Consider the following 56158-nt stretch of genomic DNA (forward strand, 5'->3'; position numbering starts at 1 on the left):
CGTCTGCTTCGGCGCGATCGTCACGTCGAAGTCGCCGTTCTTCGCGGTGGCGGTGTGGGCCAATATATCCTTGTTGACCCATTCGACGGTGTCGCCGACCTTGGCGGATGCCTCGGCCGGCGAGACCACCAGATTCTCCATCACGATCTGGATGGTGGCGGCATGTGCCGGGACGGCTATCGCGCCGAGCGCGAACAGAGCGAGCGTCGTGAGATAGCGTCTCGGTAACATCACCCGTCTCCTTACTTCAGGCTGGCCGCGACATGTTCGGCATGCTGCTGATGGCCCTGGAAGATCTTCAGGCCGGTCTGCAGCAGGCCCTTCAGCTCGGGATTGCTGGCCGACGGAATCAGCTGCGTCTCCAGCGCGGTATTGACCGTCTTGTGGTAGGCGACCTCGTTGTCGACATAGGCCTTGTCGTAGGCCGCGCCCTTCAGCTTGCCGAGCTCGGCGAGCTTGTCGGCGGCCTGCTTCGACAGCGCCTTGCTGGTGTCGTTGTCCTCCGGCGTCACCTTCAGCTTCTTGACGAGGTCGAGCGCCTGCTTGTTGACCGCCTCGTGGTCGCGCACCATGTCCTTGGCGAACGCCTTGACCTCCTTGTTGGAAGCCTTCTTTTCGGCTTGCTTGGCGGCGTTGATGTCGATCACGCCGGCCGTATAGGCGATGTGCGCGATCTGCGGATCGGTCAGCTTGGCGCCCTGCGCCAGCGCAGCCCCTGAGAGAAGGCTGAGCGCGGCGACCGCGATGCTCAATCGAACGAACATGGTTTGACACTCCTGTTGAGCCGGCATAGCGCGCGGCACGTCGTTGGTTAGACAGGAGTTGGATGGTGCAGACGGCCAAAGGTTCCCGAAAACCTATGCTGCAGTGCCGAGCCGTTTCAGAACCGCCTCGGTCAATCGCTCGCAGCGTCTGCCCGCGAAGGGAAAGGCCTCCATCACGATAGGGCCGATCTTCCGCTCGACATTGTCGCGCAGCATGGTCCGGGCGCGGTGCAGGCGGGTCTTCACGGTTTCCGGCTTGAGGCCGAGGATGTCGGCGGTTTCCTCGACATTCATGCCCTCGATCACGCGGGTGATGAAGACGAGGCGGAACGCCTCGGGCAGCTCATCGATGGCGTGCTCGACGACCTGCTGGATCTCACGCTGGGCCATGGATTTTTCCGGATCGTCCGTTGACGACAGGGGGAACTGGATGATCTGCGCTTCAAGGGCGCCTTTCGGCAGCTCGGACCACTCCACGTTGCTGCGCCTGCTCCGCACGCGGCTGAGCGCCTCGTTGATCGCGATCCGCGACAGCCAGGTCGAGAGGCTGGAGTCGCCGCGGAACTGGTCCAGATGGGTGAAGGCGCGCACATAGGCGTCCTGCACCGCGTCCTCGGCCTCGTTGTCGTTGCGCAGAATGCCGCGCGCCAGCCGAAACAGCCGGCGGTTATTCGCCTGCATGATGGCGCGGATCGCGGCCTCGTCGCGGGCGATCGCGCGTTGCACGAGCTCGGCATCGCCCGAGCTGACCGGCGGCAGGGACGTGACATGGGCCTGGCGCATGGCGGGATCGCCCTTCACTGTTGGCTGAATAATATCATTAGATGCCAAGCCGGCGCACAGGTTCCCGAGAAAATGGCGGCCGATTGGGAAATGCGCCGATCGGCGGCTACGGCCTGATATAGGCCTCCGGATCGCCGCGCGCGTGCGCTTCCATTGCATCGAGGAAGCAGCGCACCTTGGCCGGGACAAATTGCCGCGCCGGCAGCAGTGCGTGCACATTGAGCGGCTCGCAGACATGGTCCGGCAACAGCCGCCGCAACTGGCCGGCCGCGACCGCGGCGCGGGTGTAGCTCGCGGTGACCCGCAGCACGCCATGGCCGGCGAGGGCCGCCTGCAGCCGGACATGGGCATTCGATGAGGTGAGACGCGCGCGATCGACCGCGAGATGCTCGACCGCGCCGCCGGGCGCCGTGATCGCCCATGGCGGATCGCTGGGGCCGGTCAGCAGCGGCAGCTGTCTCAGTTCATCCAGCGTGCGCGGTTCGCCGAACTTCTCCAGCAGCGCCGGTGCCGCGAACAGGCCGCGCTCGAGGGTGAAGACGCGGCGGATCACGATGCCGGCCGACGGCAGCGGCGCCTCCAACATCGCGAACACGATGTCGTAGTTCTCGGCGATCGGGTTGACGATGTCGTGCTCGACGTCGATCCGGATCGCGAGCTCCGGATAACGGCCCATCACCGCGCAAGCGACCGGCCCCGCGTGATGCGCGCCGAATTCGTACGGCGCCTTGATGCGGAGCGTGCCGGCGACCGCGCTCGACATCGCCAGCGCCTCGCTGTGGGTGTCGTGCAGCGCGGCGAACAGCGGGCGCACCTTGCGATAGATGGTCTCGCCGGAATCGGTCAGCCGCAGATGCCGCGTGGTGCGTTCGATCAGCCGCAGCCCGAGATTGGCCTCGAGACGCTGCACCGCAGCACTGAGGCTCGATTTGGGATGTCCGAGCACGCGCGCAGCCGCGGTGAAGCCGCCATGCTCGACAACCTCGCAAAACAGCTCCCAGTCGCGCCACTCCATGGCCGATTGTCCATCCACCGGTACAGTGTGTCCAGCCAAATCGGATTATCCCGATGGCCGGGATCACCTAACCTGATTGCAAGCAAATTTGCATCGGGAGGGTGAAATGGCCGACGACGGAATTTTCCTGCGCAACGCCTGGTACGTGGCGGCGCTGAATCACGAGCTGATCGACGGCAAGAAGCTGGCGCGCACCATATTGGAGCGGCCGATCGTGATCTATCGCGGCGCCAGCGGAAAGGTCGTCGCGCTCGATGACCGTTGCTGCCATCGCGCCGCGCCGCTCTCGATGGGGCGCGTCGAGGGCGACGATATCCGCTGCATGTATCACGGCATGAAGTTCGCGGCCGACGGCAAGTGCATCCAGATCCCCGGCCAGGACGCGATCCCCGCCAAGCTCGGCGTGCGCAGCTATCCGGTGGTCGAACGCTACAACATGATCTTCATCTGGACCGGCGATCCCGAGAAGGCCGATCCGAAGCTGGTCCTCGACTATCCGCCGCTGGAAGATCCCAAATGGCGCGGTCTGCCGGGCTACATGCACTACAAGGCCAACTGGCTTTTGATCGTCGACAATCTCAGCGACTTCGCGCATCTCGCTTTCGTGCACACCAACACGCTCGGCGGCTCCGAGGAATACGCCTACAAGACCAAGCCGGTCGCGATCGAAAAGCTCGACGACGGCTTCCGCGTCGAGCGCTGGCACATGGGCGCCGATGCGCCGCCCTACCACAAGAAGGTGATCTCCAACCGCGACGACAAGGTCGATCGCCGCAATATCGGCCGCATGATCGTGCCGGGCATCTTCACGCTCGACACCACGTTTGCGCCGGCCGGGCAGGGCGTGGAGAAGGGCGTTCAGGTTCCGGGCACGCGGTCATACCGCAACGCGCAGTTCATGACGCCGGAGACCCGCTCCTCGACACACTTCTTCTGGAACTATTTGCACGATTTCGACACCGACAATCCGAACATTTCGCTGTCGCTGCGGCATTCCCTCGAGGAGGCCTTCAACGAGGACAAGGACTTCATCGAGGCGCAGCAGAGGGTGCTCGACGTCGACCCGGATTATCAGCTGCTCGCGATCGGCGCCGATGCGCCGCTGACCTATTTCCGCTGGCTGTTCGCGCGCAAGCTCGAGGCGGAGAAGGGAACGGCACGGGCCGCATAATCGTTGCAGCGATAGTTGTCCGCGCCCAGCCAAAGTCGCGCCGGGATCGCGAGATCGTGACCTCCCGGCATGGCCGTCGGTCCAGCGGGTTGACGTAAGGTGATCGACCTTAATTCGTCGGTTCTTGATCGGGGTCAAGGTTTCGACCTGCGCCGGCCTGACTATTGTCGCTGGCGATCAATCGGTGAATAAGCTTGCGCGAAAAGACAGACCCGCCTGAACGGAGTGGCAGCACCAATTGGGTGCAGCACGCTTGGCTATGGCCATTTGAAGCCATGCGATTGGCGCTGGAGATCTACTCACCATGGCAGCCGGATCGCCCGGCCGAGCCCCCGGATGCGCCGGACGACGTGGAGGGGGCGCTGCCCTGGACGACGGCCCATTCCGTCGCGCTGCAATTGCCGACGATGCGCCTGCTCGACTTCTCGAGAGCGGTCGAGGGCCGGCCGCTGCTGGTCTGCGCGCCCTACGCGCTGCACCGCGCGAAGATTGCGGATCTTGCAAAAGGCCACAGCCTGATGGAGGCGTTGCAAGAGGTCGGTGTTGCGCGTCTTTATCTCACCGATTGGCGCTCGGCGACGCCGGAGATGCGGTATTTCTCGATCGACACCTTTCTGTCCGATCTCAACGTGGCCGTCGACAGCATCGGGCCACCCGTCGACCTCGCAGGTCTCTGTCAGGGCGGTTGGCTGTCGCTGCTCTATGCTGCGCGTTTTCCCGGCAAGGTGCGGCGGCTCGTGCTTGCAGGCAGCCCGGTCGACGTCTCGGAACCGTCATATCTGTCCCGGATGGTCACCTCGCTTCCGCAGCAAGGCTTCGAGGCAATGGTGCGGCAGGGAGATGGGCTCGTCAGTGGTGAGCACATGTTGCAGGTGTGGAGCGCCCCGTTCAACATGCTTGACGTGGAGGCTGCGCTGCAGCGGCGGCTCGACGGCAAATCGGAGGAGGCGCGGTCTCTGCTCGATCGCTTCACGCGCTGGAACGACGAGACGCTTGATCTGCCGGGCACCTTTTACCTCGAAGTGACTGACTGGATCTTTCGCAAGAACCGGATCGCGGCAGGCGACTTCGTTGCGCTCGGTCGCAAGATCGATCTTGCTGCGGTGAACTTGCCCGTCTACCTGCTCGCTGCGGAGAAGGACATCGTTGTTCCGCCCGATCAGGCATTTGCGACAATGCGGCTCCTGGGCACGCCGCCCTCATGGTTGCAATGCGACACCGAGCCATGTGGTCACCTCGGCCTGTTCGTCGGCTGCATGGCCTTGACTGGCCCGTGGCGCCGGATTGCATGCTGGCTTCAGTCCGATCTCGAAGATGCCGCAAGCGAGCGATCTCGGATCAGCGCGTGAGGCGCCAAATGAAAATGCCCCGAACTGCAGTTTTGCAATCCGGGGCATCGAACGTCCATCGCGATGTCGCGCTTACTTCGCCGCGACGACCATGATCTCGACGTCGTACTGCGGAGCCGCGAGCTTGGCCTCGACGGTGGCGCGAGCCGGGGTGTTGCCCTCGGAGACCCAGCCATCCCACACCGCGTTCATCTCCGGGAACGTCTTCATGTCGGTGATGTAGATGGTCGCGCTGAGCAGCTTCGACTTGTCGGTGCCGGCCTTGGCGAGGTGACCGTCGATGATCGACAGGATGTCCTTGGTCTGGTCGGTGACGCTGCCGCCCGCGGCCTTGCCGGCGACGACGCCGGCGAGATAGACGGTGTTGCCGTGCACGACGGCCTGGCTCATGCGCGGGCCGGTTTCGAAACGCTGAATGCTCATTTGGGTCTCCACTTGAATGGCGGGCATGTCTATAGCGTTTTCAAGCGAAGTGGCTACCGGTTCGCGTGAAGAAAACGCGTCAAAACAAGAGATCGAGAGGTTTGGTTCTGATTTTGATCAGAACCAGACCTCTAGCCTGTCGGGGCGACCACCGCCACTGCGCATTTTGCAGCGCACCTCTCACGGAAATCGCGCAAAGAACGCCCAAATCGTGTCGGCACCGTCGATGTCGCCGTTTTGCGGGCCGAGCAGCGTGGTCGCCAGTTTCGCAAAATGCGCATCCGGGAAGTTGCCGGGCATGCGATGACCGCCGCCATTCACACGATAGAGCACGACGTCATGTCCCTGCGGGCAGGTTGAATCGACCCGCGTGACGGTCGATTGATCGGACGGATTGCGGTCGGGCAGGTCGGTGGTTGCGGCGTCTCTGGTCTCGCAGCCATTGGTGTGTCGCCAGAATTGCAGCGTGCGTTCGGTCGACCAGAAGCCGCCGACCGCGAACGTGCTGGTGCCGCGCCCGCCCTGATAGGGGATCAGCGGATCGAGGGTGCCGTTCATCAGCAGCATCGGCACCGGACGTTGTGGCCGGCAGGCGCGGGCGGATTCATCGGTCAGGTTCATGATCACGCTGGCCACTGCTGCGAACAGGTCGGCACGTTCGCAGGCCAGCGTCATCGCCATCGCGCCGCCGTTGGAGATGCCGGTGACGTAGATGCGCTTCGGGTCGGCGATCCCGTCGCCCACGAGCTTTGCGATCAACTGCGAGATGAAGGCGACGTCGTCGGTGCCCTCAGGCGGCGGATTGCCGGCGCGCCGCCTGGAAGGCCGGGAGTCGGCCCAGGCGTGGTTCAATCCATCGGGATAGGCCACGGCAAAGCCATCGCGCTTGGCGATCAGCGGCCACGACGTCCGCGTGAGCATGTCGGCGCTGCTCTGGGTCTTGCCGTGCAGCACGATGACAAGCGGCGCGGGCCTGGTTGCCGGAGCCTGCAGCACGAATGTTCGCGTCGTGCCGTTGACGAGGAGCGAATCCGCCGCCGCCGGCGCAACGCCAAGTGCGAGGACGCCGGCCAGAGTCAGTATGCCGATTGGATGCCGTCGCATCGCCGAACAAGCCCGCCCCTGCCGCGGCGATTGCAGCATGCCTGTGCGACGTGTTCAACCGGTCCGGCCGGGGCGTGGCTTCACGATCAAGCTGGCGCTTTCACCGCGCCCGCCCAGCGCGCGAACAGCGCCACCTGTTCGGCCGGCCAGGCGCCGTCGCACGGCATGGTGCCGGCCTCCAGGCGGGCGAGGATCTGCCGGCTGTGCCGGGCGACGTCCTCCTCCTTCCAGAGATCGAAGGCGAACAGCATCGAGCTGCGATCCATCGGCCGGAACAGCGGCCGGATATGCTGCTCGAACTGCACCGCCTCATCCGGACCGGGCCACGCGACGCCGGTTTCGCTCACGGCCTGCGCATCGTCCGCGATTGCGGATGGGCGTGCCGCGGGTGTCGCGTTGCAGACCCACCACCAGCGCGGCACCGGCATGTTCGGCGGCGGCTTCGCGTCGGCGCCGGAGTTCTCCACCGCGATCCGCGAGCCCCATTCGATATAGGCGACGAAGGCGGCGCGGAATTCCGGATCGGACGGCAGTCCGGCATCGTCGGCGCTCTGCACCATGTAGGTGGCCCACAGCGCGCGCTGCTCCGGCCGGATCTCCTTGCCGATGTGCTGCGACACCATCCGCCGATAGCCACCATAGCGCTCTGTATAGAGCCGCGGACCGCCGAACACCTCGCTGAGCCAGGCCGCCACCCGTTCCGGATGATCCGGCGACATCTCGGCGAACAGCGGAGAGAGCAGCGGGTCCTCCGGCACGTAGCGGCTGTAGAAGATCCGCGTCATGTCGAGCAGCGCCGGATAGCCGCCGGCCCATTCGAACAATGTCGGCTCGCGCAAGGGATCGGGGACCGGGTCGTGAAACCCGACGTTCCAGTGCATCCCGCTGCAGAACGGCTTGTTCAGCGACGAGCCGCAGCGGCACAGGCTGGCATGTTCCTGAGACGCACCCGCGTTCTGTGCGACCGGCGTGCCGCCTTCGTCGACCAGTTCTACGCGGCCGGTGACGCGATACGGGCCGTCCTTCGATATTTCGATCTGTGGCGGCCGGCTGGTATCGGACAGATCGGCGTCGCGCTCCGGGCCGATGCCGATGCCGAGTGCGCCCGACGGGCATCTGCGCACCGCATTGATGAGATCGTCGAGGCGCGCGCCGCTCGGCGCAACGAACGGCTCCTCGCCAAGATGGAACACCGAGTTGAGGCGGTCGGTGCAGAAGGCTGAATGCGCGCAGGTGCCGCGGTTATCGAACACGAACGCCTGCTGCCCGGCATAGACCTCGAGCTTGTCGGGCACGCGCCGCGGATCCCTGGCGTCGGTGAAGCCGCGCGCGACGTGACTGTCGTCGCAGAACGGCTTGGTCTGCGATTGTCCGCAGCGGCACAGCCGCACCGGCGCCTCGGCTGCAACCGGCACACCGAGATGATCGACGATCGCAATGCCGGGCTCGAGTTCGTAGGGCCCGCTGCGTCTGACGACGATGCGCTTGCGCTTGTGTCGCTCGACGTTTGGACTTTGGTTTGGACCTTGGGCGGAATTGTCGTCTGTCATACCTTGCAATGATCCCTAAGCTCGCCCAACCCGTGCGAAGCGTGCTTAGATGGATCGATGGCGGCGCTCAACGAACCAGATGGAAAGTGCCGCGGGAGAGTTGCGATGATCCGCAAGACCAAGCGCAAATATGGTTGCCCGGTCGAGTTCTCGATCGATCAGCTCAGCGGCAAATGGAAGACCGTGATCCTGAGCCGGCTGAAGGTCCGGCCGATGCGCTATGGCGAACTCCGCCATGACATCCCGCAGCTCAGCGACAAGGTGTTGACCGAGCGGCTGCGCGACCTCTGCAATTCAGGCTTCGTCAAGCAGGAGCGCGGCGGCGGCTCCTCGCGCTACTGCCTGACCAAGCGCGGCGAGATGCTGAAGCCGATGCTGCAGGCACTTTACGACTGGGGCGAAGCCAACGCCGACACGTTCGGCGTGCGGTTCGCGAGCGCGGAGGCGGAGTAGGACATGGACTGGTGAATCTTCGTCGATGCCCGGTTCAAGATGACGCCGACCTCCTTTGCGCAACCGCAGCGCATGTCGCGATGGGCCAAGTGCGGAACTATCCAGTTGGGTAACGCGAGTTTGCTTCGCTGACAATAGCTGACGTCAGCAGATCATCTGCGCCGGTACCGCAGCGTGTCGACCAACAAGGCGAAAGCCGGCGAAGGCTGGCGGCGGCTTGGATAGTAGAGGTGGTAGCCGGAGAACGGCGGACACCAATCCGAGAGTACCCTCACCAGCTCGCCTCTGGAAACGTAGGGCTGCACATGGCCTTCGGTCAGGTAGGCCAGGCCGAAACCTTTGAGCGCACCCTCCAGGAGGAGGCTCGCGCTATTGAACACAAGCTGTCCCTCGACGCGAACGTTGAGTTCTCTCCCATCCTTTTCGAACTCCCATGCGTAGAGGCTGCCACCGTGCGTCGGTAGGCGAAGGTTGAGGCAATTGTGGTTCGTGAGATCCTGCGGCGTCTTCGGCCGCTTGCGCTCGGCGAAATAGGAGGGCGAGCCGACGACGGCCATCCGGAGGTCCGGTCCGACCCTCACGGCGATCATGTCCTTGGCGACCAATTCGCCTGGACGGATACCGGCATCGTACTGGGCGGCCACGATATTCGTCAGACCGTAGTCGATCAGGGTTTCGACGTTGATGTCCGGGTACTTCGGAAGGATCCTCGAGAGCGCAGGCATGAGAATGGCCTGGACGGCATATTCCGTCGCAGTGATCCGGATCGTGCCCGCCGGCTTCTCTCTCAATTCACCGAGTGCCGCGAGTTCGACGTCTATGTCGGCGAATTTCGGGCCGATCTTCTGGAACAATCGCTCTCCGGCTTGCGTCGGCGTCACGCTGCGGGTCGTACGGTTCAGCAATCTGACGCCGAGGCGCTCTTCCAGATTTCTTATGATCTGGCTGAGCGCGGATTGCGTCATGCCGAACTTCGCGGCGGCGCGCGTGAAACTGCGCTCCCTCGCCACGGCGAGGAAAGCGAGGAGGTCGCTCGCGTCTTCCCGTTGCATTGATAAGTCTGCCTAATGACTACATTCGAAATCTATCACCTAATCCCGGGAGATCGAAGGGCTTAGGTTCGGACCAGCCATCGGGGCATTGCTGCTCCGACAGGAGGGCGAGCACCGATGATCGAGGAAATCAGGACGAATGGTCTCGGCTCGCTCGTTTCGCGCGGCGGTCGCGCGCCAAATGAGCCAGTCCGTGGCAGTGGACATCAGCGAGATCCGTTACCAGCCAACGAGGCAGGAACTGTGAAGTCATGTCGATAACCGCCATGCAAGAGCCAGTCGCCGCCCCTCGCATCGCAGCCGCATTGCTGCCGATCATGGGCGTGGTCTTCGTTGCCTTTCTCGTCATCGGCGTGGCGATGCCCGTTCTGCCCCTTCACGTGCACGATGGGTTGGGTCTCGGAACGTTCGTGGTGGGCCTTGTCGCCGGCAGTCAGTTCGCCGCATCGTTGATATCGCGACCGTGGGCAGGTCACTATTCGGATGGTCACGGAGCGAAGCGCGGCGTGATCGCAGGCCTCCTGGCAGCCACAGCCGCGGGACTACTCTATCTGCTATCGCTCGGCTTCAGCGGGTCTCCGCGGACGTCGGTGGCGATCCTCCTGTTGGGGCGCGCGTTGCTCGGCGGAGCCGAGAGCTTCATTATCACTGCGGCAGTGAGTTGGGGATTGGCGCTCGCAGATTCTCGGAGCCCGGGAAGGGTCATCGCCTGGGTGGGCTCGGCGATGTTCGCGGCCTTCGCGATCGGCGCGCCTGCTGGATCCGCACTTTATGCAGCCTACGGCTTTGCGGCGATCGCATTGGCCACAGCGGCGGCTCCGCTGGCGACCCTGCTGCTTGTCGCATCGCTTCCTGCGGTCGCTCCCGTGCAGCATGGGCGCTCCTCGTTCGCCGCGGTTGTCGGCGTCGTCTGGGTGCCGGGCTTCGGATCGGCCCTCGGCAGCGTCGGCTTCGGCGCGGTGACCACGTTCGTCGCCTTGCTGTTTGCGATCCGAGGGTGGCCCAACGGATGGCTCGCCTACACGGCCTACGCCGTCGCCTTCATTCTGGCGCGGGTATTCTTCAGCCACTTGGCCGACGCGATCGGCGGCGCGAAGGTCGCTCTGGTCTGCGCACTGATCGAAGCCGCCGGCCAGGCGCTGATCTGGTTGGCCGTCCGACCCGAGATGGCGCTCGTCGGCGCCGCGCTCACCGGGTTCGGCTTCTCGCTGGTCTATCCCGGCTTCGCCGTCGAAGCGGTTCGCCGCGTTCCGGCACAGAGCCGCGGCCTGGCCATGGGCGCCTACACCGCTTTTCTCGATCTGGCTCAGGGGGTCGCCAGCCCCGCGCTCGGATTGATCGCGACCGGAGCGAGGCTGAACGTTCTATTTCTGGCCAGCGCCGCCACCGTTCTCTGCGCCGCGCTCGTCGCCTGGTGGCTGATCGTGAACCCGGTCGCCGTTGAGGGAAGCCCGCAATGAGGATGCTCGCAGCAGCCTTGTTCTCGCTCTGCCTGATCGCAGGTGCTGCCGTCGCGGAGCAGACCACCATCGAAGGAGCAAATCCCATGTCCCAATCGAAAGACGTTCACCTCGTCGCGCCGGCGCTGGCGAAGTACGCGCATGATGTCGTTCTGGGCGATCTCTGGAAGCGGCCCGGTCTCTCGCGTCGCGACCGCAGCATCGTTACTATCTCTGCGCTCATCGCTCGCGACCAGACCGTCGAACTGCGATACTATCTCGGTCTTGCGCTCGACAGCGGCGTGACGCCGGCCGAGATCTCCGAGATCATCACGCATTTGGCGTTCTACACCGGTTGGGCCAACGCAATGGATGCGATCCCGGCGGCAAAGGACGTCTTCACGGGCCGCAACATCGGCGTGGACCAGCTCCCGGCGGTCTCGGGACCGCAGCTTCCGCTCGACGAGGTCGCGGAGAAGCAACGCGCGACGCGTGTCGGAGAGCAGTTCGGCCAGATTGCGCCGAGCCTCGTCCAATACACGACCGACGTGCTCTTTCGGGATCTCTGGCTGAGACCGGATCTTGCGCCTCGGGACCGGAGCCTGGTCACAGTCAGTGCTCTCGTCGCGACGGGACAGGTTGCCCAGATCACCTACCACTTGAACCGGGCGATGGATAACGGATTGACCCGGGACGAGGCCGGCGAGGTGCTCGGTCAACTCGCGTTCTACGCCGGCTGGCCCAACGCGTTCTCCGCGGCGCCGATCATCAAGGATGTCATCGAAAAGCGCCAGCGCTGAAGGAGACGCCATGCCGCATGTCGTCGTCAAGCTCTACTCGGGAAAGTCCGAGCGACACAAGCAAGCGCTTGCGCAAGCGATCATGGATGCGGTGACAAGCACGCTCAATTGCGGCGAAGAATCCGTTTCCGTTGGCATCGAAGACGTGCAGCCGAAAAACTGGACCGAGCAGGTCTACGGGCCCGACATCATCGGCAAGCCCGACACGATTTACAAGAAACCTGGATACGGCCCGCTCTAGGCAGAGCGCACGATGATCACACGCAGAAGAGTGCTGATGTGCGGCGGCGTCGCCGCTTCGATCGGAGTGCGTAACCCGCTGGCGCTCGCGTCCGAACCAGCAAAGGAGCTTCGCATGGATATCGACATCAAGAGAAACGGGTCTCGGCCTTCGCAGAAAGGCTCTCAGGACTGGTTCACCGGCACAGTACGCGTGGATCCGCTGTTCCAGGCGCCCGACCCGGCCCGCACCGGCGCCGGTCAGGTCACGTTCGAACCCGGGGCCCGCACCGCGTGGCACACCCATCCGCTCGGGCAGACATTGATCATCACGTCGGGACTCGGTTGGGTGCAGCGTGAGGGCGGCCCCGTCGAGGAGGTCCGTCCCGGCGACGTGGTGTGGTTTCCGCCCGGACTGAAGCACTGGCACGGCGCGTCGCCCACGACGGCAATGACACACATCGCTGTCCAGGAATCCGTCGGAGGCAAGAACGTCGACTGGATGGAGAAGGTCAGCGACGAGCAGTATCGGAAGTGATCGGAGAGACCGGCATGACCGCTTGGACACAAGACGAGTTGGGCAAGATCGCCGCTTCGGACGACCTTCGCATCGCGCCTCTCCGCGAGGACGGGCAAACCTGCGGTACGCCGACCTGGATCTGGTCCGTGGTGGTGGACGGCGCGCTCTATGTACGCGCCTACAACGGCAAGGCCTCCCGTTGGTATCAAGCGGCTAACCGTCAAAGGGCGGGACGGATCAGTGCCGCCGGCATCACGAAGGACGTGACGTTCGAGCCGATCGAAGGAGCCATCAACGATCGGATCGACGAGGCCTATCGGGTCAAATATCGCGACAGTCGCTATCTCGACCCGATGATCGGCGCACGTGCGCGCTCCGCTACGGTCAGAATAGAACCCCGCGGCGGTTCGGAACGAACACGGGCAGGTGGATGACATGGACGCCAGGCAATTTCTGATTCTTGGAGTCTCGATGCTGGCGGCGTCCATGATCGGTCCCGTCACCGCTCAAGAAGCGCATCAACCGATGCTGCAGGCACTCTACGATTGGGGCGAGGCCAACGCCGACACGTTTGGCGTGCGGTTCCTCGGTGCGGAGTTGGAGTAGTTCCACTGCGTCATAAGGGTAGCGATCTGCAGCGGGACCACTTCGTCATTGCGAGCGAAGCGAAGCAATCCATCGCGCCGTAAGCATGGATTGCTTCGTCGCTCGCGCTCCTCGCAATGACGGAGCTGCATATCGTCAAGTCTTCTCAGGATGAGCGACGAAATTTATGACGCAATAAGATCAGAGCAAGGTGAGATCAAGCTGCGAGGGACACTTGCGTCATTTCTGAATATTAGAAGTATGCTCCTGATTTGCCCGACGTGTCAAGTTCCTCGGTCGAGCGCCGGCCGCCGCCGGCTGCTTTGCATGGGGTTGTTTTCGATATTTTGGCGTCGTCCCTGCGACGGCGCTGGTGTCGGGAGCGGAGTTCCGCCGGAACAATAAGCAAGGAAAGCTCGTTGTCGCGGGATGTTGGGGGTCATCAACACAAGGAATACTCATGCGCATCCGCATCTCTACGGCGTCGATCATCGTTGCCGCGCTCTCGCTTGGAACTCCTGCTTGGGCGCAAACGCAGGGAACGCAACCGAACACGCCGCAGGCCGAGTCTGAGCAACCCGCCACGATCAAGACCATACAGGTCGTGGACGTCAAGGAACTGAAACCCGAAGTCCGCTCAAGGGTCGAGGCCGTCATCGCAAAGGCAAGCGAAGAAGACCTGAAGAGCCTGCGCGGTTCCATCGACGCGTCCACGGAAGCGACATCCGCGCTCAAGGCGAAGGGACTGAGCTCGGCACAGGTTGTCGCGGTCAATCTCAGCAACGGCATTCTCACGCTGTTCACCAAGGTGGCGTGAGCGCTGGGATAGCTGAAGAAATTCGGACTCAATGATGACAGCCCGCCGGTTCAACCCGGCGGGCTCTTTCATTTTCGTTTCGCCGTCTCGCCCGTGACGAGGGGGGCCTCAACTCACCGCCTTCGCCGCCGCGCGCCCGGCGTTGCGGCCCGAGAACAGGCAGCCGCCGAGGAATGTTCCCTCCAGCGAGCGATAGCCGTGCACGCCGCCGCCGCCGAAGCCGGCGGCTTCGCCGGCCGCGTAGAGCCCGCGGATGATCTGGTGATCCCTGCCGAACACGCGTGAATCGAGATCGGTCTCGAAGCCGCCGAGCGTCTTGCGGGTCAGGATGTTGAGCTTCACCGCGATCAGCGGACCGTGCGCGGGATCGAGGATCCGGTGCGGCTTCGCGGTTCGGATCAGCCTGTCGCCGATGTAGCGCCGCGCATTGTGCAGGTTCATCACCTGCGCATCCTTGACGTAAGGGTTGGTGATCTCGCGGTCGCGCGCCTCGATCTGCGTCCTGATGGCGTCGTGTTGCAACAGGTCATTGCCTGTGAGCTTGTTCATGGCGACGACGAGGTCGGCGAGATTGTCGCGCACGATGAAGTCGGCGCCGTGCTGCTTGAAGGCCTCCACCGGCGCCGGCGCGCCCTTGTTGGTGGCGCGCTTGACCGTCATGCGCCAGCTTTTTCCGGTGAGGTCGGGGTTTTGCTCCGAGCCCGACAGCGCGAACTCCTTCTTGATGATGCTCTGGGTCAGGATGAACCACGAATAATCGTAGCCGGTGCCCATGATGTAATGCAGTTGCCCGAGCGTGTCGGAGCCCGGGAACAGCGGCGCCGGCAGTCGCTGGCCTGACGCGTCGAACCACATCGACGATGGCCCCGGAAGAATCCGGATGCCGTGACGCGGCCAGATCGGGTTCCAGTTTTGGATGCCCTCGACATAGTGCCACATGCGGTCGCGGTTGATCAGCCGGCCGCCCGCCTGCTCGGTGATTCCGATCATGCGGCCGTCGACATGCTCGGGCACGCCGGAGATCATGAACTTCGGCGGTTCGCCGAGCCGCTTCGGCCAGTTCTGCCGCACCAGATCATGATTGCCGCCGATGCCGCCGGAGGCGACGATCACCGCCGGTGCGCGCAACGTAAAATCACCGACGACGTTGCGCGAGGAACTCTTGCCGCGCTCGACCGAGGTCGTTTCCAGGATCGCGCCGCTGACGCCGTCGACCGCGCCATTGCTGACGCTGAGCGCATCGACGCGATGGCGGAACTTGAATATCAGCCGTCCGCTCTTGGCGGCCTCGCGCGCGCGGCGCTCGAACGGTTCGACGATGCCGGGGCCGGTGCCCCAGGTGACGTGGAAGCGCGGCACCGAATTGCCGTGACCCATCGCGTCGTAGCCACCGCGCTCGGCCCAGCCGACCACCGGGAAGATGCGGTGGCCCATCGCGCGCAACCAGTCACGTTTCTCGCCCGCCGCGAACGCGACATAGGCTTCGGCCCATTTGCGCGGCCAATGATCCTCGTCACGATCGAAACCCGCAGTGCCCATCCAGTCCTGCAGCGCGAGTTCGACCGAATCCTTGATGCCGAGCCGGCGTTGTTCCGGCGAATCGACCAGGAACAATCCGCCAAACGACCAGAAGGCCTGGCCGCCGATGCTCTGTTCCCCCTCCTGGTCGAGCACGATGACGCGCTTGCCGGCGTCGGCGATCTCGGTTGCGGCGACCAGGCCGGCAAGTCCGGCGCCGATCACGATCACATCTGCATCGTCAGCCATTTGGATGTCCCCCGTCCCGCCGCGATTCAAGACCGCGCCGTTGTGCGCGGTCAACGCCAAATGGACCTTGCCTGTGGCGGCGAAGCACCAAATGGTTGCGGCAAGTTGTTCCAGTTTGGGACCTTTTCCCCACGTCACTGCAGCGTCGGCGCAACACCCAATTTGAATTTGTTTTGACCGGCTTCGCTCGTCTGGACAAAAATCCGTCGCCGCAACACGCTCACGATTGTCTTGCATCACAGACCAAACAGATTCGGTTTCGACTGGGGCTGGCCAAAATGAAGTTGCTGACGGGGTTGCTCGCTGCGGTTCTCCTGCTGGCGGGAATGGGGGCGTCTCAAGCAGTGGTCAGGATCGCCGACGATCGCGGCGGCAAGATCGGGGTCTATGTCGACAGGTATCAGGACCTGCGCACGTCGGGTGAGACCGTGATCATTGACGGGCTGTGCGCCTCGGCCTGCACCATCGTGCTCGGCAAGGTGCCGCATGACCGGATCTGTGTGACCTCACACGCCACGCTCGGCTTCCATGCTGCCTGGGATTACGGCGACAATGGCCGCCCGGTCCCCAATCCTGAAGCCACCCATATGCTGTACCTGATGTATCCGCCGGCGGTGCGTAAATGGATCACCGATCGCGGTGGCCTGACCCGGCACATGATCTTCCTGCGCGGCAAGCAACTGCAGGCGCTGTACAAGCCCTGCTACCTCAACGCCCAGGCCTCGGCGCCCAAGGCGACCGCTGAGCCCGCACGCTGAGCCGCTGATCCCGGTCCAACATCCTCTCGCGTCATGGCCGGCGAGCCCACCATGACGAGGGGGGGCGCGGCGGATATCGCCTCGCTATCATTTGACGGAATGCGACCGCCATTGCGCTTGCTGGCTGGAGGAACCCGGCTTATCTCAACCGCATGGTTCAGCCGATCTCCACCCGATCCGAGCTTGTCACGGCTCCGCAGGGCCGGGTGGCGTCCGCGATCCTGTGGGGCGCTGCCGGAATCGGCGGATTGGCCTTGCTCGCCGCCGCCGCGCTCTGGTTCCACTACGGGACCGCGGTGTTTTTCGAAATGATCACGGCCGGCATCGCCGCCTGCTTCTGACAAGGACGCCCCTGCATCATGCCCCGGACCACTCGCCCATTGGTGATCTTCGCTGCCTTCGCGGGCAGTCTGGCGGTCGGCCTGTTCCTCATGTTGTGGGCGGTCGGCGGCTTGCGCACCGTCGCCGCGCCAGCCGCGATCGGTGGGCCGTTCCAGCTCACCGACCAGGCCGGCCAGACCGTCACCGACAAGAATCTCCAGGGCAAGCCGACGCTGATCTTCTTCGGCTTCACCCATTGCCCGGACATCTGCCCGACCTCACTGTTCGAGATTTCCGAGGTCCTGAAGGCGATGGGCAAGGACGCCGACCGCGTGAATGCCTATTTCGTCTCGGTCGATCCGGAACGCGACACCGCCACGGCGATGAAGGACTACCTGTCGAGCTTCGATCCGCACCTCAAGGGCTTGACCGGCGAGCCGGCCGCGATCGCCAAGGTGCTGTCGAGCTACCGTGTCTACGCCAAGAAGGTGCCGCTGAAGGATGGCGACTACACGATGGATCACACCGCGCTAATCTATCTGATGGACCGCGACGGCCATTTCGTCGCGCCGTTCAATCTGAAACGGACGCCGGAAGAGGCGGCCGCCGATCTCAAGCGGTATCTCTGACCGCCATTTCCGGCCCAGATTAACCCATTCGGCGCTCGCATCAGGCGCCGGATGGTCTATAAGCCGTTCAATTCCCTGATATTGCCGGTTATGCCGAATCTGTCCGCCCAACCCTTTGCCGTCCGTTCGCGCCAGCTTCGCCTGGCCGCGGCAATGATGGCGGTTGCCGGGCTGGCCGTGGCGGGGCCGGCAGTTGCGCAGACGCCTCCGGCGACGGCGCCGCAGGCACCGGCGGCCAAGATGGCTCCCGCACCGGCCGCGCCTGCCAAGCCCGCCCCCGTACCAGTGGCGCCCGCGACGCCCCCGTCGGCTGCCGCCTCGTCGGCGCCGAACCAGCCTGCCAAGGCGGCCGAGGCCGCGCCGCAGGCGGTGCCGGGCTTCTGGGACCCGCGGCGGCGGCCGGATCGGCCGGACCTGTCGCGCCTCACCGTGATCCGCTTCCTGACCGAGACCGATTATCCGCCGTTCAACTTCACCGGCCCGGACGGCAATCCGGCCGGCTTCAATGTCGACCTGGCGCGCTCGCTGTGCGACGAGATCAAGGTCACCTGCACCATCCAGATGCGGCGCTTCGAGACCTTGATCGATGCGCTCGCCACCAACCGCGGTGACGCCATCATCGCGTCGATGGCGGTGACGCCGCAGCTGCGCGCCAAGGTCGATTTCACCGATCCCTATTACCGCGCGCCGGCCCGCTTCGTGTCGCGCCGCGACAATGTGATGCCGGAAATCCGCCCGGAATATCTCGAGGGCAAGAAGGTCGGCGTCATCGCCGGCACCTCGCACGAGGCCTACCTCAAGGCGATGTTCACCGACGCCGAGATCCATTCCTATCCGGACAACGACACGCTGCGCGCGGCGCTGCGCCGCGGCGAGGTCGACTTCATCTTCGGCGACGCGATCTCGCTTGCATTCTGGATCAACGGTACCGATTCCGCCGAGTGCTGTGCGTTTTCCGGCGGCCCCTTCGTCGAGAGCCGCTATTTCGGTGAGGGCGTCGGCATCGCCGTTCGCAAGGGCAACGATCTGCTCCGGCAGTCCCTGAACTGGGCGCTGTTCCGGATATGGGAAAAAGGCCGCTTCACCGATCTGTGGCTGCGCTATTTCTCGATCAGCCCGTTCTGACGCGGCGCGATGTTATCCGCCGTCGTTGCGAGCGAAGCGAAGCAATCCATGCCTCACCGCGGGGATAGATGGATTGCTTCGTCGCTTCGCTCCTCGCAATGACGGTTTGGGGCGAGTTGGCCCCAAACTTTGCATTTTGCCGCGAAAGCGTTAGTTTTCGCGGCCTTTTTGGAGAAAGCCTGAAGAATGTCCGTGATTGATCTTGCCGCCAGCCCGAGCGACCTGCGGGCGCTCGCCGAACAATCCAACGCCTGGCCGTTCGAGCAGGCAAAAGCGATTGTGGCGCGGCTGAAGAAAAATCCCAAGGATAATCCAAAGCACGAGGTGCTGTTCGAGACCGGCTATGGCCCGTCGGGCCTGCCGCATATCGGCACCTTCGGCGAGGTCGCGCGCACCACGATGGTGCGCCACGCCTTCCGCGTGCTGACCGAGGATAAGATCAAGACGCGCCTGCTCGCCTTCTCCGACGACATGGACGGCCTGCGCAAGGTGCCGGACAACGTGCCGAACAAGGAGATGCTCGAACAGCATCTCGGCAAGCCGCTGACCAAGGTGCCCGATCCGTTCGGCACCCATCCGAGCTTCGGCCAGCACAACAACGCGCGGCTGCGCGCCTTCCTCGACCAGTTCGGCTTCGACTACGAATTCGCGAGCTCGACCGAGTATTACACTTCAGGCCGGTTCGATGCCGCGCTGCTGCGCATGCTGGAGCGGATCGAGAAGGTGATGGCGATCATGCTGCCGTCGCTGCGCGAGGAGCGCGCGGCGAGCTACTCGCCGTTCCTGCCGATCTGTCCGCGCACCGGCCTCGTGCTCTACGTGCCGGTGACGGCGCATGACGCCAAGGCCGGCACGATTTCGTACGAGGATCCCGAGACCAAGGAGAGCGTCACCGTTCCGGTCACCGGCGGCCGCTGCAAGCTGCAATGGAAGCCGGACTGGGCGATGCGCTGGTACGCGCTCGGCGTCGACTATGAAATGGCCGGCAAGGACCTGATCGATTCGGTGAAGCTGTCGGCCAAGATCTGCTCGGCACTCGGCGGCACGCCGCCGGAAGGCTTCAACTACGAACTGTTCCTCGACGAGAAGGGCCAGAAGATCTCGAAGTCGAAGGGCAACGGCCTGACCATCGACGAGTGGCTGCGCTATGCCTCGCCGGAATCGCTGTCGCTGTTCATGTATCGCGAGCCGAAGGCGGCGAAGCGGCTCTATTTCGACGTCATCCCGCGCAATGTCGACGACTACCAGCAGTTTCTCGACGGCTTCACGCGGCAGGAGGCACGGCAGCAGCTGCAAAATCCGGTCTGGCACATCCATTCCGGCAAGCCGCCGCAGGCCGACATGCCGGTCACCTTCCAGCTCTTGCTGACGCTGGTGTCGTCGTCGAACGCGGAGAATGCCGAGACGCTGTGGGGTTTCATCGGCCGCTATCGTCCGGGCGTGACGCCCGAGAGCCATCCGAAGCTCGATGCGATGGTCGGCTATGCCATCAACTACTATCGCGACTTCGTGGCGCCCACGAAACAGTTCCGCGAACCGACCGATGGCGAACGAGCCGCGCTGCAGGATCTGCGCGATGCGCTCGCCAACATGCCGGCAAGCGCGACCGCGGAAGACATCCAGAACGTGGTCTACGAGATCGGCCGTCGCGAGCCGTTCCTCGACATGGTCAAGAAGGGCAAGGACGGCCGCCCCGGCGTGTCGCTCGACTGGTTCAACATGCTCTACCAGGTGCTGCTTGGCCAGGAGAAAGGCCCGCGCTTCGGCTCCTTCGTCGCGGTCTACGGCGTGCAGAACGCGGTCAACATGATCGACGGCGCGCTGGCGCGGTCGTCATAGTTCGACGGACGTGTAGCCCGGATGGAGCGAAGCGAAATCCGGGGACCATCTCCCAGCGGCCTCAGGCGCCCCGGATTTCGCTTCGCTCCATCCGGGCTACCGCTGCGGCGCTAGGCCGCAAAAACCAGATGGCTGATCCCCGGCAATTTCACCGGAGGTCAGCGCCGGACTGCGCTACACTTGCTCCATAAAATCAGCACGGCCTCCATCGAGCGGCCGGCACAGATGGGAGCATGCGCATGCAGTTCAGGGTTTCGCCGACATCGCTGCAGGACAGTTCGAGCGCCGAGGAATGGCAGGCGCGGGTCGATCTCGCAGCCGCGCATCGGCTCGCTTACATCCACGGCTTTTCGGAAGGCATCTTCAATCATCTCACCTTCGTGGTTCCCGGCCGCAGCGACCGCTACTACCAGATCCCGTTCGGCATGCACTGGTCGGAGGTAACCGCGTCGTCCTTCATGGAGGTCGGCATCGACGATGCCGAGGTGAAGCGCGGCGAGGGTGAAGTCGAGCGCTCCTGCTATTGCATCCACGCGCCGATCCACAAGGCATTGCCGCAGGCCAAGGCGGTGTTCCACACCCATATGCCGTATGCCAGCGCGCTGACGCGGCTCGAGGATCCGCGCATCAAGGAGATCGGGCAGACCGAGGTCGGGCTGTCGGAGGCGATCGCCTATGACGATCTCTACACCGGCCCTGCGCTGGATCCCGAGGAAGGCGCGCGGCTCGCCAGGGTGATCGGCAACAAGACCATCCTGTTCATGGCCAACCATGGCATCTCGACCGTCGGCGAGACCGTGGCCGATGCCTATGACCGGCTCTATTACATCGAGCGCGCCGCGCAGGTGCAGATCTACGCGATGTGGACCCAGCAGCCGCTCAAGCAATTGCCGCAGCATGTGGTGGAGAAGACCAAGCGCGATTTCCGCGACGACCATCTCTACAACGGCCCGAGCCCGTCGCAGCGGCACTTCGATGCGCTGAAGCGGATGCTGGACCGCAAGGAGCCGGACTACGCGACGTAAGGGGCGTTCCGAACGTACCGCGATCTCCGCCGTCGTCCCGGCAAAAGCCGGGACCCATAACCACAGGGCTGGATTGTTAGAGCAGGCTGTGGCCCCAGCGTGTGTAAGCAATGCTGCGCGGTGGTTATGGCTCCCGGCCTACGCCGGGACGACGATGGTGGTGACTGCATCGCCTATTACTGGCTCGCCCACACCACACGCGCGATCCAGGCGACCTCCTCGGCATCGAGCATGCGGTCAGGATGCTCCGGATTGAGCGATGCGAGCTCCAGCACCTTGCCGGTGCGTCGCTTCAATTCCTTCACCATCACCTCGCCGCCGGTCGTGCGCACCACGACGCGATCGCCGCGGCGGATCGCGGTTGCGGGTGACACCACGATGATGTCGCCCTCGCGATAGGCCGGCTTCATCGAGTCGCCCTCGATCTCCAGCGCATAGGCGTGCTCGTCTGATGTCGCCGGCAGCGCCACTTCGTCCCAGCCCTTGCCGGCGGGAAAGCCTGAGTCGTCGAAATAGCCGCCGGCGCCGGCCTGCGCGAAGCCGAGCAACGGCACCGACTGGCCGCCGCGCGGACCATCGCCGAGCAACTGCACGAAGGTCTCCATGCTGGCATTGCTCGCGGCCAGCGCCTTGGAAAGCGATTCGGTCGAAGGCCAGCGTTCGCGCCCATCACCGGTTACGCGCTTGGACTTGTTGAAGGTGGTGGGATCGAGACCGGACTGCTTGGCAAGGCCGGACGGCGACAGGCCGGCACGTTCGGCGAGCCGGTCGAGCGCGGCCCAGACCTGAGCGTGGGTCAGCGGTCGCGCGGCTTTGGGCTGTTTGGCCATCGAGGACATCCCGGATGGTAGGAATTATTGCCTGAAACTTCGATTTTCGCAAATCTGCCGCCGGATGTGGCGCGACACCGCTTGAGTTGCGCCGCGACCGCCGATACGGTCCCTCGCTCGCCATATGGCGACTGGGGCATTTCCCCTCAAATCCGGATAAAACCCCAAGAGACTCAAGGACAAAAGGGAAGGCCGGGCCGTGCCCATGATCTATAAAATCACCCCCGCTTCGGCCTGGCGCGAGGCCGAGCGGCAGGGCGTGTACCGGGGCAGTGCGGACGACAATCGCGACGGCTTCATCCATTTTTCTACAGCCTCCCAGGTGGCCGAGACCGCGCGCAAGCACTACCACGGGCAAACCGGCCTGTTCCTGGTTGCGGTCGATGCCGCTGCGCTCGGCGACGCCTTGCGCTGGGAGCGCTCGCGCAATGACGAGCTGTTCCCGCATCTCTATGGCGAACTCGACCTCGGCGCGGTCACCGAAATCCTCGACCTGCGCGCGCGCTCCGATGGCGGCCACGACGTTCCGGAGCTCAAGCCGTGATCCGTGCCTTCGACGCCTTCTCGCTGCCGCTGCTGCGCTGGTTCGATCCCGAAGATGCCCATCGCATGGCGATCCAGGGCCTGAAGCTGCTGCCGCCGATCCGGCAACGGCCGGATGATCCCAAGCTCGCGGTGCGCGCCTTCGGGCTGAACTTTCCGAATCCGATCGGCATGGCGGCAGGCTTCGACAAAAGCGCCGAAGTGCCCGACGCGCTGCTGCGGCTCGGCTTCGGCTTTGTCGAGATCGGCTCGGTGACGCCGAAGCCGCAGGCCGGCAACCCGCGGCCGCGGCTGTTTCGGCTGGAGCGCGACGAGGCCGTCATCAACCGCATGGGCTTCAACAATGACGGCGCGGAAGCCGTGCTGCGTCGGCTTGCCGCGCGCGCCGGCGGTGGCGGCATCGTCGGCGTCAATGTCGGGGCCAACAAGGATTCAGAGGACCGCACGGCCGATTATGTGAAGCTGATCGAGACCTTTGCGCCGGTCGCGAGCTATTTCACCGTCAACGTCTCCTCGCCGAATACGCCGGGCCTGCGCAATCTGCAGCAATCGGCGGCGCTCGATGATTTGCTGGCGCGGGTGATCGATACCCGCGAGCGCGTGCGCAAGAACGCCGGCGACTCGCCGGTGCTGCTGAAGATCGCGCCGGATCTGAGCCTCGCCGAGCTCGACGACGTCGTGCACGTCGCCCGATCGCGGCGCGTCGACGGCATGATCGTCGCCAACACCACGCTGGCGCGGCCCTCCACCTTGCGCGAGGAGAACCGCGCCAAGGAGCAGGGCGGCCTGTCGGGCCGTCCGCTGTTCCGCCTCTCGACGCGGATGGTCGCCGAGACCTATGTCCGCGTCGAGGGCGCGTTTCCGCTGATCGGCGTCGGCGGCATCGATAGCGGCGGCGCCGCGCTGACCAAGATCCGTGCCGGCGCCAGCCTGATCCAGCTCTATTCCTCGCTGGTCTACAAGGGCATCGGCCTGATCGACGACATCAAGCGCGATCTGTCCTCGACCTTGCTGCGCACGGGCCGTGACTCGCTCTCCGAAATCGTCGGCGCCGATGCCGCGACCATCACGGCCGAGGACTGGCCGGTGAGGTAGCCTGTAGCCCGGATGAAGCGAAGCGTAATCCGGGACAGTGTCGCTGCGGGCGAGAACCCCGGATTTCGCTTCGCTCCATCCGGGCTACAGACCTACGCAGCCTTGAACGTCTTCCGCAGCATCGCCGGATAGCGCAGGCCCTGCAGGCCGCCGCGCGCGACGTAGAAGCCGATCAAGGCGATCCACAGGCCGGTGTTGCCGTAGCCGCTGAGCACCCACCAGGTGGCGAGGAAGATCGCGAGCGAGGCCAGCATCAAATTGCGCATCTCGCGCGCCCAGGTCGCGCCGACATAGATGCCGTCGAAGCCAAACGCGAACACGCCGGGCAAGGGCGCCAGGACCACGAACAGCAGGAAGTCGCGCGCGTAGCGGCGCACGTCGTCGCTGGTCGTCATCAGATTGATCAGCGCCGGACCGAACAGCGCGAACAGCACCGAGACCACCAGCGCAAAGCCGATGCCCCACAGCAGCACCAGCCGGGTCGAATCGGCGAAGCCGCGTCCGTCGCGCGCACCGTAGGCGCGGCCGCACAGCTGCTGGGCGGCGTTGGCGAGGCCGTCGAGGAAGAAGGCGCTCACCAGCAGGAAATTGTTCAGCACCGAATTCGCCGCCAGCGTGACGTCGCCTTCGCGCGCGCCCTTGGCGGTGAAGAACAGGAACACGACGATTAGTGCCGCGGTGCGGACCATGATGTCGCGGTTGACCGCCAGCATGCGCATCAGCTTGGCGCGGTCGAACAGCGTCGCCGCCGGAACCGCAAAGCCGTCTTGCGAGATCCGCCACGCCACGACGATGCCGACAACGAAGCCGGCGGTCTCCGCGAGCACGGCGGCGATCGCCGCACCGGCAATGCCGGCACCGTAGGCCTGCACCAGCAGCACGGTTGCGATCATGTTGATGATGTTGATGACGATCTGCAGCGCCAGCGCCAGATTGGCGCGCGCCTGACCGACCAGCCAGCCCAGGATGACGTAATTGGCGAGCGCCAGCGGCGCCGACCAGATCCGGATCATGAAATAGGTTTTCGCCGCGCGCGTGACGCCCTCGCTGCCGCCCATCAGCTGGAACGTGATTGCGGCCAGCGGCACCTGCAGCGCGATCAACGCCGCGCCGATCAGGCCGGCGACGATGAAACCGCGCACCAGGATCGCGGCATATTCCTGCGGCTCGCCCGCGCCCTGCGCCTGCGCGGTGAAGGCCAGCGTGCTCATGCGCAGGAAGGCGAACAGCCAGAACAGGCAGTCGAAGATCACCGAGGCCATCGCCACCCCGCCGAGCAGCGCGGCGTCGTCGAGGCGGCCGATCGCGGTGGTCGAGACGACGCCGATCAGCGGCGTGGTCAGGTTGGCGACCATCGCGGGGCCGGCGATGGCGAACACCTGGCGGGTGGTGATCTTCGGGTAGATGGGTGCGTGCATGGCTACAGTTGCAAGGAATATACGCTTTTATCGCGTCGTCCGTCGCGCGGCCATGCCGGAATTGTGCTCAGAGCAATGCGGCGGCGAGGGGGCTGGGCGCCGGGAAAGCAATTGCATCGTCAGAATACCACGACCATGCCGTCGCTTGCTGTCGTGAAGGGCAACTGGTCAATGCGGCCCAGCATGTCGTCGCTCATATGGGTCAGCACCACGCGCCCTGCGTTGATGGCGGGCAGATGCGTCTCCAGCGCTTTCAGGCTGAGATGGTTCTTGACCATTTTCTCGTACGTATAGGCTTCCGCAATGAAGAGGTCGGCGTTCTGCGCCGCCGGGATCAGCGCGTCGGTCCACTCGGTGTCGGCGCTGTAGCAGACGGTGCGGCCCTCCGCCTCGACGCGATAGGCGAGAAACGGTCCGCCGGATTCGCCATGCACCACCGGGTAGGGCGTCACGGTTACCTCGCCGAAGCTGCGCCGCTCCTGCGGCGCGAGCGTGACGACGGACAGATCGAAGCGCTGTTTGGTTTTGGAGGAATGCTCGAACATCACCTCCATCACCTCAGGCAATTTCGTTTCGATGCCTTCGGGCCCTGCGATCACCAGCGGCCGGGTGCGGCGGGAGAATTGCGCGTCGAGCAGGAAGAACGGCAGACCGGCGAAATGATCGCCGTGGAAATGCGTGATCAGGATCAGGTCGATTGCGTCGCGATCGATCTCGAGCCGCTTCAGCGCCGGCAGCGAGGAGGCGCCGCAATCGATCAGGAAATTGACGCTGATGCCGCTGACATGGAAACAGGTGTTGAAGCGGCCGCCCGAGCCGAATGCATCGCCGCAGCCGACAAATTGCAATTGCATCGGCTGCGGGCTCTCTCTGGATCAGCGGCCGCGCGGCGCGCCGAACAGTCGCGACAGCAGCCAGATCGGGATCACGATCACGGCGCCGAGCAGGAAGTAGCGCCAGGCCCAGTTGATCGCGTCGAAGCCGAAATCCCAGAGGCTCTGGAACAGCCTGCGGATGCTGTAGAGTATGTTCCAGGGATCGAGGCCGATCGCGGCGAGCACGACGCCGACCAGGATCGAGAGCAGGATCAGCCGGAACGCCACCGACAGCGGCGAACCGCCGAGAAAGCGGTACAGGCCGTCGCTGTGGCCGGCCGGCAAGTCCCGGATGTTATCTGGCATCGCTCTCTCCTGGCGGAATCGCCCGCATTATAAGTCACGGCGGTGCACATGGGAAACCCGCGAGGCGCGATCAATGGCTGCCATGCGGCTTGCGGGTTTAACTTCCTGTCATGGAGATTAACATCCGTTCAAGTGTCTCCAGACGGTCGGCTTCGCGCGGCGGTTTGTCCCAGCGCAGGCGGCTGATGCGGGGAAAGCGCATCGCGACGCCGGATTTGTGACGCGGCGAGCGCTGCAGGCCCTCAAATGCGACTTCCAGCACCAGTCCCTGATCCGGCTCGTGCACGACATGCCGCACCGGACCGAACTTCTCGGTGGTGTTGCGGCGGACGAAGCGGTCGATCTGCAACAGCTCCTCGTCGGTGAAACCGAAATAGGCCTTGCCGACCGGCACCAGCTCGTCGCCGGCCTCGCCACGGGTCCAGACCCCGAACGTGTAGTCGGAATAATAGGACGAGCGCTTGCCGTGTCCGCGCTGCGCATACATCAGCACCGCGTCGATGATGTGCGGATCGCGCTTCCACTTCCACCACGGGCCCTTCGGCCGTCCGGGCAGATAGGGCGCGTCGCGCCGCTTCAGCATCACGCCTTCGACCGCGTCGGCATCGTCGCCGGCGCCGGCGCTCTTCGGATCGGCGCGCGCCGCAGCGAGCTCTTCCCAGCTCGCGAACGGGACCGTCGGTGACAGGTCGATGCGCGGATCGCCGAGCTTGGCGACGAAGGCTTCGAGATGGGGGCGGCGTTCGGCGAAGGGCAGCTCGCGCAAATCGTTCTCGTCATCGCCGAGCAGGTCGTAGGCGCGCAGGTGGATCGGAAACTCCTTGATCAGCTTCGGCGACACCACTTTGCGGTTCAGCCGCTGCTGCAGCACGTTGAAGGTCTGCACGCGGCCGTCGCGCAGCACCAGCAATTCGCCGTCGATCGCGCCGGGCAGATGCAGCGACGGCACGAGGTCGGGGAAGCTGCCGGTGATGTCCTCGCCGGTGCGCGAATAGAGTCGCGCCTGGATGTGACCGCGCGCGTCGCGGCCGGCGACAGCCTGCACGCGGATGCCGTCCCACTTCCATTCCGCGCTGAAATCGGCGGCGTCGAGATTGGCGAAGTCGCCGTCCTCGATCGCATGGGCCAGCATCACCGGGCGGAACGGCGCCGGATCGCGGTTGACCGGCTTGTCGCCGTGGCCCTCGAGCCAGGCGAATAATTCGAGATAGGGCGGCGACAGGCCCGGCCACATCAGCTCGATCTCGTGCGCATCCTTGTCGCCGAGCGCCGCTGCCGCGGTCTTCGCCAGCCGCGCCGAGATCCCGATCCGCATCGCGCCGGTGACGAGCTTCAAGAGTGCCCAGCGTCCGGTTTCGTCGAGCTCGTCCATCCAGCGCGCCAGCTGCGCCGGCAGCTCGGCCTTGCCGAGCGTGCGCAGCGTGGTGACGACGTCGGTCAGTGTTGGGGGAGGCGGATTGTTGTGGGTGCGCGGAATCTCGGCGACATCTCGCCCGCGGTACCCCTCTCCCCAACCCTCCCCCGCAAGGGGGGAGGGAGCCTGTTCACCGGTGCGTCCCTCACTGACGTCAATTCCTTCAACATCGTTGTGAGGTGAGTAAGCCGGTTGGGCTCCCTCCCCCCTTGCGGGGGAGGGTCGGGGAGAGGGGTGGCCCAGCAAAGACCCGGCGTAATTTGCTCCAGCCTTCGGCCACATCAGCGCGACGGTTTCCGAGAGATCGCCGACGTAATCATAGGAGTAGCCGAACAGCACCGGGTCGGTGCGTTCGGTGATCAGATCGCGGATCAGGCCCGGCTTGGCGTGCTTGAACGACAATGCGCCGGTCAGCGCCGCCAGCGCGTAGCCGCGGTCGGGGTCCTCGGTCTCGCGGAAGTAGCCGACCAGCAGTCTGATCTTGTTGTTGCGGCCGGGCTCGTAGGCGAGGCGGTCGAGCAGTTCGGCAAACCGGTTCATGCTTTTGCCTCGCCAGCGGGCTGGGCCTCGCCGGTGACTGCCGCGGTCTCGCCTTCGTCCTCGTCGCCATAGCCGACCAGATCGAGCGGCCGCGCGGCAAGGCCTTTGCTCTTGCACCAATGCACCAGCGCGTCTTCCTGGCCGTGGGTGACCCAGATCTCGCCGGCGCCGGTGGCGGCGATCGTTGCCGTCAGCCCATCCCAATCGGCATGGTCCGAGATCACCAGCGGCAGCTCGATGCCGCCCTGCCGGGCCCGGGCGCGCACCCGCATCCAGCCTGACGCAAAGGCGGTGACCGGATCGGGAAAGCGCCGCGTCCAGACATCTGAGGTCGCGCTCGGCGGCGCCAGCGTGATGGTGCCGGCAAGCTCAGCCTTCTTCATGCCGCGCACCGGCCGGAGCTCGCCGAGCGCAATGCCGCGCTCCTGATAATAGTACGTGATCTTCTCCATCGCGCCATGCAGGTAGATCGGCGCGTCGTAGCCGGCCTCGCGTAGCAGCGCGATCACGCGCTGCGCCTTGCCGAGCGAATACGCGCCGACCAGATGCGCGCGCTCCGGAAACAGTTTTGCGGACGCCAGCAGCTTGTTCACTTCACCGGCGGCGTCGCCGTGGCGGAACACCGGCAATCCAAAGGTCGCCTCCGTGATGAAGACGTCGCAGGGCACGAGCTCGAACGCGGCGCAGGTCGGATCGCGCGCATCCTTGTAGTCGCCGGAGGCGACGATGCGCCTGCTCTTGCAGGTGACGGAGATCTGGGCGGAGCCCAAGACGTGACCGGCGGGATGAAACGACACCGTGACGTCGCCGAGCCTGATCTCCTCGCCGTAAGCCACGGCTTGCACCGAGCCGGCGAAATTCTCGCCATAGCGCAGCCGCATCATGTCGAGGGTTTCCTGGGTCGCGAGCACGGCGCCATGGCCCGCCCGCGCATGGTCGGAATGGCCATGCGTGATCAGGGCCCGCTCGACCGGCCTGACAGGATCGATGTGGAAGCCGCCGGGCTTGCAGCAAAGCCCGGCCGGGACGGGCATCAGGATGTCTTGCGGGCGCATGCCGACCATATAGGCATTGATTCCACGATATCTAATCGTCATGCGCGGGCTTGACCCGCGCATCCATCTCCGGAAAAAGTCCGTGCTTTGATGGATGGCCACCCGGCCAGGATCCTTAAGACGAGATTGGTTCCTTAAAGAAAATGGCCCCGCGCCTGTTTCTGTCCTCCGGCGACCTCGTTGCCGACCGCCGCTACGAGTTCGCGCGCGACCTGCAATTGAAGGGCGATCTGCCGGCCGCCGCCGAGCTGCTCGAACAGGCGATCGAGCTGGTGCCGAAATTCACGTCCGCCTGGTACACGCTGGGCAAGATACGTCTCGAGCTCGGCCAGCGCGACGCCGCGATCGCAGCCTTCCGCGCCGCGCGCGACGCCGACCCCGAGGACCGCCACGGCGCCGGCCTGCATCTGATGCAGCTCGGCGTCGAGCCGGTCAGCTCGATGCCGCCGGGCTATGTGCAGACGCTGTTCGATCAATACGCGCCGCGCTTCGAGGCTGCGCTGGTCGGCGATCTCGGCTATCGCGGCCCGGCGCTGCTCTTCAAGGCGGTGCTGTCGGTGCGCGCGGCTGCCAAGAAGCCGGCCTTCTTCAAGCGCGCGATCGATCTCGGCTGCGGCACCGGGCTTGCGGCCGGCGCGTTCGCAGGGCATGTCGATCGGTTCATCGGCATCGACCTGTCGCCACGGATGATCGACAAGGCGCGCGCCACGGGCCTTTATGCCGAGCTCGAGGTCGACGACATGCTGCAGGGGATTTCCGGCAAGCCGGACGCCAGCGCCGAATTGATCATCGCCGCCGATGCGATGGTCTATGTCGCCGATCTCGCGCCTGTTCTCGCCGAGGCCGCGCGCGTGCTGGTCGCCGGCGGCGTGCTCGCCTTCACGGCGGAGACCCACGGCGGCGAGGGCGTCATCCTTGGCGAGGGACTGCGCTACGCCCACAGTGCGGCTTACGTGCGCGCCTCGGTCGCCGCCGCGGGCCTGACATTGGCGTTGCTCGACGATCTCTCCGCGCGCAATGAAGACAACATCCCGGCCCCCGGCCTTGTAGCCGTCGCCACCAAGTCGTGACGCACCCTCTCCCCTTGTGGGAGAGGGTCGCTTCGCGCAGCGAAGCGGGGTGAGGGGTCTGTCTCCGCGGATAGAGACCCCTCATCCGTCGCGGACTTCGTCCGCGCCACCTTCTCCCACAAGGGGAGAAGGGAAGCGCCTCACGCCCCAACTTGAGTCTACACGCTACGCATTTGCCGTGACGCGGCATTGCGCCACACAGCCGTGACTTCGCGCTTGCCCGGCGCTGGGCGGAATGCGAGAGCTTTGCGCCTCAGGGAGAGACAGAATGAAAAAACATACGCGGCGCGAATTCGGCGCCACTGCATTGTCCGTCATCGCAGCATCCGTGCTGCCCGCGCCGTTCGTCCGGGCCGCGGACAAGAAGTACGATCCGGGTGCGAGCGACACCGAGATCAAGCTCGGCCAGACCGTGCCGCATTCCGGCCCCGGCTCGCTCTATGGTGTGCTCGGCCGCGTCGGCGAAGCCTATTTCCAGATGCTCAACGACAAGGGCGGCATCAACGGCCGCAAGGTGAAATTCCTCACCATGGACGACGCCTACAGCGCGCCGAAATGCGTCGAGGCGACGCGCCGCCTGGTCGAGCAGGAGGAGGTGCTGGCGCTCTATGGCTCGCTCGGCACCGCGCCGCAGACCGCCGTGCACAAATACCTCAATTCCAAGGGCGTGCCGCAGTTGCTGCTGAATACCGGCGCCTCGAAGTGGAACGACCCGAAGAATTTCAAATGGACCATGGCCGGCCTGCCGCTCTATCCGACCGAAGCGCGCATCCTCGCCAAGCACGTCGTCAGCGTGAAGCCGAACGCCAAGATCGGCATCCTCTATCAGAACGATGATTTCGGCCGCGACTTCCTCGGCCCATTCAAGAAGGTGCTGGCCGATGCCGGCGGCAAGGCGCAGGTGATCATGGAGCAGACCTACGATCTCACCGATCCGACGGTCGATTCCCAGCTCATCAATCTCTCGAAGTCGGGCGCCGACGTGTTCTACAACATCACGACAGGCAAGGCGACGTCGCAGTCGATCCGCAAGGTCGCCGAGCTCGGCTGGAAGCCGTTGCAGCTGTTGTCGGCGGGCTCGACCGGCCGCTCGATCCTGAGCGCCGCGGGCCTCGAGAATGCGAAGGACATCGTCGCGATCCGCTACAACAAGGAAGTCGGCGTGCCGCGCTACGAGAAGGATCCGGACGTGGTCGCGTTCGAGGAGCTGCGCAAGAAGTACCTGCCGAACATCGACCCCGATAACACCATCGCCTTCGCCGGCTACGGCCAGGCGGCGACGATGGGTGAAATCCTGCGCCGCTGCGGCGACGACCTGACCCGCGCCAACGTGCTGAAGCACGCCACCACGCTGGCCGGTTTCCACTCGCCCTATTTCCTCGACGGCATCAATTACAGCTATACGCCCGACGACTACACGCCGATGAAGACGCTCTATGTGTCGATCTTCAACGGCAAGGATTGGGATCTCTCCGGCGAGCCGATGACGGAGTAGGGGAGCGCAGAGCACCATCCCCGTCATTGCGAGCGAAGCGAAGCAATCCATCGATCCCCTCGGGGAGAGATGGATTGCTTCGTCGCGGAGCCTGCCATCGGGCGCGCGTTCGCGCGACCCGTTGGCTCCTCGAAATGACGGCGGGGAGGGAGTCGGCACCTTGCTGCCACCTGCCGCCATTATCGCCCCACCCTCGACGAAACCGCCTGAACCGCCTACCTCTTGGGCGTGTCGACGCTCGATCTCTTTTCCGTCCCGCCGTCGGAAACGGCCGATCTCCTGCCGCGCCGGTTTCGCGACTGGTTCGCCTCACGCGGCTGGTCGCCGCGCGAGCACCAGCTCGCGCTGCTGGCGAAAGCGCGCGAAGAGCGTTCCGCACTGTTGATCGCGCCCACGGGCGCGGGCAAGACGCTGGCGGGGTTCTTGCCGACGCTGGTGGAATTGAGCGGGGAGGCGAGCGCAACGAGTCTGCAGACACAAACTCGATCGCCACCTCCCCCCTTGCGGGGGAGGTCGACGCCCTCTGACGCGCAATTGCGCGTCGGGGGGCGGCGGGAGAGGGGTATGCCGCTTGCTCCGAACGATACGGCTTACCCCTCTCCCCAACCCTCCCCCGCAAGGGGGGAGGGAGCCCTACCAGCGAGTGCAGCGGAGCCAAGAAAGACCTTTATCTCCACCGGCCGCTCGGTTCGCCGCTCCAGTGGGCTGCACACGCTCTACATCTCGCCGCTGAAGGCGCTCGCGGTCGACATCGCGCGCAACCTGGAGACGCCGGTCGCCGAGATGGGGCTGCCGATCCGGATCGAGACCCGCACCGGCGACACGCCGGTGTCGCGGCGGCAGCGGCAGCGGCGCTATCCGCCGGATATCCTGCTGACGACGCCGGAGCAGCTGGCGCTGTTGCTCGCCTCCGACGACGCGCCGTTTCTGTTCTCGTCGCTGAAGCGCATCGTGCTCGACGAGCTGCACGCGCTGGTCACCTCCAAGCGCGGCGACCTGCTTTCGCTCGGGCTGGCGCGGCTCTGGACCATCGCACCGCAGATCCGTGCCATCGGACTTTCGGCAACGGTGGCTGAGCCGGAACAGCTCGCGCGTTTCCTGGTGCCGCAGCCGGGCGGCGAGAGCGCATCCGCCGACGTCGTCACTGCCGGCGGTGCGGCGCCGCCGGTGGTCGAGATGCTCGATACCCGCGAACGGCTGCCGTGGTCGGGCCACAGCGCGCGGCACGCGCTGCCCGAGGTCTATGAGCTGATCAAGCGCAACAAGACCACGCTGGTGTTCGTCAACACCCGCAGCCAGGCCGAGGTGCTGTTCCAGGATCTCTGGCGGATGAACGACGACGGGCTCGCGATCGCGCTGCATCACGGCTCGCTCGACGTCGCGCAGCGCCGCAAGGTCGAGGACGCAATGGCGGCGGGGCGGCTGCGCGGCGTGGTCTGCACCTCCTCGCTCGATCTCGGCGTCGACTGGGGCGATGTCGACCTCGTCATCAATATCGGCGCGCCAAAAGGCTCGTCGCGGCTGATGCAGCGGATCGGCCGCGCCAACCACCGCTTCGACGAGGCCTCGCGCGCCGTGCTGGTGCCGGCCAATCGCTTCGAGGTGCTGGAATGCGCTGTCGCGATCGATGCCATCGCCGAGAATGCGCAGGACACGCCGCCGCTGCGGCTAGGTGCGCTCGACGTGCTGGCCCAGCACGTGCTCGGTTGCGCCTGCGGCAAGCCGTTCCTGTCCGATGAGCTCTATGATGAGGTGAGGACGGCCGCGCCCTATGCGTCGCTGTCGCGAACGGATTTCGACGACGTCGTCGACTTCGTCGCCACCGGCGGCTACGCGCTGAAGACCTACGAGCGTTTCGCGCGCATCAAGCAGGACAAGCAGGGCCGCTGGCGCGTCACCAATCCCAAGGTGCGGCAGAGCTACCGCCTCAACGTCGGCACCATCGTCGAGGAGACCATGCTGAAGGTGCGGCTGGTGCGCTCGCGTGCGGGTGGCAGCGGATCGACCGGCGCGATCGCGCGCGGCGGCCGGATGCTCGGCGAAATCGAGGAGGTCTTCATCGAGGGCCTGGTGCCCGGTGACACTTTTGTCTTTGGCGGCGAGGTGGTGCGCTACGAGGCCCTGGTTGAAGATCAGGTCTACGTCTCCCGCGCCAATGACAAAGACGCAAAAGTGCCGTCCTATATGGGCGGCAAGTTCCCGCTCTCGACCTATCTCGCCGAACGGGTCCGCAAGCTGCTCGACAACAGCCGGGCCTGGAACGCGCTGCCGGACCAGGTGCATGACTGGCTATCATTGCAGCGAAAGTTCTCACGGGTGCCTGCAGTGCGCGAACTGCTGGTCGAAACCTTTCCGCGCGGCGGCAGCCATTACTTGGTCTGCTATCCCTTCGAGGGACGGCTCGCGCACCAGACGCTCGGCATGCTGCTGACGCGCCGGCTGGAGCGCGCCCGCGCCCGTCCGCTCGGCTTCGTCGCCAACGAATATGCGCTTGCGGTCTGGGGCGTCGGCGATCTCTCCTTCATGATCCGAACCGGCAAGCTCGATCTCAACGCGCTGTTCGATCCCGATATGCTCGGCGACGACCTCGAGGCGTGGCTCGCGGAATCCGCGCTGATGAAGCGCACCTTCCGCAACTGCGCCATCATCTCCGGGCTGATCGCGCGCCGCTTCACCGACGAGGAGAAGTCGCGCCGCCAGGTGTTGTTCTCGACCGATCTGATCTACGATGTGCTGCGCAAGCACCAGGCCGACCACGTGCTGCTGCGCGCCGCGCGCAGCGATGCCGCCACGGGATTGCTCGATCTCCGCCGCCTCAGCGACATGCTTTCGCGCATCCACGGCCGAATCACCCACAAGGATCTCGACCACGTTTCCCCGCTTGCCGTCCCCGCGCTGCTGGAAATCGGCCGCGAGTCAGTTTATGGCGAAGCATCCGACGAGCTTCTGGCCGAGGCGGCCGAGGAACTCGTGCGGGAGGCGACGACGTAACGCTCATACCCTGGGGAACAGGACGTGACGGCAAGCGCGCTAACTTTGCGAGACGGTGACGACATGCGCGTTTCGAGGGTCACGGTGGCGGATGTCGGCTTCGTGGCCGATTTCTCCGGCGCGCTGTTCTGGGAAGAGCAGCGCCTGCTCGTGGTCTCCGACCTGCATCTGGAAAAGGGTTCGAGCTTTGCCTCTCGCGGCGTGCTGCTGCCGCCCTACGACACGGTCGCGACGCTGAGCCGGCTTGCCGCCGTGATCGCGCGGCACGATCCGCGGCAGGTGATCGCGCTCGGCGACAGCTTTCACGACCGCGATGCGCATGCGCGGCTGTCGGATGCAGATCGCGAGGCGCTCGCGGCGTTGCAAATGCGGCGCAACTGGATCTGGATCGCGGGCAACCATGATCCGGCGCTGCCGTCCAGTCTCGGCGGCGTGGTCGCGACTGAAGTTGCGATCGGGCCGATCGTGTTCCGCCACGAGCCGACCGGCGCGAGCGGCGAGATCGCCGGCCATCTCCACCCCAAGGCGCGGGTGCCGACCCGTGGCCGTTCGATCGAGCGGCGTTGCTTTGCCAGTGACGGCGAGCGCGCGGTGATGCCGGCGTTCGGCGCCTACACCGGCGGCCTCAGCATCCGCGACGCGGCGTTCGCACGGATATTCGGATCGCCAGGCTTCATGGCCCATGTGCTCGGCGACAACCGCGTGCACGCGTTCGTGGCGTCGCGGTGTTATTGACGGGCCACACACTCGGTGTCGTCCCGGGCAAGCGAAGCGCGACCCGGACCCATAACCACAGGGCATCGTTGTTGAAGAAAGCTGTGGCCCCAGCTTGCTCTCTCTCTACGCCCTGTGGTTATGGGTCCCTGCTTTCGCAGGGACGACAGCAGTGTAATGGCGTGATCTCGCCCTACGCCGCCTTCGCCTGCACGCTCTCGCAATACTCCGCGAGCCGGTCCGCGAGCCGCAGCGTCGCGGGCCTCGCCTCCGGGGCGGCAACAAGAGCGACCTCGGTCCGCTCGATCGGCGCAAAGCCGTCTTTCGCGGTCAGCACGCGATGCTCGGCCTGGATCGACATCTCCGACAAAATGCTGAGCCCAAGGCCAGCTGCCACCGCGGCCTGGATGCCGGCGAGGCTGGAGGAGGTGTAGGCCATGTGCCAGTTGCGGCCGGCGCTCTCCAGCGAATGGATGGCGTGAGCGCGATAGAGGCAGCCCGAGCCGAAGCCGATCAGCGGCACCGAGCCGATGGTGGTGTCGCGCGGATGGCTCTTGCTGGTCACCCAATGCACGCGTTCCGGCCACACCGCGATGCCGCCTCTCTCGCTGGCAGCACGCTTGATCAGCGCAAGATCGAGATCGCCGCGTTCGAGATCGCGGTACAGGTACAGGCTCTGGCCGGAGCGCACGTCGAGCCGCAGATTCGGATGGCTGCGCGAGAAGGTTGCGAGCAATCGCGTCAACCGGTAGGCGGCAAAATCCTCGGTGATGCCGATCCGGATCGCGCCTTCGCTGCCGGCGCGCGACACCACATCACGTGCCTCCTCGGCGAGCGCCAGCAGCCGCCGCGCATAGGTCAGCAGCTGATCGCCGGCTTCCGTCGGGGTGACGTCCTTGCCGCTGCGGATCAGCAGCGGCTGGCCGACATCCTCCTCCAGGCGCTTGATCTGCTGGCTGACCGTCGATTGCGTGCGGTGGACGCGCTCCCCGGCGCGGGTGAAGCCGCCGGCATCGACCACCGAGACGAAACTGCGCAGCAGCTCCAGGTCGAGCATCGCAGCCTCCATTCATAAATCCACTGGAGCTCAGTCTATCATTTAATTTCAAAATATCAAGGTGCCGGCCTAGATCATGGGCAAAGGAGAAATTCCAATGTCCGCCGCATCTTCCATTGCCGCCCCCCGCGCCCGCTTCAACACCCTGCCGCTCCTGATCGCGCTGTTCTGCCTGCTCTGGAGTTATGCTTTCGTCGCCGGCAAGATCGGCGTCACCGATTGTCCGCCGCTGATCCTGCTCGCCGCGCGGTTCTCGCTCGCCGGAGTCCTGATCCTCGGCATCTCCTGGCTGCGCCGGGACCAGTGGGACCTCACCTGGCGCGATGCCGCCGTGTTCGCGGTGATCGGCGTCGCCAACAACGCGCTCTATCTCGGCCTCGGCTACACCGGCCTGAAGACCGTCTCCGCCGGGCTCGGTGCGCTGATCGTCTCGGCCAATCCAGTCTTCACCGCGATGCTGGCAGCAATGTTCCTCGGCGAGAGCATGACCTTGCGCAAGGTGGTCGGTCTCGTGCTCGGCATCGTCGGCGTCGCCTTCATCGTCTGGCATCGCATGAAGGTCGGTACCGACAGCCCGCACGGCATCCTGTTCACGCTGGCCTCGCTCGCCTCGATCGTCGCCGGCACCGTCCTGTTCAAGCTGCTGGCGCCGAGGGGCAGCCTGTGGATCGGCAACGGCATCCAGAACATTGCCGGCGGCCTTGCGGTGATGCCGTTCGCCTTCACGCTGTCCAGCCTCGGTGACATCGTGCCCAGCATGCGGCTCGCCGGCGCCTTCGCCTTCCTCGTGCTCGGCGGCTCGATCCTCGCCTATCTGCTCTGGTTTCATCTCCTGAAAGTGTGCGGCGCGACCGCCGCCAGCGCCTATCACTTCCTGATGCCGCCGCTCGGCATGCTGTTCGCCTATCTGGTGCTCGGCGAGCATGTCGAATTTCGCGACCTGCTCGGGATCGTTCCGGTCGCTCTCGGCATTTACCTGGTGACGCGCCCCGCCGCGGCATCGCCCAAGAGGAGTGGAACGTGAGCATCACCATCACCCTGATCGGGGGCCCGACCGCCCTGATCGAGATCGACGGGTTCCGCCTGCTCACCGATCCGACCTTCGATGCGCCCGGCGACTATCAACTGCCGCATGTGAAACTGGAGAAGCTGACGGGACCAGCGCTCAGCGCCCGAGACGTCGGCGACGTCGATGCGGTGCTGCTGAGCCACGATCAGCATTCCGACAATCTCGACCATTCCGGCCGGGATTTTCTCAAAAGCGCGAAGCGCGTGCTGACGACACAGGCCGGCGCCAAGCGGCTCGGCGGCCAAGCCGAGGGCTTTGCGCCCTGGGCCTCGACGACACTGAAGAAAGGCGGGCGGACACTTGCCGTCACCGCGACGCCGGCGCGGCACGGGCCCGCGGGCATCGAGCCCCTGTCAGGCGACGTGATCGGCTTCGTGGTGGAGCGGCCGAAGCCCGGCCGTCCAGTCTATGTCAGCGGCGACACCACCTGGTTCGACGGCGTCGCCGAGGTCGCGCGGCGCTTCGACTGCGGTGTGGTGCTGCCGTTCGCCGGCGCGGCGCAGACCCGCGGCCCGTTCCATCTCACCATGGACACCAATGACGCGATCGAGACCGCGCGCGCCTTTGCCGACGCGGTGATCGTGCCGGTTCATACCGACGGCTGGGCGCATTTCCGGCAGGACGCCAGCGACCTGCGCGCGAGCTTCGATACGCTCGGCTTCGGCCGCCGTCTGCGCATCCTCGAGCCCGGGGTCGCCACGGTCATCGAGAGCTAGGTTTCATTGCAGGAACCTCGGCGGTATCCGGCTCGTTGTCAGGCGGCTGGAACCGGACATGACACACCAAGGGACGATCTCACCAGACGACAAGCATGACGGTGCACCGACGGCGAAGCCTCGGCGCCGGCCGTTCAGCCTCAGCCGCATCCTGAAGACGCTGGGACCCGGCCTGATCACCGGAGCCGCCGACGACGATCCATCGGGGATCGGCACCTACAGTCAGGCCGGCGCGCAACTCGGCTACGGCATCGGCTGGACCATGCTGCTGACCTTCCCGCTGATGACCGCGATCCAGGAGATCTCCGCGCGGGTCGGCCGCATCACTGGTCACGGCATCGCGGGCAACGTGTGCAGGCATTATCCGGGCTGGCTGCTCGCGGTCGTGGTGATGCTGCTGTTCATCGCCAACACCGTCAACATTGCGGCCGACCTCTCGGCCATGGCGGATGCGACAAGGCTCCTGATCGGCGGTCCGGCTATCCTCTATGTCGTCCTGTTCGGCGTCGCGTCGGTCGTTGCCCAGATCTTCGTGAACTACCGCCGCTACGTGGCCGTTCTGAAATGGCTGACGCTCAGCCTGTTCGCCTATGTCGCCGCGCTCGCATTCGCCAAGGTGTCGTGGATGCAGGCGCTCGACGGTGTGCTGCTGCCGCGCGTCACCTGGAGCGCGGACTATTTCACGACCATCGTCGCGATCCTCGGCACCACGATCTCGCCCTATCTGTTTTTTTGGCAAGCCTCGCAAGAGGCCGAGGAGCAGCGGGTCGATGCCAGCAAGCATCCGCTGATCGAGCGGCACTATGGCGCGCAGCGTGAATTCTCGCGCATCCGTGCCGACACGATCACCGGCATGGCGTTTTCCAATTTGATCGCGCTGTCGATCATCGTCACCGCCGCGGCCACGCTGCATGCCGCCGGCAAGACCGACATCCAGACCTCGGCGCAGGCCGCCGAGGCCTTGCGCCCGATCGCCGGGCCGTTCGCCGAGGTGATCTTCGCGCTCGGCATCATCGGCACCGGCCTGCTGGCGATCCCGGTGCTTGCGGGCGCGACGGCCTACGCGGTCGGCGAGGGCCGGCGATGGCCGGTCGGACTGACGCGCAAGCCGAAGCAGGCGATCGCGTTCTATTCGGTGCTGGCGCTGTCGGGCGGCATCGGCATCGCGCTCAACTTCACGCCGATCGATCCGATCTCGGCGCTGTACTGGAGTGCGGTCGTCAACGGTGTGCTCGCGGTCCCCGTGATGGTGCTGCTGATGGTCATGGCACGCCACAAGGAGGTGATGGGCCGCTTCGTGATCGGCGGGTGGCTGTACTGGCTCGGCTGGCTCTCGACGGCTGCGATGGCGCTCAGCGTGATCGCGATGGGGATCGGCTTTCTCCTCTAGTCCTTGCTGAACAGCGAGCTGTCGATCTTGGTCGTCGATTTGACCTTCCGCAGGATGATGGTGGTGCGGTAGCTCGCGATGTCGCTGTCCGGATGCATCAGGCGGTCGAGGATGAACGATTGATAGCGGGCGAGGTCGGAGGACACGACCCGTAGCGAATAATCCCAATCGCCGGCGATCATGCAGCATTCGACGACCTCCGGAAGGTCGATCACCTTCTTCTCGAAGCGCGCGAAGGATTCTCTGGTCTGTTGCTTGAGGCGGACCTCGACGATGACGTCGAAGCCGAGCCCGACCCGCGCGGGGTCCACCAGCGCCACATAGGAATTGATGACGCCGGCTTCTTCGAGCGTCCGCACGCGTCGCATGCAGGGTGCGGACGAAAGGCCGATCCGCTCGGCCAGCTCGAGATTGGTGATGCGCCCCTCGACCTGCAGCACGTCGAGGATTTTCCGATCCATCTCGTCGATCACGACCGTGGTTCCCATTTCTTTCGTATTTTGCGCCTTTTGCGCAATTGATTGCAGAAGCCGGGATGAAATGCATCTCAATTCGCAAGCTCATTGCTGCGGTGCGCGCATAGGATGCGCTGCGGTGGCCTGGATCGCGGCGATGGCAGCAAAGGGGATGGGGATGGCTGGAAATGACGACAAGGCCTTTTGGGAGCGCGCCCGGCGTCACCTCATCCGGTACGGCGGCACATTCGCGCCCGTCATCATCGAGCGCGCCTCCGGATCCTTCGTCTATGACGCCGACGGCCGCGCCATCCTGGATTTCACATCCGGGCAGATGAGCGCCGTGCTCGGTCACGGCCACCCCGAGATCGTAAAGACCATCAGCGCGCATGCCGAGCGGCTCGACCATCTGTTCAGCGGCATGCTGACGCGCCCGGTCGTCGCGCTCGCCGAACAGCTCGCCGAGCTGCTGCCACCCGGCCTCGATCGTGTCATGCTGCTGAGCACGGGGGCTGAGTCGAACGAGGCTGCGATCAAGATGGCCAAGCTCTTTACCGGCGGCTTCGAGACCGTCGCATTCGCGCAGTCCTGGCACGGCATGACATCGGGCGCGGCGGGGACGACCTATTCGGCCGGCCGCAAGGGCTATGGCCCCGCGCCGGTCGGCTCGCTCGCGATCCCGACGCCGAACCCTTATCGCCCGCGCTTCGGCAATGCGTCCGATTGGCGGGCCGAACTGGCCTACGCCTTCGATCTTGTCGATCGCCAATCGACCGGCTCGCTGGCGTGCATGATCGCCGAGCCGATCCTCAGCTCCGGCGGGCTGATCGATCTGCCGAAGGGCTATCTTGCCGCACTGAAGGAGCTGTGCCGCGCGCGGGGCATGCTGCTGATCGTCGACGAGGCGCAGACTGGTCTCGGGCGAACCGGCGCCATGTTCGCCTTCGAGCGCGACGGCGTCGTGCCTGACATCCTGACCCTGTCGAAGACACTCGGCGCCGGGCTGCCTCTGGCCGCGGTCATCACATCAGCCGAAATCGAGGAGCGCTGTCACGAACGCGGCTTCCTGTTCTACACGACGCATGTGTCGGATCCGATGCCGGCCGCGGTCGGGCTGAAGGTCATCGAGATCATCCTGCGCGACCGACTGGTCGAACGCGCCGGGATCGCGGGTGCGCGGCTGCGGGATGGGCTCCTCGCCCTTCAGAACCGGTTCGAATGCATCGGCGACGTGCGCGGCAGGGGACTGATGCAAGGCATCGAGATCGTGCGTGACCGCTTCAGCAAGGAGCCTGACGAAGCGCTCGGCACGCTTGTGTCGCAGCGCTGCATGGAGCTCGGACTGAGCACCAACATCGTGCAGCTGCCCGGCATGGGCAGCGTATTCCGCATCGCTCCGCCGCTGACGATCAGCGACGACGAGATCGATCTCGGCCTCTCGATCCTGAGCGACGCGTTCGAGAGCGCGTTGCGGCGGAGCTAGGGACAGTAGGATGGGTGGAGCGCAGCGATACCCATCATGTCGCCGCGGCCAAGGAGTTTGAGTATCGCTTCGCTCCACCCAACCTACGCCCTTTAGTCCTTGCGAAACACGATCGAGGCCATCCAGCCGGTCATCAGCGCCATGAAGGCGGTGACGAGGCCGTAGACCAGGCCGTTCTGCCGCGCGGTGGTAGCGACGAACTGCTCGAAGCCGACCTTGACGATCTCGAACGCGGTCTCGGTCTTGGTGACCAGCGCGCCCTCGGAGAACAGCTTGATCTCGACGTTGTAGGTGCCGATCGGCACCTCTGCCGGCAGCGGAATGCCGGTGCGAAACAAAGTCGGCGTCAGGAACGTCACCGCCGAGGTCGCCTCGCGATAGAGGCCGTGTTCGGAACGCAGCCGGACGAAGGCGCTGCGGAAGGGGTCGTTCGGCACCACGTCGGCAAAGTCGGGGCCGACCCGCTGCATCAAGAGCACGTTGTTGAGCCCGAGCTGTTGCCGCCGCTGCACCTCCGGCGAGGCGATCTGGTCGAACGGGCGATTGGAGAACAGCGCGAGATAGCCCGGCACCTGCAGGAACTGGCGCGAGTCGGTGTTGATCCAGATCCCGAATTTGCGCTCCTTGCGCCGCGTCACCATGTCGGCGCGTGGGCCGGACACCGTGACCACGAGATCGTAATTGCCGCGGTTGGGCGGCGTCTTGTCGTCCTTCTCGACCGAGCCGAACAGCACGAGCTCGCCGCCGGAATAATTCGGCGTCACCGTGACGCGGTGGTTGGAGACCGACACGATCAGCCGCTCGGCACGCGCGGGCGCGGCCGCCAAGCCGGCGGCGGCGAGGCCCACGATGGCAAGCAGAGCGCGCAGCCTCATGGTGGGGCTCCGCCGGTTTCGCGGATGCTGAACAGGTCTTGCGGACGGATCACCAGCTCGACGGCAAAGCGGATGCCGACCGCGAGCACGAGCAGGCCGAGCAAGAGGCGCAGATGCTCGCCGCGTATCTTCTGGCCGGCGCGGGCGCCGAACTGCGCGCCGGTGACGCCGCCGATCATCAGGATCAGCGCCAGCACGGCGTCGACCAGATGGTTGGTCACCGCGTGCAGCATGGTGGCGAACACCATGGTGACGAGGGTGAGCACCATCGAGGTGCCGATCACGGTCGAGGTTGGCACCCGCAGCACATAGATCATCAGCGGCACCAGGATGAAGCCGCCGCCGATGCCCATGACGGCGCCGATGAAGCCGATGATGAGCCCGATCACGACCACCGGGATGACCGAGAGGTAGATCTTGGAGCGCTTGAAGCGCAGCTTCAGCGGCAGGCCGTGGATCCAGCCATGGCTGCCGGGCTTGCGCAGGGTGACCGCGCCGCCGCCGCGGGAACGCAGCATCGCGCGCAGGCCTTCCCAGAACATCAGCCCGCCGACCGTGGTCAGCAGGATGACGTAGGACAGCGCAATCATCAGGTCGAGCTGGCCGAGCGAGCGCAGGAAAGTGAAGGTCCACACCCCGAACGTGGTGCCGAGCGTGCCGCCGACCAGCAGCACCGCCGCCAGCAGCGGGTCGATCGCGCGCCGGCGCCAATAGGAGATCGCGCCGGAGAATGAGGAGGCCGCGATATGGCTGGCAACCGAGGCAACCGCGACCGCGGGCGCGATGCCGACGAAGATCAACAGCGGCGTCATCAGGAAGCCGCCGCCGATCCCGAACATGCCGGAGACGAATCCAACTGCCGCGCCCATCGCCAGGATGAGGAAGACATTGACCGGAATGTCGGCGATCGGGAGGTAGAGCTGCACGCGCGTCGCTTCTTGTCGGTTCGCCGCATGCTGGGGCGCAAGGCCGCATCACGGCGTGATGTCGTTCGGGTCGGGCATTCTCCGGCTGAACGAATCCGGTCGGCGCGCAAGGAGCAGGCGAACGCGGGTCGATTGCCGCGTTCTTGCATAACCGAATTTAGCGGGGGGAGGGACTAAAGATTCCGCTCCGGGTGGCATTTTTCGCCGCACGTGGCGGCCCGGCTGCGGACGTGGTTGATAATTCAGATTAATGACGTCTGTATCGGCTTATTTGAGCATGACCGTTTCGGAAAACCGCTCTGCACTTTGCGCTAACGCGGCCCTTCGGGTCCGGATCATGCTTCAGGGCCGATCGACCGGCCTCGTGATCAGATTCAGCGTGAGCGCTTCCTTCGGGTTCAACCAGCGGATATCCGAGGTCTGCGACATCGCCTCGACGATCCCGGAGGAGACGCCCATCTTGGTCATGTAGCCCAGCACCATGCCCTGGATGCGTTGCGCCTCGGCGAGGGGATCGCTGACCGGTGCGCTGGTCGTGAAGCGGTGCACCCCGAGCCGCGAGCCCGCGATGCCATAGCGGGTCTCACCACCGGCATAGACCAGGACGCAGGCGCTGGCGCAGGCCGCGGGGCGCAGCTTGCCCGATGCGTCCGATGTGGCCACCGCGGTGACGAGCCGATGCGTGCGGATGACCTCGCCCATGATCGCGGCCTGGTTCAGCGCGCCGCCCTGCGACGACAGCAGCACGGCATCGCCGGCGGCGAGACGCGCCTCGCTGAGCCGGTCGCGGAACCAGCTCGCGCTGGCCGAGCCGATCTTGCCGCTGATCGCGAGCGCGCGCCGGCCGCGGCCCGACCCGTCGATATCGACGTCCGATATCACCGCCGACGTCATGCTCGCGGCGATGTAGGTCTCGCGCCAGAAGTCCCAGGCGCCCGGCCTCGACAGGTCGCGGTAGGCCTGAATAGCGACGCTCGATAGCAGCAGCACGAAGATGATGATGGACCAGAGCGAGAACCGGAAGGTGCGCGGCGGCGGCGCCGGGTCGGCTTGCGTCGGTCGAGGCGAGGCATTGGGACGCGCGGCAAACGGAGACGGCGTCTGACGCGGCGGCGCGACGCGGGGACCGGTCGGCGACGAACGATGGCCCGTTCCATCATCCTGACGATCGTCGACGGACAAGCCTGACCCTCCGGAGCGCGCGCGCCGTTGGCGCGGGACTGCGTCTGTCTACACGGCGAAAGCTCGGAGGGATAGGACAGCGGCGCCGTCACGGCGCCGCAGCTAGTCTCGTTTTAGTGAGCCGGGGCGGCCAGCGCCGCGGTCCGCTTCGACGGCTGCCTGACGGACTTCGCCGCCGCGGGCTGCGCGGGGGCGCCGTCCCAGCCGCCGGCCGGGGCCGGCACATTGACCGCATCGCTCGGCTGCGGTTCGGGGGTGAAGGTCTGGATCGCAAGCTTCGCTGCGGCCAGCGACTGTGGGTCGAGCCGCTTGGCGATATCGTCGCGCTTGTGGCCGGCGTCGGCGTCGCCCTGTGCGGCGGCGAGGCTGAACCATTTGAAGGACTCGGCGAGGTTCTGTTCGACCCCGATGCCGCGGGCATAGAGGATGCCGAGGTTGACCTGGCTGTCGGCAACGCCGCGATCGGCCGCCTTGCGGAACCACTGCGCGGCGCTCTTGTAGTCGGCGCCCTTGCCGCCGCCATCGGCGTCGAGCACGGCGAGGTTATGCATCGCCTTGGCGTTGCCGCGCTCGGCGGCCTGCACGTAATAGCGCCGCGCCATATCGAAGTCGCGTTTCACGCTGAGGCCCTTCTCATAGAAGGTGCCGAGCCGGAACATCGCCGGCACCACGCCGGCCTGCGCCGCGCGGCCGTACCATTTGGCGGCTTCGTCGACATTGGCGGTCACGCCCTTGCCCTCGGCAAAGCGGACGCCGACCTCATAGGCCGCAGCCGCATCGCCCTTGATCGCGGCCGTGCGCAGCGTCGGACCGCCGATCGCGTCGGGCAGCTTCTCGCCCGCCGGAATCTGGATCGTGGCGAGCTTGCCGCCGAGCGGCGGAGCGGTCGGAATCGTGCCGGTGATATCACTGGCGGGGGCGACCGGTGCCGCTGCCGGCTCCGTGGTGGGTGCGGGCGCCTGAGGGATCGTCACCTGCGCGCTGTCGAGCGTGTTCGGCGCCGGCGTATTGTTGGACTGGCGGCCGAGCGGGGTCGGCGAGGTCATCGACGGCCCGGGCGTGCTGGACGGCGCGGCCGGTGCGGGGGCGGGCGCGATGGAGTTCTCGGTGGGCGGCTGTGCGGCGGGCGCGGCCGGCTCGCTGTGCTCGATCGCCGGCACCTGCGGCGCTGAGCTGGTGTCGAGCAGGTTCATCGCCATCTTGGCGGTCGAGAGCAGGATCACGACCACGCTCGCGCCGACCAGCAGCGAGCGGATCTTGGAGGTGATGGTCGAAGGCTGGGCTTCGGGCGCGCCGGTCGCGGCTGCGCCGGCCTTGGCGCCGGACTTGGCGGCAGCAGCCTTCGCGGCCTTGTCGGCCTTCTCCTTGGCCTTGGCGGCGGCCTTGCTCGCTGCGCGCGCCGCCTTCTCGTTGACCGGCTGTGCGGCGGCGGCCTGCGCGGCGCGGCGGGCGGCGGCGATGAAGCTCGATGTCGAGACCGGCTCCTTCTTGCCTGCGGGAAGATCAGAGATCGCGCGCTCGGAATCCGCGATCCGCTCCGACGGCGACGACGCCCGGCCCGACGGGCGCGTGCCCGGCTCGAGCGGATGATCCGGCGGCAGTTCAGGCGCCAGCGCAGCGCGCGCGGAGGCGGCATGCGGCTCGAGGATCTCGCTGATCGCGCGCGGCGGCAGCGGCGGCGGCGCGGCCTCGACCGGCTGCGCGGCATGGAATTCGCGCGGCGCGGACATGAAGTGCTCCTGCGCCAGCGCAGGATTGGGCAATTCGGGCCGGTACGATTCAGGCTTGTACGATTCAGTCCTGTAGGATTCAGGTTGGGGCTGCGCGATCGGCTGCATTGCCGCGCGCGGCATCTCCATCCGCGGTGCGTCCATCCGCAGTTCGGCCGGCGCGGGGGCAGGCGGGGCCGGCGGCGGTGCGGTGCGGACCGTGCGCAGATCGTTCTCGATCATCGCCAGGCGGTCGACGACGTGACCGAGCGTGTTGTGAACGGTTTCCAGCGAATCCTGGGTGCGGCGATCGGTCTCCGACTGGCTGAAGCGGATGTCGGACAGCTCGCGCTTCACCAGATCGACGATGCCGCTGTCCATCATCGGCTGCGGCGCAGACATGTTGACGCTGTTGCGGGTGGCGTCGGCGAGCGAGGCGATATGGGCGTGCTGCGCCTCGAGGTGCCGCATGATGTCATGCAGCCCTTCCTCGACCCGGCCGAGATTGCCGGAGCGCTGGTCGGCGGACTCCAGCCGCTCCAGCAGATAGGAGACGCGCTGCTCGAGATGGGTGAATGCCGACGAGCTGTCGTTGCCGACCTGGAGGCGGTCGATCCGCTCCGACAGCGAGCGCAGCGCGCCCTCGATGGCGTCGGTGTTGTCATAGCCGGCCGGCCGCTCGCGGCCTTCCAGCGACGAGGCCAGCGCCGCAATGCGTTGCTCGATCCCGGCGAAGGCGTCGCCGTAGGAATCCCCGCGCGACATCTGCGACAGCTGGTCGACCTTCGTCGCCAGCGCATGCACGTCCCCGGAGAGCTGCAGCAGCGCGTCGTTGGAGGCGACGTTGGAGACGATGGCACGCAGCGCCGCGATCGCGCTCTCGAGCTGATGCACCGTCGACGGATCGTCGTTGGCGCGCAGGATCATGTCGAGCTTGGCGCCGAGATTGCGGATCGCCTCGTCGTAGCCGGTGAGCTGCTCGGCGGGCGTCAGCGTGCGCAGCGCCTCGCGGATGTCCGACAGCGCGCGCTCGATGCCGGCAATCGCCTGGCCCTGGCCGTTGTTGCTGTCCTGACGGATCTCGTCGATCCGGTGATGCAGCGAGCGGATCTCGTTCTCGATCGACTCGATCGCGCGGCGCGGCATCGCCTCGGTGATCGCCTGGCGGATTTCCGCGAGCTCGCCGCGGAACGACGCGATCGATTGCTCGATATGGTCGGGCCGCTGCAGCGCCTCGATCTGGCTCGTGATCTTGAGCAGATGACGCTCGAGCGAGGAGAAGTCGAGGCCGGCCGGTGCCGCCGGCGGCGGCGCATAAGCGGCCATCGGCGGCGCAGATTGCTGCACCGGCGGTGTATTGCGCTGTGGCATCTGCCGCGGCGCGGGGCCATCGAGCTCATTCTGGCGCGCGGCGATTTCGGCGATCGCGGAATCGAACGATGCCGGGCTCAGCGGCGGCGAGGGGCGATAGACCTGGGCTGCGGCGCGCTCGACCGCCTCGGCCTGGCGCAGCCTCTCCTCCAGCTGCCGGTCGTTGATCTGCGGCTCGCGCTGCATTGGCGCTTCAGGCATCATCGGCTGGGGCTGCGGCTCGCGCGCCGGCTGCGGCCGCGAAATTTGCGACAGCCGCGCATCGAGGCGCGAGATCGCGTCGTTGAGCTGCCGTGCGACGGCGGGCTGGCCGCGCGGCACCTCGGCGCGCACCGCTTCGGCGCGCGTCAACGGCTTTGCAATCTGTTCGATCTGGCGGGTGATAGCGTCGAGCCGCTGATGGATGTCCGCGACCTCGCGGCTTTCCCGGCTCGGCATCGGCTGCCGTTGCTCCATGCGCCAATCCGCCGGGCTCGGTTCGCCGACGGTCGAATTGAGCCAGTCGTTCAGCGACATGCCGGCACGGCGCGCAGCCGCCTCGGCCCTGTCGCGGACGGAGGGATCGATGCCGTCAACACTCCACGATACGCGCGAATTCATGATTCCGTCCGGTCCCGACTCCGGCGCCATACTCTGCGCCCGCAGCCTCCCCGCGCATTCCCGTTAAGAGACAATCGAATTCTGCGCTGGTCGTCTGCTTCAGCTGCTGACTTTTTCCCCTCACGGTAAATAACGGGTTAAGGAATGCAGCCGGCGGGCCTTAAAGTTAGGGAATCCGGGAACCTGTTGCGCCGGATCAGGACAGGCCTATCGTTTTCAGGCAAAGCGAAATCCGCTGCGCATAACGACAACGCGGCAAGCCAAGACGAGTTTGTTTCTAGCGGTTGCTCTCGCGCTTGCCGTCGTCGAGCGGCAGCACATTGCCGCGGCCCGACATCGCCGACAGCGCGTCGAGCGCCTCCTCGCACCACTCCACCACGATGCGCTCGTGGCGCATCCCGAGCCGCAGGCTGAGCATCTTGCCGACATCGGCCGGCGGCGCGGTGCCGTCGGGAAAGCGCTTGTTGAGCAGACGCTCGTAGCGCTCATAGCGATCGCGGTGATGCTCCAGCCGCGCCATCAGGTCGTTGCGCAGCGGTTCGATGTCGACGCAGTCGAGCGCATAGAGCCGGACCAGCAAATCGTCTTTGATCGAGGGCGGAACGCTCGGCCGCGCCGCCCAATGCTTCAGCGCCGCGCGGCCCTCGGCCGTCAGGGTGTAGACCAGCTTGTTGGGCTTGCCTGATTGCACAACTTCGCGGCCCTGGACATGGCCCTTGTCGCGCAGGCGGGAGAGCTCCCGGTAAATCTGCTGATGGTCGGCCTTCCAGAAGAAGCCGATCGAGGCATCGAACGTCTTGGCGAGCTCATAGCCCGTCATCGGACGCTCCGTGAGGCAGGCGAGGATTGCGTCACCGAGTGCCAACGCCCACCTCCATCTGAGTTCCCGCGTTCGTCCTTCTGAAGTTCGCTTGACTTTATGCGTTACTGTGCATATGCGTCAATATGCATATGGTGATCGGCGTGCCGCCTTGTCGCGCGCGGCCGATGTTCAGGCTTCTTACAACCCCGCCGCAGGAGACGTCCGAATGAGCAAGCCGGGCCTCGACAAGTGGTACGCCTACATGAAGTCCCACGACACCGCCGCTTTGTGGGATCTGCTGCATCCCGATGCGGTGTTCGAAAGTCCGGTCGTGCACACGCCGCAGCGCGGCCGCGACATCACCTTCAAATATCTGACCAGCGCCGCCAAGGTGCTCGGCGGTCCGACCTTCAAATATCTCGGCGAGTGGCGGAGCGACACCGGCGCGGTGCTCGAATTCGAGAACGAGATCGACGGCATCAAGCTCAACGGCGTCGACATCATCACGTTCGACGCTGACGGCCGGATCACGCATTTCAAGGTGATGGTGCGTCCGCTCAAGGCGATCAACCTGCTGCATCGGATGATGGGCGAGGAGTTGATGAAGCAGAGCGGCGCAACGTCGCAATCGTAAGCATGATCCGGAAAAGTGCGCAGCGGTTTTCCGAAAAGATCATGCGCAAACAAGGACCTAAAGCGCAATGACGATTCAACCTCATCGCATCGCGCTTTAGTCTCGCTAGCACCTGCCGCGGACCTCCGGAAGCGGATAAGGTCCGCTCCAACAAACCCAAGGACACGCTGCGCAGCATAGGTCGCACATGCGGCCGCGAGCCAGCCGGGAGATCAGCATGCCGACCTACAAAGCCCCCGTCGAAGACGTCAGCTTCCTGCTCAATGACGTTTTCCAGATCGACCGCTACGGCAATCTTCCTGGCTTCACCGATGCGTCGGCCGATGTGCGCGAGGCGATCCTCGGCGAGGCCGCCAAGCTCAGCGAGGAAGTGCTGCAGCCGCTCAATCGCACCGGCGATCTCGAAGGCTGCAAGCGCAATGACGACGGCAGCGTCACCACGCCGAAGGGCTTCAAGGACGCGTTCAAGCAGGTCGCCGAAGGCGGCTGGCTCGGCCTCTCGGCGCCGACCGAGTTCGGCGGCCAGGGCCTGCCGGTAACGCTGTCGCAGGCGGTCAACGAATTCCAGATCTCCGCCAACATGGCGTTCTCAATGTATGGCGGTCTGACCATGGGCGCGACCGCGGCGCTCTTGGTGCACGGCACCCCCGAGCAGAAGAAGACCTACGTGCCGAAGATGGTCGCCGGCGAATGGACCGGCACCATGAACCTGACCGAGCCGCAATGCGGCACCGATCTCGGCCTGCTTCGCACCAAGGCCGTGCGCCAGTCGGACGGCAGCTTCAAGATCACGGGCACCAAGATATTCATCTCCGCCGGCGAGCACGATCTCGCCGAGAACATCATCCATCTCGTGCTGGCGCGCATCGAAGGCGCGCCGGCCGGCATCAAGGGCGTCTCGCTGTTCGTCGTGCCGAAGGTGCTGGTCAACGCCGACGGCTCGCTCGGTCAGCGCAACGGCGTCACTTGCGGCTCGATCGAGCACAAGATGGGCATCCACGGCAATTCCACCTGTGTGATGAACTACGACAACGCCACCGGCTGGCTGATCGGCGAAGAGAACAAGGGCATGCAGGGCATGTTCGTGATGATGAACGAGGCCCGCCTCGGCGTCGCCGTGCAGGGCCTCGCGCAGTCCGAGGTCGCCTATCAGAACGCGGTCGCCTATGCGCGCGAACGTCTGCAGGGCCGCTCCCTGACCGGCGTCAAGGAGGCTGACAAGCCGGCCGATCCGATCATCGTGCATCCCGACGTGCGCCGCACGCTGCTCACCATCCGCGCCTTCAACGAGGCGGCGCGCGCCATGGTGGTGTGGACCGCGCTGAAGAGCGACGTCGCACACCGTTCCAACGATCCGAAAGACCGCCAGGTCGCGGATGATCACATGGGCCTGATGACGCCGGTGCTGAAGGGCGTCCTGACCGACACCGGGTTCGCCAACACGGTCTCGGCGCAGCAGATGTTTGGTGGCCACGGCTACATCGCCGAGCACGGCATGGAGCAGTTCGTGCGCGATGCGCGCATCGCGATGATCTATGAGGGCGCCAACGGCATCCAGGCGCTCGACCTGGTCGGCCGCAAGCTGCCGCGCGACGGCGGCCGCGCGGCGATGGCGTTCTTCGGCGAGGTCACCGCCTTCGCCAAGGAGCATGGCACTGAGGAGGCGATGAAGCCGTTCATCACCCCGCTCTCGACTGCGCTCGGCCATCTGCAGCAGGCCACCGGCTGGCTGATGCAGAACGCGCTGACCAAGCCCGATAATGCCGGTGCCGCCGCGACCGACTACATGAAATTGTTCGGTCTCGTCGCGCTGGGCTACATGTGGGCGAAGATGGCCAAGGTGGCGCAGGACAAGGCGGCCGCCGGCACGACGCCCTATCTCAACACCAAGCTCGTGACCGGCCGCTTCTTCATGGAGAGGCTGCTGCCGGAGACCGCCGTGCATCTGGCCCGGATCCAGACCGGCAGCGCCACCACGATGGAACTAGCCGCGGAAGCGTTCTGAAGCGTTTTCCAGCGAAGTGGATACGGTTCGCGTGAAGAAACCGCGTCAAACAAGAAAGCCCTGAAAATTGCCGTCGCAGTGCTGCGGCGGCGCTTCCTTCCATATATATTATGATCCTCATATCAAGGAGGGCGTCATGCCTGAGGCATACATCTACGATCACGTTCGTACCCCGCGCGGCCGCGGCAAGGCCGACGGCGCGCTGCACGAGGTCACCGCGCTGGCGCTCGCCACGGTGCCGCTGAAGTCGCTCAAGGAGCGCAACAATCTGCCCGAGGACTCCGTCGACGATGTCGTGCTCGGCGTGGTCGATCCGGTCGGCGAGGCCGGCTCCGACATCGCCCGCTTCGCCGCGCTGAACGCCGGCCTCGGCGAGAAGGTGCCGGGCGTGCAGATCAGCCGCTTCTGCGCCTCCGGCCTCGATGCCGTGAACTTCGCGGCCGCCCAGATCATGGCCGGCCAGCATGAGCTCGTGATCGGCGGCGGTGCGGAATCGATGAGCCGCGTCGGCATCGGCGCCTCCGGCGGCGCCTGGCCGATGGATCCCTCCATGGCGGTGCCGGCCTATTTCATGCCGCAGGGCATCTCGGCCGATTTGATCGCGACCAAATACGGCTTCTCGCGCGATGACGTCGACGCCTATGCCGTGCAGAGCCAGCAGCGCGCGGCGAAGGCCTGGGACGAGGGCCGCTTCAACAAGTCGGTGGTGCCGGTCAAGGACGTCAACGGCCTGACCATCCTCGCCAAGGACGAGCACATGCGTCCGACCACGACGATGCAGTCGCTGGCGCAGCTGCAGCCGTCGTTCGCAGCAATGGCGGCGATGGCCGGCTTCGACGCGGTGGCGATCCAGTCGCACCCCGAGGTCGAGAAGGTGAACTACGTGCATCACGCCGGCAACTCCTCCGGCATCGTCGATGGCGCCGGCGCCGTACTGCTCGGCAGCAAGGACGCGGGCGCCAAGCACGGCCTCAAGCCGCGTGCAAGGATCCGTGCGTTCGCCAATATCGGCTCGGAGCCCGCGATGATGCTGACCGGCCCGGTCGACGTCACCGAGAAGCTGTTCGCGCGCTCCGGCATGAAGAAGTCGGACATCGACCTGTTCGAGCTCAACGAGGCGTTCGCCTCGGTGGTGCTGCGCTACATCCAGGCGTTCGACATCGACAATGCCAAGATCAACGTCAATGGCGGCGCGATTGCGCTCGGTCATCCGCTAGGGGCGACCGGCGCGATGATCCTCGGCACCGTGCTCGACGAGCTCGAGCGCACCAACAAGGAAACCGCGCTGGTCACGCTGTGCATCGGCGGCGGCATGGGCACCGCCACCATCATCGAGCGCGTCTGAGGCGAGGGGAGCGAGCAACATGGCTTACAAGAATTTCAAGTTCGACGTCGACGCCGACGGCATTGCACTCGTCACCTGGGACATCCCCGGCCGCTCGATGAACGTGTTCGACGAGGTCTCCACGCAAGAGATCGGCGAGATCATCAAGCAGACCACCAGCGATGCCGCGATCAAGGGCGTCGTGATCACCTCGGCGAAGGAGGCGTTCTGCGCCGGCGCCGACCTCTCGATGCTCGAGGGCATGAACCGCAGCTACGCACAGCTCTTCAAGGAGAAGGGCGAGGAAGTGGCGAACCAGATGCTGTTCGAGCAGAGCCGCCAGATGTCGCTGTCGTTCCGCGCGATCGAGACCTCGGGCAAGCCGTGGGTCGCGGCGATCAACGGCCTCGCGCTCGGTGGCGGCTTCGAGATCACGCTGGCCTGCCACTACCGCGTCGCGGCCGAGAACCCGAAGACCCGGCTCGGTCTGCCCGAGATCAAGGTCGGCCTGTTCCCCGGCGCCGGCGGCACCCAGCGCGTGCCGCGTCTCGTGCAGCCGGCGGATGCGATGCAATTGCTGCTCAAGGGCGAGGCCGTCAATCTCACGCGTGCGAAGGCGCTCAACCTGATTCACGCCGTGGTGCCCGCGGCCGATTTGATCAAGGCCGCCAAGGACTGGATCAAGGCTGGCGGCAAGGCCGTCGCGCCGTGGGACGAGAAGGGCTTCAAGCTGCCCGGCGGCCCCGTCTTCTCCAAGATGGGCATGCAGATGTTCCCGGCCGGTAACGCGATCTATCGCCGCGAGACCTACGACAATTATCCAGCCGCGCGCGCCATCATGAGCTGCGTTTATGAAGGCCTGCAGCTGCCGATCGACGCGGCGCTGCGCGTCGAGTCGCGTTACTTCACCAAGGTGCTGCGCTCGAAGGAAGCGGCCGCGATGATCCGCTCGCTGTTCCTGTCGATGCAGGAGCTGAACAAGGGCGCGCGCCGCCCGGCTGGCGTGCCGCCGACCAAGGTCAAGAAGCTCGCCGTGATCGGCGCCGGCTTCATGGGCGCCAGCGTCGGCTATGTGTCGGCGCAGGCCGGCATCGACGTCGTGCTGGTCGATCGCGACCAGGAAAGCGCCGACAAGGGCAAGGGCCACGCCAAGACCGTGGTCGACGGCCTGATCGCCAAGGGGCGGATGAAGCAGGAGGCGGCCGACGCCATCCTGGCGCGCATCTCGGCGACATCAGACTACAACGTGATCTCGGATTGCGACCTCGTCATCGAGGCCGTGTTCGAGGACCGCAAGGTCAAGGCCGACACCTACGCCAAGGCGCAGCCGTTGCTGAAGGGCGGCGCGATCTTCGCCTCCAACACCTCGACCCTGCCGATCAACTCGCTGGCCGAGGAGTTCAAGGACCAGGGCAAGTTCATCGGCATCCACTTCTTCTCGCCGGTCGAGAAGATGATGCTGGTCGAGATTATTCTCGGCAAGAACACCGGCGACGTCGCGCTGGCGACCGCGCTCGACTATGTCCGCACAATCGGCAAGACGCCGATTGTGGTGAACGATAGCCGCGGCTTCTTCGCCAACCGCTGCGTGATGCGCTACATCTCCGAGGGCAACGAGATGCTGCTCGAAGGCGTGCCGCCGGCGATGATCGAGAACACCGCCAAGATGGCCGGCATGCCGGTCGGGCCGCTGTCGCTGCAGGACGAGGTTGCGCTCGATCTCGGCCTCAAGATCACCAAGGCGACCGAGGCCGATCTCGGTCCCAACGCGATCGACCAGGCGCAGAAGAAGCTGATGGTCGAGATGGTCGAGAACCAGGGCCGCTACGGCCGCAAGAACGGCAAGGGCTTCTACGACTATCCCGAGAAGGGCAAGGGTCAGAAGAGCCTGTGGCCGGGGCTGGCCAATCTGCAACCGAAGCAGCTCGATCCCGATACGCTCAGCGTCGAGGAACTGAAGCAGCGCTTCCTGGTGGTGCAGGCGGTGGAAGCCGCACGCACCGTCGAGGATCACGTCATCACCGACGTGCGCGAGGCGGATGTCGGCTCGATCCTCGGCTTCGGTTTCGCGCCGTTCACCGGCGGTGCGCTGTCCTACATCGACTTCATGGGCACCAAGAACTTCGTCGCACTCTGCCACGCCTTCGAGAAGAAGTACGGCTCGCGCTTCACGCCGCCGAAACTGCTCGAGGAGATGGCGGCCAAGGGCGAGACCTTCTATGGCCGCTTCCCGCCGAAGAAGCAGGCGGCGTAAGCGCCGTCTCTCTCCGGGACACATCGCACAGGATCAAGCCGGTCATCGATCCGACTTGATCCTGTTGCGTGACGGTCATGGCGGTCAAAGTCCCGCCACGCTTGTTCCCAACTGGCACCATGCTGCTGGCATCACTCTTGCTGGTTGATCGTCTGGAAGATCAGCAAGGCGACGATCAGGCTGGGGTGTCGTGCAATGCGTGTTGTGCTCAAGGATGGGGCTGCCGAAACTGCGGGCAAGCGTTCCTTCTCGCTCTCATCGTCGCGACGCCTGAATCCGCTGCGCTTGCGCGGCAAGGGGCCTTCCTGGACCGGCCTTGCGCTACTCGTTCTGGCCGTGGATCTTGTGCTCGCGGCCGCGGCGTGGAACGCCGTCGATTTCTTCCGCCATTGAGTCATTGTCCGGCGACAGCAAAGCGCCGACGAGATAGGCGATCTGGTTGAATGCGAGGC

The 56158-nt window shown here is 65.4% G+C and carries 54 protein-coding genes (2 of these 54 only partly in view); 30 read left to right on the forward strand and 24 right to left on the reverse strand.

Going from position 1 to position 56158, the window contains the following annotated elements; translation table 11 throughout:
- From FBZ93_RS23340 to FBZ93_RS23355, 4 genes are all read right to left on the reverse strand, one after another.
- Positions 1 to 231, reverse strand: partial view of a cupredoxin domain-containing protein gene (locus tag FBZ93_RS23340; protein ID WP_167529181.1) — the 5' portion only. 90 nt of this gene lie to the left of the window's left edge; the window shows 231 of its 321 coding nt (coding positions 1-231); the start codon lies at positions 229 to 231; its stop codon lies beyond the left edge, outside the window.
- Positions 232 to 242: 11 nt separating this feature from the next.
- Entirely contained in the window at positions 243 to 764 is a 522-nt protein-coding gene (locus tag FBZ93_RS23345) for a DUF4142 domain-containing protein (RefSeq protein ID WP_146988868.1), read from the reverse strand.
- 93 nt (positions 765 to 857) lie between these two features.
- Complete coding sequence (locus FBZ93_RS23350) at positions 858 to 1547, reverse strand: RNA polymerase sigma factor (protein WP_146988870.1); 690 nt, start codon at positions 1545 to 1547, stop codon at positions 858 to 860.
- 106 nt (positions 1548 to 1653) lie between these two features.
- On the reverse strand, positions 1654 to 2562 hold the full coding sequence (locus FBZ93_RS23355) for a LysR family transcriptional regulator (protein ID WP_146988871.1): 909 nt from the start codon (positions 2560 to 2562) through the stop codon (positions 1654 to 1656).
- A gap of 106 nt (positions 2563 to 2668) precedes the next feature.
- Between FBZ93_RS23355 and FBZ93_RS23360 the strand changes: the two genes are divergently transcribed.
- Together FBZ93_RS23360 and FBZ93_RS23365 are read left to right on the forward strand one after the other, a co-directional pair.
- A complete protein-coding gene (locus FBZ93_RS23360; protein ID WP_146988873.1) occupies positions 2669 to 3733 on the forward strand; it encodes an aromatic ring-hydroxylating dioxygenase subunit alpha in 1065 nt (354 codons plus the stop codon).
- A 275-nt stretch (positions 3734 to 4008) separates the two neighbouring features.
- Positions 4009 to 5082: an alpha/beta fold hydrolase gene (locus FBZ93_RS23365; protein WP_146989389.1), complete on the forward strand. Its 1074-nt coding sequence runs from the start codon at positions 4009 to 4011 to the stop codon at positions 5080 to 5082.
- A gap of 72 nt (positions 5083 to 5154) precedes the next feature.
- Here FBZ93_RS23365 and FBZ93_RS23370 read toward each other — a convergent pair whose 3' ends face one another.
- From FBZ93_RS23370 to FBZ93_RS23380, 3 genes are all read right to left on the reverse strand, one after another.
- The gene (locus FBZ93_RS23370) at positions 5155 to 5505 is read right to left on the reverse strand and encodes a RidA family protein (protein ID WP_146988875.1); all 351 of its coding nucleotides are present in this window, start codon (positions 5503 to 5505) and stop codon (positions 5155 to 5157) included.
- A 180-nt stretch (positions 5506 to 5685) separates the two neighbouring features.
- A complete protein-coding gene (locus FBZ93_RS23375; RefSeq protein WP_146988876.1) occupies positions 5686 to 6609 on the reverse strand; it encodes an alpha/beta hydrolase family esterase in 924 nt (307 codons plus the stop codon).
- Between the two features lie 86 nt (positions 6610 to 6695).
- Positions 6696 to 8159 (reverse strand): CDGSH iron-sulfur domain-containing protein, encoded by a 1464-nt coding sequence (locus FBZ93_RS23380; RefSeq protein ID WP_146988878.1) that lies wholly within the window; start codon positions 8157 to 8159, stop codon positions 6696 to 6698.
- A 105-nt stretch (positions 8160 to 8264) separates the two neighbouring features.
- On the opposite strand from FBZ93_RS23380, the gene FBZ93_RS23385 reads away from it, so the two are divergent.
- Positions 8265 to 8612 (forward strand): winged helix-turn-helix transcriptional regulator, encoded by a 348-nt coding sequence (locus FBZ93_RS23385; RefSeq protein ID WP_146988880.1) that lies wholly within the window; start codon positions 8265 to 8267, stop codon positions 8610 to 8612.
- Between the two features lie 152 nt (positions 8613 to 8764).
- On the opposite strand, the gene FBZ93_RS23390 is transcribed toward FBZ93_RS23385, so the two are convergent.
- Positions 8765 to 9664 carry a LysR family transcriptional regulator gene (locus tag FBZ93_RS23390; RefSeq protein ID WP_146988882.1) on the reverse strand — a complete coding sequence of 300 codons (900 nt, stop codon included), beginning with the start codon at positions 9662 to 9664 and terminating at the stop codon, positions 8765 to 8767.
- A gap of 251 nt (positions 9665 to 9915) precedes the next feature.
- Between FBZ93_RS23390 and FBZ93_RS23395 the strand changes: the two genes are divergently transcribed.
- The 7 genes from FBZ93_RS23395 to FBZ93_RS23425 all read left to right on the forward strand — a co-directional run bounded on the left by FBZ93_RS23395 (position 9916) and on the right by FBZ93_RS23425 (position 14044).
- Entirely contained in the window at positions 9916 to 11124 is a 1209-nt protein-coding gene (locus tag FBZ93_RS23395; protein ID WP_146988884.1) for an arabinose transporter, read from the forward strand.
- The gene (locus FBZ93_RS23400) at positions 11121 to 11903 is read left to right on the forward strand and encodes a carboxymuconolactone decarboxylase family protein (protein ID WP_146988886.1); all 783 of its coding nucleotides are present in this window, start codon (positions 11121 to 11123) and stop codon (positions 11901 to 11903) included. Before FBZ93_RS23395 ends, FBZ93_RS23400 begins: the two co-directional genes overlap by 4 nt.
- Positions 11904 to 11913: 10 nt before the next feature.
- Positions 11914 to 12144 carry a tautomerase family protein gene (locus FBZ93_RS23405; protein WP_146988888.1) on the forward strand — a complete coding sequence of 77 codons (231 nt, stop codon included), beginning with the start codon at positions 11914 to 11916 and terminating at the stop codon, positions 12142 to 12144.
- 120 nt (positions 12145 to 12264) lie between these two features.
- A complete protein-coding gene (locus FBZ93_RS23410; protein ID WP_146989390.1) occupies positions 12265 to 12660 on the forward strand; it encodes a (R)-mandelonitrile lyase in 396 nt (131 codons plus the stop codon).
- A 14-nt stretch (positions 12661 to 12674) separates the two neighbouring features.
- The gene (locus FBZ93_RS23415) at positions 12675 to 13076 is read left to right on the forward strand and encodes a DUF2255 family protein (RefSeq protein ID WP_146988890.1); all 402 of its coding nucleotides are present in this window, start codon (positions 12675 to 12677) and stop codon (positions 13074 to 13076) included.
- A gap of 1 nt (position 13077) precedes the next feature.
- Entirely contained in the window at positions 13078 to 13248 is a 171-nt protein-coding gene (locus FBZ93_RS41370; protein ID WP_246667612.1) for a hypothetical protein, read from the forward strand.
- 439 nt (positions 13249 to 13687) lie between these two features.
- Complete coding sequence (locus FBZ93_RS23425; RefSeq protein WP_146988892.1) at positions 13688 to 14044, forward strand: hypothetical protein; 357 nt, start codon at positions 13688 to 13690, stop codon at positions 14042 to 14044.
- A 108-nt stretch (positions 14045 to 14152) separates the two neighbouring features.
- Here the strand turns inward: FBZ93_RS23425 and FBZ93_RS23430 are convergent, their stop codons facing one another.
- Positions 14153 to 15811, reverse strand: coding sequence for an FAD-binding dehydrogenase (locus FBZ93_RS23430; RefSeq protein WP_146988893.1), 1659 nt, complete (start codon positions 15809 to 15811; stop codon positions 14153 to 14155).
- Positions 15812 to 16089: 278 nt separating this feature from the next.
- On the opposite strand from FBZ93_RS23430, the gene FBZ93_RS23435 reads away from it, so the two are divergent.
- From FBZ93_RS23435 to FBZ93_RS23460, 6 genes are all read left to right on the forward strand, one after another.
- Positions 16090 to 16569 (forward strand): hypothetical protein, encoded by a 480-nt coding sequence (locus FBZ93_RS23435; RefSeq protein WP_146988895.1) that lies wholly within the window; start codon positions 16090 to 16092, stop codon positions 16567 to 16569.
- 152 nt (positions 16570 to 16721) lie between these two features.
- Complete coding sequence (locus FBZ93_RS23440) at positions 16722 to 16910, forward strand: hypothetical protein (protein WP_092126258.1); 189 nt, start codon at positions 16722 to 16724, stop codon at positions 16908 to 16910.
- Between the two features lie 18 nt (positions 16911 to 16928).
- Positions 16929 to 17519 (forward strand): SCO family protein, encoded by a 591-nt coding sequence (locus FBZ93_RS23445; protein ID WP_146988897.1) that lies wholly within the window; start codon positions 16929 to 16931, stop codon positions 17517 to 17519.
- Positions 17520 to 17759: 240 nt separating this feature from the next.
- Positions 17760 to 18644 (forward strand): transporter substrate-binding domain-containing protein, encoded by an 885-nt coding sequence (locus tag FBZ93_RS23450; RefSeq protein ID WP_433995441.1) that lies wholly within the window; start codon positions 17760 to 17762, stop codon positions 18642 to 18644.
- Positions 18645 to 18830: 186 nt separating this feature from the next.
- A complete protein-coding gene (locus FBZ93_RS23455; protein ID WP_146988901.1) occupies positions 18831 to 20483 on the forward strand; it encodes a lysine--tRNA ligase in 1653 nt (550 codons plus the stop codon).
- 239 nt (positions 20484 to 20722) lie between these two features.
- Positions 20723 to 21508: a class II aldolase/adducin family protein gene (locus FBZ93_RS23460; RefSeq protein WP_246667613.1), complete on the forward strand. Its 786-nt coding sequence runs from the start codon at positions 20723 to 20725 to the stop codon at positions 21506 to 21508.
- 176 nt (positions 21509 to 21684) lie between these two features.
- On the opposite strand, the gene FBZ93_RS23465 is transcribed toward FBZ93_RS23460, so the two are convergent.
- Positions 21685 to 22338: a S24 family peptidase gene (locus FBZ93_RS23465; RefSeq protein ID WP_146988905.1), complete on the reverse strand. Its 654-nt coding sequence runs from the start codon at positions 22336 to 22338 to the stop codon at positions 21685 to 21687.
- A 199-nt stretch (positions 22339 to 22537) separates the two neighbouring features.
- Here FBZ93_RS23465 and FBZ93_RS23470 point away from each other — a divergent pair, with 199 nt between their 5' ends.
- Positions 22538 to 22882: a DUF952 domain-containing protein gene (locus FBZ93_RS23470; RefSeq protein WP_143201823.1), complete on the forward strand. Its 345-nt coding sequence runs from the start codon at positions 22538 to 22540 to the stop codon at positions 22880 to 22882.
- A complete protein-coding gene (locus tag FBZ93_RS23475; protein WP_146988907.1) occupies positions 22879 to 23976 on the forward strand; it encodes a quinone-dependent dihydroorotate dehydrogenase in 1098 nt (365 codons plus the stop codon). The genes FBZ93_RS23470 and FBZ93_RS23475 overlap by 4 nt, the downstream gene beginning before the upstream one ends.
- 92 nt (positions 23977 to 24068) lie before the next feature.
- On the opposite strand, the gene FBZ93_RS23480 is transcribed toward FBZ93_RS23475, so the two are convergent.
- The 5 genes from FBZ93_RS23480 to FBZ93_RS23500 all read right to left on the reverse strand — a co-directional run bounded on the left by FBZ93_RS23480 (position 24069) and on the right by FBZ93_RS23500 (position 29584).
- Entirely contained in the window at positions 24069 to 25394 is a 1326-nt protein-coding gene (locus FBZ93_RS23480) for an MATE family efflux transporter (protein ID WP_146988909.1), read from the reverse strand.
- A gap of 119 nt (positions 25395 to 25513) precedes the next feature.
- The gene (locus FBZ93_RS23485) at positions 25514 to 26248 is read right to left on the reverse strand and encodes an MBL fold metallo-hydrolase (RefSeq protein ID WP_146988911.1); all 735 of its coding nucleotides are present in this window, start codon (positions 26246 to 26248) and stop codon (positions 25514 to 25516) included.
- Between the two features lie 21 nt (positions 26249 to 26269).
- Positions 26270 to 26575 carry a DUF6460 domain-containing protein gene (locus FBZ93_RS23490; protein ID WP_050426362.1) on the reverse strand — a complete coding sequence of 102 codons (306 nt, stop codon included), beginning with the start codon at positions 26573 to 26575 and terminating at the stop codon, positions 26270 to 26272.
- Positions 26576 to 26672: 97 nt separating this feature from the next.
- The gene (locus tag FBZ93_RS23495; protein ID WP_146988913.1) at positions 26673 to 28529 is read right to left on the reverse strand and encodes a cisplatin damage response ATP-dependent DNA ligase; all 1857 of its coding nucleotides are present in this window, start codon (positions 28527 to 28529) and stop codon (positions 26673 to 26675) included.
- Positions 28526 to 29584, reverse strand: a complete 1059-nt coding sequence (locus FBZ93_RS23500) for a ligase-associated DNA damage response exonuclease (RefSeq protein WP_146989392.1) — start codon at positions 29582 to 29584, stop codon at positions 28526 to 28528. Before FBZ93_RS23500 ends, FBZ93_RS23495 begins: the two co-directional genes overlap by 4 nt.
- Positions 29585 to 29727: 143 nt before the next feature.
- On the opposite strand from FBZ93_RS23500, the gene FBZ93_RS23505 reads away from it, so the two are divergent.
- The 4 genes from FBZ93_RS23505 to pdeM all read left to right on the forward strand — a co-directional run bounded on the left by FBZ93_RS23505 (position 29728) and on the right by pdeM (position 35875).
- The gene (locus tag FBZ93_RS23505; RefSeq protein ID WP_146988915.1) at positions 29728 to 30654 is read left to right on the forward strand and encodes a methyltransferase domain-containing protein; all 927 of its coding nucleotides are present in this window, start codon (positions 29728 to 29730) and stop codon (positions 30652 to 30654) included.
- A gap of 268 nt (positions 30655 to 30922) precedes the next feature.
- Entirely contained in the window at positions 30923 to 32149 is a 1227-nt protein-coding gene (locus FBZ93_RS23510; protein ID WP_146988917.1) for an ABC transporter substrate-binding protein, read from the forward strand.
- 228 nt (positions 32150 to 32377) lie between these two features.
- On the forward strand, positions 32378 to 35140 hold the full coding sequence (locus FBZ93_RS23515) for a ligase-associated DNA damage response DEXH box helicase (protein WP_146989394.1): 2763 nt from the start codon (positions 32378 to 32380) through the stop codon (positions 35138 to 35140).
- Positions 35141 to 35203: 63 nt separating this feature from the next.
- Complete coding sequence (gene pdeM / locus FBZ93_RS23520) at positions 35204 to 35875, forward strand: ligase-associated DNA damage response endonuclease PdeM (RefSeq protein ID WP_167529182.1); 672 nt, start codon at positions 35204 to 35206, stop codon at positions 35873 to 35875.
- 172 nt (positions 35876 to 36047) lie between these two features.
- On the opposite strand, the gene FBZ93_RS23525 is transcribed toward pdeM, so the two are convergent.
- On the reverse strand, positions 36048 to 36911 hold the full coding sequence (locus tag FBZ93_RS23525; RefSeq protein WP_146988921.1) for a LysR family transcriptional regulator: 864 nt from the start codon (positions 36909 to 36911) through the stop codon (positions 36048 to 36050).
- 97 nt (positions 36912 to 37008) lie between these two features.
- Here FBZ93_RS23525 and FBZ93_RS23530 point away from each other — a divergent pair, with 97 nt between their 5' ends.
- Genes FBZ93_RS23530 through FBZ93_RS23540 form a run of 3 tightly spaced genes read left to right on the forward strand, consistent with a single transcriptional unit; the run spans position 37009 to position 40086 of the window.
- Positions 37009 to 37935 (forward strand): DMT family transporter, encoded by a 927-nt coding sequence (locus tag FBZ93_RS23530; protein WP_146988923.1) that lies wholly within the window; start codon positions 37009 to 37011, stop codon positions 37933 to 37935.
- A complete protein-coding gene (locus tag FBZ93_RS23535) occupies positions 37932 to 38696 on the forward strand; it encodes an MBL fold metallo-hydrolase (protein WP_146988924.1) in 765 nt (254 codons plus the stop codon). Before FBZ93_RS23530 ends, FBZ93_RS23535 begins: the two co-directional genes overlap by 4 nt.
- A gap of 58 nt (positions 38697 to 38754) precedes the next feature.
- Complete coding sequence (locus FBZ93_RS23540; RefSeq protein WP_146988926.1) at positions 38755 to 40086, forward strand: NRAMP family divalent metal transporter; 1332 nt, start codon at positions 38755 to 38757, stop codon at positions 40084 to 40086.
- Here FBZ93_RS23540 and FBZ93_RS23545 read toward each other — a convergent pair.
- On the reverse strand, positions 40083 to 40574 hold the full coding sequence (locus FBZ93_RS23545; protein WP_146988927.1) for an Lrp/AsnC family transcriptional regulator: 492 nt from the start codon (positions 40572 to 40574) through the stop codon (positions 40083 to 40085). The two genes, FBZ93_RS23540 and FBZ93_RS23545, sit on opposite strands and share 4 nt — an antisense overlap.
- A 145-nt stretch (positions 40575 to 40719) precedes the next feature.
- On the opposite strand from FBZ93_RS23545, the gene FBZ93_RS23550 reads away from it, so the two are divergent.
- Entirely contained in the window at positions 40720 to 42024 is a 1305-nt protein-coding gene (locus FBZ93_RS23550) for an aspartate aminotransferase family protein (protein ID WP_146988929.1), read from the forward strand.
- A gap of 92 nt (positions 42025 to 42116) precedes the next feature.
- On the opposite strand, the gene FBZ93_RS23555 is transcribed toward FBZ93_RS23550, so the two are convergent.
- The 5 genes from FBZ93_RS23555 to FBZ93_RS23575 all read right to left on the reverse strand — a co-directional run bounded on the left by FBZ93_RS23555 (position 42117) and on the right by FBZ93_RS23575 (position 49552).
- Positions 42117 to 42899 carry a TIGR02186 family protein gene (locus tag FBZ93_RS23555; protein ID WP_146988930.1) on the reverse strand — a complete coding sequence of 261 codons (783 nt, stop codon included), beginning with the start codon at positions 42897 to 42899 and terminating at the stop codon, positions 42117 to 42119.
- Positions 42896 to 43825, reverse strand: coding sequence for a sulfite exporter TauE/SafE family protein (locus FBZ93_RS23560; protein WP_050422235.1), 930 nt, complete (start codon positions 43823 to 43825; stop codon positions 42896 to 42898). Before FBZ93_RS23560 ends, FBZ93_RS23555 begins: the two co-directional genes overlap by 4 nt.
- A 342-nt stretch (positions 43826 to 44167) precedes the next feature.
- A complete protein-coding gene (locus FBZ93_RS23565) occupies positions 44168 to 45007 on the reverse strand; it encodes a hypothetical protein (protein ID WP_146988932.1) in 840 nt (279 codons plus the stop codon).
- 113 nt (positions 45008 to 45120) lie between these two features.
- A complete protein-coding gene (locus FBZ93_RS23570; RefSeq protein ID WP_146988934.1) occupies positions 45121 to 48687 on the reverse strand; it encodes a tetratricopeptide repeat protein in 3567 nt (1188 codons plus the stop codon).
- 277 nt (positions 48688 to 48964) lie between these two features.
- Positions 48965 to 49552, reverse strand: a complete 588-nt coding sequence (locus FBZ93_RS23575) for a PadR family transcriptional regulator (protein ID WP_146988935.1) — start codon at positions 49550 to 49552, stop codon at positions 48965 to 48967.
- A gap of 163 nt (positions 49553 to 49715) precedes the next feature.
- Here FBZ93_RS23575 and FBZ93_RS23580 point away from each other — a divergent pair, with 163 nt between their 5' ends.
- The 4 genes from FBZ93_RS23580 (at position 49716) to FBZ93_RS23595 (ending at position 55706) form a co-directional block, all read left to right on the forward strand.
- Entirely contained in the window at positions 49716 to 50123 is a 408-nt protein-coding gene (locus FBZ93_RS23580) for a nuclear transport factor 2 family protein (protein ID WP_146988937.1), read from the forward strand.
- Between the two features lie 217 nt (positions 50124 to 50340).
- Positions 50341 to 52128: an acyl-CoA dehydrogenase C-terminal domain-containing protein gene (locus FBZ93_RS23585; protein ID WP_146988939.1), complete on the forward strand. Its 1788-nt coding sequence runs from the start codon at positions 50341 to 50343 to the stop codon at positions 52126 to 52128.
- Between the two features lie 136 nt (positions 52129 to 52264).
- A complete protein-coding gene (locus tag FBZ93_RS23590) occupies positions 52265 to 53473 on the forward strand; it encodes an acetyl-CoA C-acetyltransferase (protein WP_146988940.1) in 1209 nt (402 codons plus the stop codon).
- Positions 53474 to 53492: 19 nt separating this feature from the next.
- A complete protein-coding gene (locus FBZ93_RS23595; protein WP_146988942.1) occupies positions 53493 to 55706 on the forward strand; it encodes an FAD-dependent oxidoreductase in 2214 nt (737 codons plus the stop codon).
- A 131-nt stretch (positions 55707 to 55837) separates the two neighbouring features.
- Here the strand turns inward: FBZ93_RS23595 and FBZ93_RS40730 are convergent, their stop codons facing one another.
- Positions 55838 to 56002, reverse strand: a complete 165-nt coding sequence (locus tag FBZ93_RS40730; protein WP_167529183.1) for a hypothetical protein — start codon at positions 56000 to 56002, stop codon at positions 55838 to 55840.
- A gap of 25 nt (positions 56003 to 56027) precedes the next feature.
- Positions 56028 to 56158, reverse strand: partial view of a hypothetical protein gene (locus FBZ93_RS23605; protein WP_246667614.1) — the end only. It continues 175 nt past the right edge of the window; 131 of the gene's 306 nt are visible here — the last part of the coding sequence; its start codon lies beyond the right edge, outside the window; its stop codon occupies positions 56028 to 56030.

Source organism: Bradyrhizobium macuxiense (genome assembly GCF_007993935.1).
GTDB lineage: Bacteria > Pseudomonadota > Alphaproteobacteria > Rhizobiales > Xanthobacteraceae > Bradyrhizobium > Bradyrhizobium macuxiense_A.

Coding starts and splice junctions, on each gene's coding strand:
- FBZ93_RS23415 (WP_146988890.1), top strand. CDS start 12,675: ATGACCGCTTGGACACAAGACGAGTTGGGCAAGATCGCCGCTTCGGAC.
- FBZ93_RS23400 (WP_146988886.1), top strand. CDS start 11,121: ATGAGGATGCTCGCAGCAGCCTTGTTCTCGCTCTGCCTGATCGCAGGT.
- FBZ93_RS23380 (WP_146988878.1), bottom strand. CDS start 8,159: ATGACAGACGACAATTCCGCCCAAGGTCCAAACCAAAGTCCAAACGTC.
- FBZ93_RS23555 (WP_146988930.1), bottom strand. CDS start 42,899: ATGAGGCTGCGCGCTCTGCTTGCCATCGTGGGCCTCGCCGCCGCCGGC.
- FBZ93_RS23545 (WP_146988927.1), bottom strand. CDS start 40,574: ATGGGAACCACGGTCGTGATCGACGAGATGGATCGGAAAATCCTCGAC.
- FBZ93_RS23505 (WP_146988915.1), top strand. CDS start 29,728: ATGGCCCCGCGCCTGTTTCTGTCCTCCGGCGACCTCGTTGCCGACCGC.
- FBZ93_RS23440 (WP_092126258.1), top strand. CDS start 16,722: ATGGTTCAGCCGATCTCCACCCGATCCGAGCTTGTCACGGCTCCGCAG.
- FBZ93_RS23510 (WP_146988917.1), top strand. CDS start 30,923: ATGAAAAAACATACGCGGCGCGAATTCGGCGCCACTGCATTGTCCGTC.
- FBZ93_RS23530 (WP_146988923.1), top strand. CDS start 37,009: ATGTCCGCCGCATCTTCCATTGCCGCCCCCCGCGCCCGCTTCAACACC.
- FBZ93_RS23500 (WP_146989392.1), bottom strand. CDS start 29,584: ATGCGCCCGCAAGACATCCTGATGCCCGTCCCGGCCGGGCTTTGCTGC.
- pdeM (WP_167529182.1), top strand. CDS start 35,204: ATGCGCGTTTCGAGGGTCACGGTGGCGGATGTCGGCTTCGTGGCCGAT.
- FBZ93_RS23570 (WP_146988934.1), bottom strand. CDS start 48,687: ATGAATTCGCGCGTATCGTGGAGTGTTGACGGCATCGATCCCTCCGTC.
- FBZ93_RS23365 (WP_146989389.1), top strand. CDS start 4,009: ATGCGATTGGCGCTGGAGATCTACTCACCATGGCAGCCGGATCGCCCG.
- FBZ93_RS23395 (WP_146988884.1), top strand. CDS start 9,916: ATGTCGATAACCGCCATGCAAGAGCCAGTCGCCGCCCCTCGCATCGCA.
- FBZ93_RS23465 (WP_146988905.1), bottom strand. CDS start 22,338: ATGGCCAAACAGCCCAAAGCCGCGCGACCGCTGACCCACGCTCAGGTC.
- FBZ93_RS23430 (WP_146988893.1), bottom strand. CDS start 15,811: ATGGCTGACGATGCAGATGTGATCGTGATCGGCGCCGGACTTGCCGGC.
- FBZ93_RS23495 (WP_146988913.1), bottom strand. CDS start 28,529: ATGAACCGGTTTGCCGAACTGCTCGACCGCCTCGCCTACGAGCCCGGC.
- FBZ93_RS23590 (WP_146988940.1), top strand. CDS start 52,265: ATGCCTGAGGCATACATCTACGATCACGTTCGTACCCCGCGCGGCCGC.
- FBZ93_RS23425 (WP_146988892.1), top strand. CDS start 13,688: ATGCGCATCCGCATCTCTACGGCGTCGATCATCGTTGCCGCGCTCTCG.
- FBZ93_RS23580 (WP_146988937.1), top strand. CDS start 49,716: ATGAGCAAGCCGGGCCTCGACAAGTGGTACGCCTACATGAAGTCCCAC.
- FBZ93_RS23360 (WP_146988873.1), top strand. CDS start 2,669: ATGGCCGACGACGGAATTTTCCTGCGCAACGCCTGGTACGTGGCGGCG.
- FBZ93_RS23445 (WP_146988897.1), top strand. CDS start 16,929: ATGCCCCGGACCACTCGCCCATTGGTGATCTTCGCTGCCTTCGCGGGC.
- FBZ93_RS23460 (WP_246667613.1), top strand. CDS start 20,723: ATGCAGTTCAGGGTTTCGCCGACATCGCTGCAGGACAGTTCGAGCGCC.
- FBZ93_RS23455 (WP_146988901.1), top strand. CDS start 18,831: ATGTCCGTGATTGATCTTGCCGCCAGCCCGAGCGACCTGCGGGCGCTC.
- FBZ93_RS23595 (WP_146988942.1), top strand. CDS start 53,493: ATGGCTTACAAGAATTTCAAGTTCGACGTCGACGCCGACGGCATTGCA.
- FBZ93_RS23435 (WP_146988895.1), top strand. CDS start 16,090: ATGAAGTTGCTGACGGGGTTGCTCGCTGCGGTTCTCCTGCTGGCGGGA.
- FBZ93_RS23370 (WP_146988875.1), bottom strand. CDS start 5,505: ATGAGCATTCAGCGTTTCGAAACCGGCCCGCGCATGAGCCAGGCCGTC.
- FBZ93_RS23550 (WP_146988929.1), top strand. CDS start 40,720: ATGGCTGGAAATGACGACAAGGCCTTTTGGGAGCGCGCCCGGCGTCAC.
- FBZ93_RS23485 (WP_146988911.1), bottom strand. CDS start 26,248: ATGCAATTGCAATTTGTCGGCTGCGGCGATGCATTCGGCTCGGGCGGC.
- FBZ93_RS23385 (WP_146988880.1), top strand. CDS start 8,265: ATGATCCGCAAGACCAAGCGCAAATATGGTTGCCCGGTCGAGTTCTCG.
- FBZ93_RS23450 (WP_433995441.1), top strand. CDS start 17,760: ATGGCTCCCGCACCGGCCGCGCCTGCCAAGCCCGCCCCCGTACCAGTG.
- FBZ93_RS23355 (WP_146988871.1), bottom strand. CDS start 2,562: ATGGAGTGGCGCGACTGGGAGCTGTTTTGCGAGGTTGTCGAGCATGGC.
- FBZ93_RS23375 (WP_146988876.1), bottom strand. CDS start 6,609: ATGCGACGGCATCCAATCGGCATACTGACTCTGGCCGGCGTCCTCGCA.
- FBZ93_RS23585 (WP_146988939.1), top strand. CDS start 50,341: ATGCCGACCTACAAAGCCCCCGTCGAAGACGTCAGCTTCCTGCTCAAT.
- FBZ93_RS41370 (WP_246667612.1), top strand. CDS start 13,078: ATGGACGCCAGGCAATTTCTGATTCTTGGAGTCTCGATGCTGGCGGCG.
- FBZ93_RS23350 (WP_146988870.1), bottom strand. CDS start 1,547: ATGCGCCAGGCCCATGTCACGTCCCTGCCGCCGGTCAGCTCGGGCGAT.
- FBZ93_RS23480 (WP_146988909.1), bottom strand. CDS start 25,394: ATGCACGCACCCATCTACCCGAAGATCACCACCCGCCAGGTGTTCGCC.
- FBZ93_RS23405 (WP_146988888.1), top strand. CDS start 11,914: ATGCCGCATGTCGTCGTCAAGCTCTACTCGGGAAAGTCCGAGCGACAC.
- FBZ93_RS23540 (WP_146988926.1), top strand. CDS start 38,755: ATGACACACCAAGGGACGATCTCACCAGACGACAAGCATGACGGTGCA.
- FBZ93_RS23525 (WP_146988921.1), bottom strand. CDS start 36,911: ATGCTCGACCTGGAGCTGCTGCGCAGTTTCGTCTCGGTGGTCGATGCC.
- FBZ93_RS23490 (WP_050426362.1), bottom strand. CDS start 26,575: ATGCCAGATAACATCCGGGACTTGCCGGCCGGCCACAGCGACGGCCTG.
- FBZ93_RS23345 (WP_146988868.1), bottom strand. CDS start 764: ATGTTCGTTCGATTGAGCATCGCGGTCGCCGCGCTCAGCCTTCTCTCA.
- FBZ93_RS23390 (WP_146988882.1), bottom strand. CDS start 9,664: ATGCAACGGGAAGACGCGAGCGACCTCCTCGCTTTCCTCGCCGTGGCG.